The sequence below is a fragment of the Sinorhizobium mexicanum genome (assembly GCF_013488225.1).
GTDB lineage: Bacteria > Pseudomonadota > Alphaproteobacteria > Rhizobiales > Rhizobiaceae > Sinorhizobium > Sinorhizobium mexicanum.
Genome location: NZ_CP041241.1, coordinates 1 through 57,671, shown reverse-complemented (window position 1 = coordinate 57,671; position 57,671 = coordinate 1). Strand labels below are relative to the sequence as shown.

The 57,671-nt window shown below is 61.6% G+C and carries 45 protein-coding genes and 7 pseudogenes; 13 read left to right on the top strand and 39 right to left on the bottom strand.

From position 1 onward, the window contains the following. Positions 1-398 precede the first annotated feature (398 nt). The 8 genes and pseudogenes from FKV68_RS24450 to FKV68_RS24415 all read right to left on the bottom strand — a co-directional run bounded on the left by FKV68_RS24450 (position 399) and on the right by FKV68_RS24415 (position 9,167). A pseudogene (locus tag FKV68_RS24450) lies at positions 399-1,138 on the bottom strand (IS6 family transposase). 165 nt (positions 1,139-1,303) lie between these two features. Further along, a complete protein-coding gene (locus FKV68_RS24445) occupies positions 1,304-1,999 on the bottom strand; it encodes a gamma-glutamyl-gamma-aminobutyrate hydrolase family protein (RefSeq protein WP_180943119.1) in 696 nt (231 codons plus the stop codon). 181 nt (positions 2,000-2,180) lie between these two features. Next, a complete protein-coding gene (locus FKV68_RS24440) occupies positions 2,181-3,143 on the bottom strand; it encodes an ATP-binding cassette domain-containing protein (RefSeq protein WP_180943118.1) in 963 nt (320 codons plus the stop codon). Further along, the gene (locus FKV68_RS24435; protein WP_180943117.1) at positions 3,140-4,051 is read right to left on the bottom strand and encodes an ABC transporter ATP-binding protein; all 912 of its coding nucleotides are present in this window, start codon (positions 4,049-4,051) and stop codon (positions 3,140-3,142) included. Before FKV68_RS24435 ends, FKV68_RS24440 begins: the two co-directional genes overlap by 4 nt. Continuing rightward, positions 4,048-4,869 carry an ABC transporter permease gene (locus FKV68_RS24430; RefSeq protein WP_180943116.1) on the bottom strand — a complete coding sequence of 274 codons (822 nt, stop codon included), beginning with the start codon at positions 4,867-4,869 and terminating at the stop codon, positions 4,048-4,050. The genes FKV68_RS24435 and FKV68_RS24430 overlap by 4 nt, the downstream gene beginning before the upstream one ends. 5 nt (positions 4,870-4,874) lie before the next feature. Beyond that, positions 4,875-5,810 carry an ABC transporter permease gene (locus FKV68_RS24425; protein ID WP_180943115.1) on the bottom strand — a complete coding sequence of 312 codons (936 nt, stop codon included), beginning with the start codon at positions 5,808-5,810 and terminating at the stop codon, positions 4,875-4,877. An 81-nt stretch (positions 5,811-5,891) separates the two neighbouring features. Then, positions 5,892-7,484 carry an ABC transporter substrate-binding protein gene (locus tag FKV68_RS24420; protein ID WP_180943114.1) on the bottom strand — a complete coding sequence of 531 codons (1,593 nt, stop codon included), beginning with the start codon at positions 7,482-7,484 and terminating at the stop codon, positions 5,892-5,894. A gap of 57 nt (positions 7,485-7,541) precedes the next feature. Beyond that, on the bottom strand, positions 7,542-9,167 hold the full coding sequence (locus FKV68_RS24415; protein WP_180943113.1) for an amidohydrolase: 1,626 nt from the start codon (positions 9,165-9,167) through the stop codon (positions 7,542-7,544). A 186-nt stretch (positions 9,168-9,353) separates the two neighbouring features. Here FKV68_RS24415 and FKV68_RS24410 point away from each other — a divergent pair, with 186 nt between their 5' ends. Then, positions 9,354-10,295 carry a LysR family transcriptional regulator gene (locus tag FKV68_RS24410; RefSeq protein WP_180943112.1) on the top strand — a complete coding sequence of 314 codons (942 nt, stop codon included), beginning with the start codon at positions 9,354-9,356 and terminating at the stop codon, positions 10,293-10,295. On the opposite strand, the gene FKV68_RS24405 is transcribed toward FKV68_RS24410, so the two are convergent. From FKV68_RS24405 to FKV68_RS24390, 4 genes are all read right to left on the bottom strand, one after another. Next, positions 10,296-11,096 (bottom strand): M55 family metallopeptidase, encoded by an 801-nt coding sequence (locus FKV68_RS24405; RefSeq protein WP_180943111.1) that lies wholly within the window; start codon positions 11,094-11,096, stop codon positions 10,296-10,298. Continuing rightward, entirely contained in the window at positions 11,093-12,130 is a 1,038-nt protein-coding gene (locus FKV68_RS24400) for a DmpA family aminopeptidase (protein ID WP_180943110.1), read from the bottom strand. Before FKV68_RS24400 ends, FKV68_RS24405 begins: the two co-directional genes overlap by 4 nt. A gap of 28 nt (positions 12,131-12,158) precedes the next feature. Further along, positions 12,159-13,010, bottom strand: coding sequence for a D-amino-acid transaminase (locus tag FKV68_RS24395; RefSeq protein ID WP_180943109.1), 852 nt, complete (start codon positions 13,008-13,010; stop codon positions 12,159-12,161). A gap of 251 nt (positions 13,011-13,261) precedes the next feature. Then, complete coding sequence (locus FKV68_RS24390) at positions 13,262-13,612, bottom strand: DUF2200 domain-containing protein (protein WP_180943108.1); 351 nt, start codon at positions 13,610-13,612, stop codon at positions 13,262-13,264. An 86-nt stretch (positions 13,613-13,698) separates the two neighbouring features. Here FKV68_RS24390 and FKV68_RS24385 point away from each other — a divergent pair, with 86 nt between their 5' ends. After that, positions 13,699-13,968, top strand: a complete 270-nt coding sequence (locus FKV68_RS24385) for a nucleotidyl cyclase domain-containing protein (RefSeq protein ID WP_246452746.1) — start codon at positions 13,699-13,701, stop codon at positions 13,966-13,968. Further along, positions 13,904-14,947: a hypothetical protein gene (locus tag FKV68_RS24380; RefSeq protein WP_180944005.1), complete on the top strand. Its 1,044-nt coding sequence runs from the start codon at positions 13,904-13,906 to the stop codon at positions 14,945-14,947. The genes FKV68_RS24385 and FKV68_RS24380 overlap by 65 nt, the downstream gene beginning before the upstream one ends. On the opposite strand, the pseudogene FKV68_RS24375 reads toward FKV68_RS24380, so the two are convergent. The 7 genes and pseudogenes from FKV68_RS24375 to FKV68_RS24345 all read right to left on the bottom strand — a co-directional run. After that, a pseudogene (locus tag FKV68_RS24375) lies at positions 14,924-15,076 on the bottom strand (LysR family transcriptional regulator); the annotation flags it as partial. The gene FKV68_RS24380 and the pseudogene FKV68_RS24375 sit on opposite strands and share 24 nt — an antisense overlap. Positions 15,077-15,280: 204 nt before the next feature. After that, positions 15,281-16,975: a pre-toxin TG domain-containing protein gene (locus FKV68_RS24370; protein ID WP_180943106.1), complete on the bottom strand. Its 1,695-nt coding sequence runs from the start codon at positions 16,973-16,975 to the stop codon at positions 15,281-15,283. Between the two features lie 100 nt (positions 16,976-17,075). Next, on the bottom strand, positions 17,076-20,585 hold the full coding sequence (locus tag FKV68_RS24365) for a hypothetical protein (RefSeq protein WP_180943105.1): 3,510 nt from the start codon (positions 20,583-20,585) through the stop codon (positions 17,076-17,078). A 575-nt stretch (positions 20,586-21,160) separates the two neighbouring features. Then, positions 21,161-21,490 (bottom strand): type II toxin-antitoxin system RelE/ParE family toxin, encoded by a 330-nt coding sequence (locus FKV68_RS24360; protein WP_180943104.1) that lies wholly within the window; start codon positions 21,488-21,490, stop codon positions 21,161-21,163. After that, a complete protein-coding gene (locus FKV68_RS24355; protein WP_246452744.1) occupies positions 21,487-21,726 on the bottom strand; it encodes a type II toxin-antitoxin system ParD family antitoxin in 240 nt (79 codons plus the stop codon). The genes FKV68_RS24360 and FKV68_RS24355 overlap by 4 nt, the downstream gene beginning before the upstream one ends. 288 nt (positions 21,727-22,014) lie before the next feature. Continuing rightward, positions 22,015-23,208, bottom strand: coding sequence for an IS91 family transposase (locus tag FKV68_RS24350; protein ID WP_180943102.1), 1,194 nt, complete (start codon positions 23,206-23,208; stop codon positions 22,015-22,017). 2 nt (positions 23,209-23,210) lie between these two features. Then, a pseudogene (locus FKV68_RS24345) lies at positions 23,211-24,127 on the bottom strand (tyrosine-type recombinase/integrase). A 197-nt stretch (positions 24,128-24,324) separates the two neighbouring features. Here FKV68_RS24345 and FKV68_RS24340 point away from each other — a divergent pair. Then, a pseudogene (locus FKV68_RS24340) lies at positions 24,325-24,531 on the top strand (AhpC/TSA family protein); the annotation flags it as partial. Between the two features lie 335 nt (positions 24,532-24,866). On the opposite strand, the gene FKV68_RS24335 reads toward FKV68_RS24340, so the two are convergent. The 9 genes from FKV68_RS24335 to FKV68_RS24295 form a co-directional block, all read right to left on the bottom strand. Continuing rightward, on the bottom strand, positions 24,867-26,231 hold the full coding sequence (locus FKV68_RS24335) for an MATE family efflux transporter (RefSeq protein ID WP_246452742.1): 1,365 nt from the start codon (positions 26,229-26,231) through the stop codon (positions 24,867-24,869). Then, complete coding sequence (locus tag FKV68_RS24330; RefSeq protein ID WP_180943101.1) at positions 26,232-26,810, bottom strand: peroxidase-related enzyme; 579 nt, start codon at positions 26,808-26,810, stop codon at positions 26,232-26,234. Between the two features lies 1 nt (position 26,811). Next, complete coding sequence (locus tag FKV68_RS24325; RefSeq protein WP_180943100.1) at positions 26,812-27,309, bottom strand: CMD domain protein; 498 nt, start codon at positions 27,307-27,309, stop codon at positions 26,812-26,814. Between the two features lie 107 nt (positions 27,310-27,416). Continuing rightward, on the bottom strand, positions 27,417-28,880 hold the full coding sequence (locus FKV68_RS24320; RefSeq protein WP_180943099.1) for an NAD(P)-binding domain-containing protein: 1,464 nt from the start codon (positions 28,878-28,880) through the stop codon (positions 27,417-27,419). A 16-nt stretch (positions 28,881-28,896) separates the two neighbouring features. After that, positions 28,897-29,967, bottom strand: coding sequence for an ABC transporter ATP-binding protein (locus tag FKV68_RS24315; RefSeq protein WP_180943098.1), 1,071 nt, complete (start codon positions 29,965-29,967; stop codon positions 28,897-28,899). Between the two features lie 5 nt (positions 29,968-29,972). Continuing rightward, positions 29,973-30,764, bottom strand: a complete 792-nt coding sequence (locus FKV68_RS24310; RefSeq protein ID WP_180943097.1) for an ABC transporter permease — start codon at positions 30,762-30,764, stop codon at positions 29,973-29,975. Between the two features lie 9 nt (positions 30,765-30,773). Next, the gene (locus FKV68_RS24305) at positions 30,774-31,754 is read right to left on the bottom strand and encodes an ABC transporter permease (RefSeq protein WP_180943096.1); all 981 of its coding nucleotides are present in this window, start codon (positions 31,752-31,754) and stop codon (positions 30,774-30,776) included. A 79-nt stretch (positions 31,755-31,833) separates the two neighbouring features. Continuing rightward, positions 31,834-32,934, bottom strand: a complete 1,101-nt coding sequence (locus FKV68_RS24300) for an extracellular solute-binding protein (RefSeq protein WP_180943095.1) — start codon at positions 32,932-32,934, stop codon at positions 31,834-31,836. A 25-nt stretch (positions 32,935-32,959) separates the two neighbouring features. Continuing rightward, positions 32,960-33,985 carry a LysR family transcriptional regulator gene (locus tag FKV68_RS24295; RefSeq protein WP_180943889.1) on the bottom strand — a complete coding sequence of 342 codons (1,026 nt, stop codon included), beginning with the start codon at positions 33,983-33,985 and terminating at the stop codon, positions 32,960-32,962. A gap of 208 nt (positions 33,986-34,193) precedes the next feature. Here FKV68_RS24295 and FKV68_RS24290 point away from each other — a divergent pair, with 208 nt between their 5' ends. Then, positions 34,194-35,270 carry an NAD/NADP-dependent octopine/nopaline dehydrogenase family protein gene (locus FKV68_RS24290; RefSeq protein WP_180943094.1) on the top strand — a complete coding sequence of 359 codons (1,077 nt, stop codon included), beginning with the start codon at positions 34,194-34,196 and terminating at the stop codon, positions 35,268-35,270. A 522-nt stretch (positions 35,271-35,792) separates the two neighbouring features. On the opposite strand, the pseudogene FKV68_RS24285 reads toward FKV68_RS24290, so the two are convergent. From FKV68_RS24285 to FKV68_RS24260, 6 genes and pseudogenes are all read right to left on the bottom strand, one after another. Next, positions 35,793-35,942, bottom strand: a pseudogene (locus FKV68_RS24285) (aldehyde dehydrogenase family protein); the annotation flags it as partial. Between the two features lie 2 nt (positions 35,943-35,944). Further along, positions 35,945-36,346, bottom strand: coding sequence for a hypothetical protein (locus FKV68_RS24280; protein ID WP_180943093.1), 402 nt, complete (start codon positions 36,344-36,346; stop codon positions 35,945-35,947). Between the two features lie 130 nt (positions 36,347-36,476). After that, positions 36,477-38,702 (bottom strand): annotated as a pseudogene (locus FKV68_RS24275) (M10 family metallopeptidase C-terminal domain-containing protein); the annotation flags it as partial. Between the two features lies 1 nt (position 38,703). After that, positions 38,704-38,915: pseudogene (locus tag FKV68_RS24270) on the bottom strand (hydantoinase/oxoprolinase N-terminal domain-containing protein); the annotation flags it as partial. A gap of 46 nt (positions 38,916-38,961) precedes the next feature. After that, positions 38,962-39,909: an MBL fold metallo-hydrolase gene (locus tag FKV68_RS24265; protein ID WP_425347596.1), complete on the bottom strand. Its 948-nt coding sequence runs from the start codon at positions 39,907-39,909 to the stop codon at positions 38,962-38,964. Positions 39,910-40,027: 118 nt separating this feature from the next. Next, positions 40,028-40,861, bottom strand: coding sequence for an alpha/beta fold hydrolase (locus FKV68_RS24260; RefSeq protein WP_425347603.1), 834 nt, complete (start codon positions 40,859-40,861; stop codon positions 40,028-40,030). 290 nt (positions 40,862-41,151) lie between these two features. Between FKV68_RS24260 and FKV68_RS24255 the strand changes: the two genes are divergently transcribed. Next, positions 41,152-42,156, top strand: coding sequence for a GlxA family transcriptional regulator (locus FKV68_RS24255; protein WP_245181359.1), 1,005 nt, complete (start codon positions 41,152-41,154; stop codon positions 42,154-42,156). Between the two features lie 560 nt (positions 42,157-42,716). Further along, complete coding sequence (locus FKV68_RS24250) at positions 42,717-43,160, top strand: potassium channel family protein (protein ID WP_246452740.1); 444 nt, start codon at positions 42,717-42,719, stop codon at positions 43,158-43,160. Positions 43,161-43,189: 29 nt separating this feature from the next. On the opposite strand, the gene cax is transcribed toward FKV68_RS24250, so the two are convergent. The 4 genes from cax to FKV68_RS24230 all read right to left on the bottom strand — a co-directional run bounded on the left by cax (position 43,190) and on the right by FKV68_RS24230 (position 48,528). Next, a complete protein-coding gene (gene cax, locus FKV68_RS24245) occupies positions 43,190-44,341 on the bottom strand; it encodes a calcium/proton exchanger (protein WP_246452738.1) in 1,152 nt (383 codons plus the stop codon). A gap of 235 nt (positions 44,342-44,576) precedes the next feature. Beyond that, positions 44,577-45,836 (bottom strand): alpha/beta hydrolase, encoded by a 1,260-nt coding sequence (locus tag FKV68_RS24240; RefSeq protein ID WP_245181391.1) that lies wholly within the window; start codon positions 45,834-45,836, stop codon positions 44,577-44,579. 320 nt (positions 45,837-46,156) lie between these two features. Beyond that, complete coding sequence (locus FKV68_RS24235) at positions 46,157-47,125, bottom strand: DUF2950 domain-containing protein (protein WP_180943089.1); 969 nt, start codon at positions 47,123-47,125, stop codon at positions 46,157-46,159. Positions 47,126-47,142: 17 nt separating this feature from the next. Next, entirely contained in the window at positions 47,143-48,528 is a 1,386-nt protein-coding gene (locus FKV68_RS24230) for a DUF3300 domain-containing protein (protein ID WP_180943088.1), read from the bottom strand. A gap of 525 nt (positions 48,529-49,053) precedes the next feature. Here FKV68_RS24230 and FKV68_RS24225 point away from each other — a divergent pair. From FKV68_RS24225 to FKV68_RS24205, 5 genes are all read left to right on the top strand, one after another. Further along, a complete protein-coding gene (locus FKV68_RS24225) occupies positions 49,054-49,842 on the top strand; it encodes a pseudouridine synthase (protein ID WP_425347602.1) in 789 nt (262 codons plus the stop codon). A gap of 203 nt (positions 49,843-50,045) precedes the next feature. Continuing rightward, the gene (locus FKV68_RS24220; RefSeq protein WP_180943086.1) at positions 50,046-51,023 is read left to right on the top strand and encodes a tripartite tricarboxylate transporter substrate binding protein BugD; all 978 of its coding nucleotides are present in this window, start codon (positions 50,046-50,048) and stop codon (positions 51,021-51,023) included. 389 nt (positions 51,024-51,412) lie between these two features. After that, positions 51,413-51,874 (top strand): tripartite tricarboxylate transporter TctB family protein, encoded by a 462-nt coding sequence (locus tag FKV68_RS24215; protein WP_180943085.1) that lies wholly within the window; start codon positions 51,413-51,415, stop codon positions 51,872-51,874. Between the two features lie 9 nt (positions 51,875-51,883). Continuing rightward, positions 51,884-53,389, top strand: coding sequence for a tripartite tricarboxylate transporter permease (locus FKV68_RS24210; RefSeq protein WP_180943084.1), 1,506 nt, complete (start codon positions 51,884-51,886; stop codon positions 53,387-53,389). 145 nt (positions 53,390-53,534) lie between these two features. Beyond that, complete coding sequence (locus FKV68_RS24205; protein ID WP_180943083.1) at positions 53,535-54,035, top strand: hypothetical protein; 501 nt, start codon at positions 53,535-53,537, stop codon at positions 54,033-54,035. 113 nt (positions 54,036-54,148) lie between these two features. On the opposite strand, the gene FKV68_RS24200 is transcribed toward FKV68_RS24205, so the two are convergent. After that, positions 54,149-55,294 carry an RHE_PE00001 family protein gene (locus FKV68_RS24200; protein ID WP_180943082.1) on the bottom strand — a complete coding sequence of 382 codons (1,146 nt, stop codon included), beginning with the start codon at positions 55,292-55,294 and terminating at the stop codon, positions 54,149-54,151. 638 nt (positions 55,295-55,932) lie between these two features. On the opposite strand from FKV68_RS24200, the gene FKV68_RS24195 reads away from it, so the two are divergent. Continuing rightward, positions 55,933-56,769 (top strand): glycosyl transferase, encoded by an 837-nt coding sequence (locus FKV68_RS24195; RefSeq protein WP_180943081.1) that lies wholly within the window; start codon positions 55,933-55,935, stop codon positions 56,767-56,769. Positions 56,770-57,671: the final 902 nt, after the last annotated feature.

Below are 57,671 nucleotides of genomic sequence, written 5' to 3'. Positions count from 1 at the left end.
CCATTCCCGCCCCACCGGACTGGTAAGACGCCGCGTCCAGAATGCGGCTCGGCGCAAAAGTGCAGCGCGCATCGTAGAGAGGAACTTGGATTCCATCTGTCATGCGAACTGGCTCGGGCACGCCATCTGCATATGAGGTCTTCTCGGACGAGGCGGATCAAATGACGCCCGAAGCCTCAGGCGAAAGGGCGGGCCGTACGCTACGCTGGGTACTGGAAGCCGCTGGGGCCCACTTGGCTCCTGAGGCATTGCGCACCTGAGGGTCCGGAAAAATTGCCTCTCCTTGAAGGGAAGCGAACGGAAAGCCCTTTGATCGCAAGAGGAACGATGACGCCACAAGATCAGCGGGCGATGTCACGTTGTTTGATCACCGGCCGTACACTTGATTGTCGGTAAACTCAGGCAGCTGCACCGGTCACGGCTTTCCACTGGGCCATGGCGCGGATCCGATGAATATGGGCTAGGGCTGAGTGTCTCTTGTGTGGCGCGACGAAGAGATTTCGAACTGCTGAAAAGACCGACATGAAACGTTGCAAGCCTCCTACGGATCGAAAGCCCTGCATCATCTGCTCTCGTTTTCGAAGCGGCACGTGAGAATTCTCTGCGCGATTGTTAAGGCCCTTGTGCGATCGATGTTCGACGCCGGGCATCACATCCCGACCTGCAGCTCCGTATGAGCGTAGTTTGTCGCTTCGGCGACAGACCTTGCTTCTTCAGCAGCCTCACCAGCAATCGTTTGGCAGCCTTGGTATCGCGACGGGACTGGACGATCTCGTCGAGAACGTAGCCATCCTGGTCGACGGCACGCCACAGCCAATGTTTTCGGCCGCCTATGGAAATCACGACCTCGTCCAGATGCCAAATAGCTTTCCGCGACGGCTTCTTTCTACGCAACTGCTTGGCGTAGGCTGTCCCGAATTTGCGGCCCCGTCGCCGGATCGTTTCGTAAGAGACGACAATGCCGCGCACCAGCAGCATTTCCTCGACTAGCCGCAGGCTCAACGGGAACCGGAAATATACAGCCAGACCGCACGGGCGATGATCTGCGGCGGAAAGCGCTGATTCTTGTAGCTGATGGTCGATGAGGTCATCTCAACCGAATTATCCGCCACCCGTTAAGTTGCCGACAACGTGACATCGCCCTTCCGTTGCATGCGCGTCCCTCTGTCACGCATGCAGATGATCGGCGGGTGTGCAAATGGTCGTTTCGCGCACGGATCAAGGCCGACACTGTAGCGGCATTTTAGAGATGCGACACAACGCAGCTACCGCCGCCCGCCGAGGTCTTCATGGCGCATTCTGTTCAGTCGCCCGCAGCTTTCACAAATGCGTCGAATATTCGAGCGCCGGGGTGGCTTTCGGCATCGAGCAGTTCTGGATGCCACTGTAAGCCCATGGCAAAAGATCGCGAACTCAGCTCTATCGCTTCGACTACTCCGTCTGGCCCGCGGGCCGTAACAACCACGTCACTGGACATTTCGACGATTGCCTCCCGATGAAGGCTGTTCACCTTGAATGTCTCGGCACTGAAGATACCAGCCATTCTGGTGCCGCCTGCGACCTGCACATCATGGAGCATTTGGTTTCCATCATGGTTAAGCGCCCCCGGCCAAGACGAATATACATCCGAAACCATCCGGCAGCCGTTCAGACAGCCAAGCATTTGCATGCCATTGCAGATTCCGAGTACAGGCTTGTCACGAGCAAGAAAGCCTTCCATCAACGCCAATTCAACAGGAAGACGCTCTGATGGCGGAAACCTGGACTGGTCACCATCAACGTACCACTCCTTGGGAAAGTTTATCCGCCCGCCGACGCTCAAGAAACCATCAAACTCGTCCACTGCTGGACCGACAAGTTCAGGCACATACGGGATTCCAAAGGGGAACGCGCCGGCACGAGCGATCGCGGAAAAATATTTCTTCGAAATGTCGTACCGCTCTCCACCCGAACTGGTGTTTTCATCCATGATCACGGCAATTCTCGGCTTGCGTTCCATTGTGTTTCCCACCTGTTTACAAAAATTGATCGCCTCAGCTTGCAGTCGAGGAAGACCGGCCATCCATAGCCGAGAAAAATCGGACATTCAGCACTTATGCTCTCAGGGAGCAAAAGCGTTTCTTTGAAGCCAATTCACACCGGAGACGCGGTTGCGGCTTCGTCGGCCGCGCCACACCAGCCTAAGCGGAAGCAACCCGGACCTTGTGGTTCCTGCCGATCCCAATCAGTTCGGAGGTGCCCGGGGCGGAGAATACATCCGGGGCGGCGTCACCGTCCGAGACGAAACGACGGCCCACAAGCAGCGGCAGGTCAGAGAATCGATCCTGCTTTGCGGTCGGATTGAGCGCCGCATCCGGATCCGGGATGGCGGCGATCAGCCGACGCGTATAGGGATGGGCGGGTGCTTCAAAGATCTCGCGCCAACCGCCCTCTTCCACCACCTCGCCGAAATACATGACCAGCACCCGGTCACTCATGTGCTCTACCACGCTGAGGTCGTGACTGATCATGAGGTAGGAAAGGCCGAGCTTTTCCTGAAGGTCCAGCAGCAGGTTGATGATCTGCGCCCGGATCGAGACGTCAAGGGCGGAAACCGGCTCATCCAACACGACGATCTCCGGCTCGAGGATGAGCGCGCGGGCGATGCCTATGCGCTGGCGCTGGCCGCCGGAAAATTCGTGCGGATAACGGGCCGCCTGATCCGGGGTCAGGCCGACATTCTTCAGCATGGCTTCGACGCGGCCCTCGATCTCCGAAGCCGCAGTGATGCCGTGCAGGCGCAGGGGCGCGGCAAGCGAAGTACGGACAGACTGGCGGGGATTAAGCGAAGCGTAGGGATCTTGGAAAACCATCTGCACCGCTTTGGCGCGCTGCATGCGGCCGGGTGCCCCGGCGCCTGCGAGTGGTTGGCCGCGATAGCGGATCATGCCTTTCGTCATCTTCTGAAGGCCGAGGATGGACAGCGCCGTCGTCGTCTTGCCACAGCCGGACTCGCCGACGATCGACAGGCATTCCCCTTTGGCGAGATCAAAGCTGATACCGTTGACGGCATGGAGCGTGCGCCGCCCGATGCCAAGCAGGCCGCCGCCGGAAATGGGGAAATGGACATGAAGGTCGTCCACCTGCAACAAGGGGGCGGTCATGGCTGGCTCCCTTCCAGGCCGCGCGGCGCGATGAAGCGGGTCGCCGTCAACCTCGAGCGGTCGGGGATGACGCTGTCGATATCGACCAGCCGTTGGCGACCGTGGTCGCTGCGACTGCCGAGGCGCGGCAGAGCACCAAGCAGGCCACGAGTGTATTCGTGGCGGGGATTTTCGAAGAGCGCGCGCGTCTCGTTCTCCTCAACGAGGCAGCCCGAATACATGACGCCAACCCGCTGGCATATGCTGGCGATGACGCCGAGATCGTGGCTGATGAAAAGCACTGCTGTGCCGCGCGCGGCACAGAGTTCCTTAATGAGGCGCAGCACCTCGGCCTGCACCGTGACATCGAGCGCCGTGGTCGGCTCATCGGCGATCAGAAGATCCGGGTTGCAGGCGAGCGCCATGGCGATCATCACGCGCTGGCGCAGGCCCCCCGACATCTGGTGCGGATAGTTTTTTGCGCGACGGTCGGGATTGGGCACGCGGACATTCCCCAAAGCTTCGACGGCAAGCTTTTCCGCTTCGCTCCAACTCTTGCCCCGATGCAGCACGAACATTTCGGCAATCTGCCGGCCGACTGTAGAGAGCGGGTTCAGCGCCGTCATCGGCTCCTGAAAGATCATGGCGATACGGTTGCCGCGCAGGCGTCGCATCTCGCGCTTTGGCACGGCAAGTAGGTTCTGTCCCTTGAACAGGATTTCGCCACCGGAGACGACGAGGGGCTTCTTCAAAAGTCCCATGACCGCAAGCGACGTCATCGACTTGCCGGACCCGGACTCGCCGACGAGGCCATAGGCTTCGCCGGGCATGATCTGGAACGAGACGCCCTTGAGGATTGGGCGATGGGCGGGGCGGCCGGGTGCGATACCGAGCCGAAGATCCTTTATGTCGAGAAGCGGCCCGGTCATGGCTTGCGCGTCCTCATATGCGGGTCGAGGCTGTCACGCAGACCGTCGCCGAGAAGGTTGAATCCAAGCACCGACAGGAAGATGGCAAGGCCGGGGAAGATCGCCGCCCAGGGCGCGAGCTGGATGAGCTGGCGCGCATCCGTCAGCATTGAGCCCCAGCTCGGGAAGGGCGGCTGTATACCGAGGCCGAGAAAGGAGAGTGCTGCTTCGGAAAGAACTGCGGACCCCATGCCGAGCGTCGCCATGACGAGGATCGGCCCCATCATGTTAGGCAGGATCTGCGTGAACATGATGCGCACGTCCCCATAGCCGAGTGTCTGCGCTGCCTGCACGTAACCCTGCGACTTCAAGGAGAGCGTGGAGGACCTGGCGATGCGGCAAGTCCAGCTCCAGTTGGTGAGGCCAAGCGCGATGAGCAGCGATGGAAGGCCGGGGCCGAGCACGGCCATGACGGCGAGAGCGAAGATCAGCGAGGGAATAGCAAGCATAACGTTCGTCAGGCCGTTGACGAGATCGTCCCACCAGCCACCCCAATAGCCGGCTGTCATGCCGAATGTGATGCCGATCATCGAATTGATCACCTGCGAGACGATACCGACCGTCAACGAGATCTGCGCGCCATAGAGGATACGGGTATAGACGTCACGCCCCTGCCCGTCCGTGCCAAACCAGAAAATGGCGTCGGGCGGCAGTTCGGAATTCATTAGATCCGCGTCGAGCACCGGGTCGAAAGGCGCGATCCACGGGGCGAGAATACCGGCGAGGATCACCAGCCCCGTCAGCCCGCCGCCGAGCCAGAAGTTGAAACCGAGGCGCATTCCCGTCACTCCTGCTTGATGCGTGGATCGATCGCGGCATAGACCAGATCGACGGCCGTATTGATGACGAGGAACCACAGCACGATGACGAGGATCGTGCCCTGCACTACCGGAATGTCGCGGATGGCAACACTGTCGACCAACAGCGAGCCGATGCCCGGCCATGCAAAGAGCTTTTCGATGACGACGGCCTGGCCGATCAGCGAGCCGAATTGCAGGCCAACCGTGGTGACGATCAACACAAGGGCGTTGCGCGCCACATGCCAGCGCACGACCTTCGCCTCGCTCATGCCCTTGGAATGTGCGGTGCGGATGAAATCCGCGTTCAGTACGTCGAGCACGCCCGCCCGCGTGGTGCGCGCAAGGAGTGCGAGCGGCGTGACGCCCAACGTGACGGCCGGGAGGATGAGGTTTCGGAACGAACCATCGCCATATCCGAAACTCGGCAGCCAGTTCAGTTGCAGGGCGAAAAGATACATCATCAGCAGGCCCAGCCAGAACTGCGGCATGGAGAGGCCGGAGACGGCTCCGATCATCGTCACCGTATCGAGCACCGAGCCGGGCCGAAGGGCCGCAAGGAAGCCGAGCGGCACGCCCACGACCAGGGCGAAGACCATGGCAGCAACCGCGAGTTGCAGCGAGGCGCCCATACGGTCGTTGATGAGATCAGCAACCGGCTGGCGGGTCCGAAAGCTGGTGCCGAGCTCGAATTGCGCGAGGTCCGCGACATAGGTCACGAAGCGCTCCCCCAGCGGCTTGTTCAGCCCAAATTCCTCATTGAGGCGGGCGATCATCTGCGGGTCGGCGGCGCGCTTACCGTCGGCAAAGAGGCTCGCCGCGAATGTGCCAGGCACCACGGAGAAGATGACGAAGATCAGCAACGCCACCACGATCACTGTCGGGATGGCCTGCAGGGTGCGACGCAGGGTAAAACGAAGCATGAGCGGTTCCATTTTGGCCGCCCGGATCGGCGCGGCGATTGATGTAGGGGCGGTGAAAACCGCCCCCGAACCTCTCAGGGGTTATTTCCGTGCTTCCGGAGCCGTTTCGTCGATCCAGATCTCGTCATAGGGCTGGATCGCCAGTTCCGTCGCGTTCGGTACGAGGCCATGGACCCACGGCTGATAGGCCATGACCGCCTTGTTATAGTTGAAGAACCAGACCGGCGCGTCATCCTGAACAATATTGTTGGCCTGGCGCAGAAGGTCGGTCTGCTTGGCCGGGTCGCGTTCCTGCTGGGCGGCTTCATAAAGCTCGTCGAAAGCGGGGCTCGCATAGCTCGTATAGTTGCAGGCGGACTGAGGCGTCTTGGAATAATAGCAGCGCAGCGCATTCAGCGGATCGGGACCCGAAAGGTTCGACCAGATGAAGGCCTGAAAGTTGTTCGACGTCACGGCATCGCCGAGCGCCGAGCTCTCAACGGGCTTCGGCTTCACGGTGATGCCGACCTTCTTCAGCATCGGCAAAATGGCTTCCACGATCGGCACGCCCCAGCTTTCGTTCGGGCTCGCGGTTACCTCGAATTCAAAGCCGTCGGCATAGCCTGCGTCGGCAAGGAGTGCTTTTGCCTTTTCCGGGTCGAAGGAATAGGGCGCCTTCTCCTTGTCGAAGGCGGGCGAGGAGATCGGCAGCCAGCCGAAGGCGGGGTAAGCCTTGTTCTTGACGAGGCGCTCGATGATCAGCGGGGCATTGATGGCGTGGTTGATCGCCTGGCGTACCCGCTTGTCCTTGAAAGGTTCAAAGGCCGGGTTGAAGCCGATATTGCGGGTATAGACCTCGGCGACTTCAAGCAGGTGATCCTTCAGGTTGTCCTCGCCTTGATAGGCCTGGTATTGAGTGGGGCCGAGGATCGAAACGTCGATTTCCTTGTTGCGGAACGCGACATCCCGGGCGGCGTCTTCGGCCATCAGCACGATGTTGATGCGGTCGAGATAGGGTTTTCCTTCCTCATAATACTTGTCGAACTTCTCGACGACCACCTGCGAGCCCGGCACATGCTCCTTGAAGACGAAGGCGCCGAGGCCGATCGGGTTCTTGGCGAAGCTCGATTCATCTTCAACATTCGACGGGTAGATGACCGTTGTGCTCTGCATCAGCGGAAAGCCCGGATTGATCGGGCCGGTATAGGTGATCTCCAGCGTGTGGTCGTCGATCTTCTTGAGACCGGAAATCTCCTCAGCCTTGCCAGCGATGAAGTCTTCCGCACCCTTGATGACAGCGATGTAACTGGCACCCGGGAAGGCGTTCTTTGGATTTGCGATGCGCTTGTAGCTGTAGATGAGGTCGTCGGTCGTCAGAGGTTTACCGTTGTGGAAGACGGCGTTTTCGCGCAGGTGATAGGTGTGAACGGTGCCGTCTTCGGAGACATCTTCCGAGCTTGCCAGTTCCAGCACTGGCTTGTTCTGGTTGGAATCCCAGCTATAGAGCGCGCGATGGATGGCCTGGGTGATGAATTCTTCCTGCGTGTTCGGGCTCGCCTGCACGTCGAGCGTGGCGAAACTCGAGCCATAGGGCGCGGTGAAAACGAGCGTTCCACCGGAACGTTCGCCTGCAGCGAGCGCCCCGGAAGCCACCCCGAGGCTGAGCATTGTGGCCAGTGTCAGTCTTATCAGCATTTCGTCCTCCCTCTCGTGCCAATTTTCGGCTTTATCGGATTTCTGTCCGGCAGGCTGTCAGCGCGCGTCATGCACGACGCGGCCTGCAAGCAGGGTCAGCAGGCAGCGCGTGCCTGAGAGAATTGTGTCTGTCGGTGCCTCCAGCAGGTCGTTGTCGAAGACGGCGATGTCTGCCCATTGACCGGGCACCAGTTTGCCTTTCACCGCCTCGGCCTTCTGCGAGTACGCGCCGTATTCGGTATAGGCCTGCAGCGCCTCTTCGCGGCTCAGCCTTTCGGCCTCTCCCATTACCGTGCCTTTGCCGGTCTTGCGCGTGATCATGGCGTGCAGGTTCAAAAAGGGATCGGGAGAGCAGACCGGCGCATCCGAGCCGGTTGAAGGCTTTAACCCCATGCGCATCCAGGTACCGATCTCATACGACGTCTTGCCGCGTTCCTCCCCAAGCACGGAAATGTAGCTGTCGCCGAAATCGTGGATGAAGGCCATTTGCGGTGCGGGCAGGATGCCGGCCGCCTTCATACGCGCGTTCTGCTCTGCAGTGGAGAAGCCGCAATGCTCCACGCGGTGGCGGCGGTCCCGGTCGGGATTTGCCGCCAGCGCCTTTTCATAGGCCCTGATCAGCTGCTCGATCGCGCCATCGCCGATGGCGTGGCAGGCCATCTGATAGCCGCGGTCATGGCAGGATTTAACGATCGCCTCGACCTCCGCGTCGGGCAGCATCTGGACGCCGATATTGTCGGGCTCATCCCGGTAGGGCTTCGTCATCCAGGCGGTGCGCCCGCCCGCCGAACCATCGAGGAAGATCTTGACGCCACCAACGCGCAGCATGTCGTCGCCCGCTCCGGAGATGAGACCGGCTCGCCAGCAGTCTTCGACGATGGAAACACCGGGATCGCCGAGCAACGTCAGCCATACGCGCACCGGCAGGCGGCCGGAGAGCTTGGCCATTTCATAAGCCTGGATTTCTGCAAAGCCCGCGAGCTGGCCGACGGCCGCATCCATGCAGCTCGTGATGCCAAGCGAGAGCAAATAGCGCCCTCCCCGCTCGATGGCCTCGATCAGCTCCTCGGTCGTCATTGCGGGGATGGCGGCTTTGATGAGGTTCTGCGCGTTTTCGGCGAGAAAACCGTTAAGCCGGCCATCGGTGAACCCGAGCACGCCGCCATCTGGCACCGGCGTCGCCTCGGTGACGCCAGCAAGCTTCAGCGCCAGCGAGTTGGCGATCGCAACATGGCCGCAGGCGCGCGTCAAAAGCACCGGATGATCGGGCACGGCGCGGTCGAGGTCTTCCCGCGTCGGATGCCGGCCGGTATCGAGCTTGACCTGGTCATAACCGCGGGCGCGAACCCAGCCGCCTTTCGGCGTCTGGGCGGCGCGCTCGGCAAGCGTCGCCATCAGGGCGGCGAGTGTAGGGGCAGCTGCGGGCGTCGCATCGACCCACCCCATGGTGACGCCGGTCGAGATGAGGTGCAGGTGGTTGTCGATGAGACCGGGACTGGCGAAGCGTCCTTCGAGATCGATCACCTCCGTGCGCGGCCCCTTGAGGCTCAAGATGTCGCCATTTCCGCCGGTGGCCAGAATCTTGCCCCGCCAGACGGCAATGGCCTCGCTGATACCTTCCTCCCGGCCGCGCCAGATGCGGCCATTGTGCAGGATGAGATCGGCTTCAATTGCAGCAGACATTCAACACTCCCCTGTCGGGACACTCGATCCGGCGCCCCGTTCCTCCTGACGCAACGTGAAAGGTTGTGGCTGGCTTGGCCAATTCGCTTTTGGCAAAACCCCATGCTAAATCGGCATACCCGTTTCGATTGAATAACTTATGATCGATTGCACGGGCGGGCGGACAGTATCGGGAGGAAGTCGGGCGTGGAGATCAAATGGCTGGAGGATTTCGTGACGCTCGCCGACACGTCGAGTTTTTCGCGCGCGGCAGATATGCGCAACGTGACGCAACCCGCCTTCAGCCGCCGCATCAAGCAGTTGGAGAGCTGGCTCGGCGCGACACTAATCAGCCGCGCCACCATGCCGGCCGAACTCACCGCAGCCGGCCGGAATTTTCTTCCCGTGGCGCAGGAGGCGATCCGCACCTTTTATGCGGCGCGCGAGGCGCTAAGACCATCACACGAAGCGGGTCTTATCCGCTTTGCCGCGCTCCACACCTTGACTGTGACGTTCTTCCCGCGCTGGCTGAAGGCCTTGGAAGAGGCAGGCGGCGCCTTCAGCACCTCGCTGATGCCCGACCGCGGCGGCATAGAGGCCAATCTCGACGCTCTCGTCGGCGGTGAGGCAGATTTTTTTCTTACCTATGCCCACCCGGAGGTGCCGTTCCACCTCGATCGGGGGCAGATTTCATCGCTCACAGTCGCACATGATCGGCTGGTCCCCCTCGTCGCGGCCAGCATCTCCATGTCCGGCATCACGCAGCCGGGACTGCACATTCTCGACCGTGCGGTCGCGCAGCCGCGGCTCGCCATTCCCTATCTCAGCTACGGATTCAATTCCTTCTTCGGCGTCGCCCTGTCGCGTCTGCTCTTGCGCCGACCGCCCTTCAGACGGCGCACAACGCATGAGAACACAATCAGCGCCGGGCTGATGAACATGGCGGTGACGGGCGCGGGCCTCTGCTGGCTGCCGGAGAGCCTTGCGCGCGACGAGGTCGAGACCGGACGCCTCGTGCCCGCTTCGGCGGATCCCGGCTGGAACCTCGACCTCGAAATCCGCCTCTACCGTCACGCCGCCACCCGCAACCGCAAGGTGGAGGACTTCTGGCGCATGACGAAACAATGGCTGGAACGGCAGCCTGCCTGATCAGACCTTGAGGAAGACTAGCGCGCGCAGGATTTCGGCAAAATCTGCGTGCTTGACGGCGACGGCGCGCGGGCCATGCGAATAGGCACCCGGATACCACCCGGCACGGTAAGCATCCGTCGGATTGTTGAACTCGATCACCAACTCGTAGCGCTCGGCCTGGGCCGGCAGCACCTGCGCGAAATCGCCTGAGAGCGCCTCTGCCACACCCTCGCGGATGAGGCGGCGCGACCATGCGGGGGAAATCGAGATCGCGGCGCGGCCCGTTCCCTCGAGCGTCTCGACTGCCTTCAGCCCCGGCACCATGGCCCGCGCCTCCGAACAAATGCCGGCATCACCGGCAAGGAAGATCGAGGGTACGCCGTAACCGGCAGCACAGAGCGCATTAATGGTGAATTCGGAAGCAACCTCGCCATTGAGGAGCAAACGGGAGATGCGCATATTCGACGTATGCGCGAGCGGATTGCCTTCGCTACCCGCCTTGGAGTGGTAGCCGGTGTAGATCGCCGCGGCAAAGCCCGGGTCTAGGCCGAACATCATGGCATCTGGATGGCCAGACCAGCCGCGCACGATGCGGACATAGTCCGGGAGGCGATCGAGGATAAGATTGCGCCCGCTGTCATGGGCGTCCTTTAGCACGACCTCCGTCGCGCCGGCGGCGCGCGCGCCCTCGCAGGCGGCAACCACTTCCGCGGTCATCAGGGCGCGGAACTCGGTCCAGTCGGCATGGGTGCGTTCGGCCTCGTCCCAATGGACGATGCCTGCAGTGCCTTCGATATCGGCGGAGATGAAGACTTTCATCGGCGTGGGTTCTCCTTCAGCCAATCGACAAGAGCGGGATAGGTACGGCCGCCCCGCGCCGGCGTCGCGGGGGCCATGCAGAGCGCATTCAGTACGGCCTCCTGCGTGGTTTCCGCAGCAGCACGGAAGGAAAGATCGATATGATCGTCGGAGAGGCGCTGCTGGGTCGTGATGGACGACGGCGGTTCGTGCTCGACGGGATCAGCCGTCGTGAAGCAGAGCGCGACATCGCCGCTGCCGTGGCCCCAGAAAGCGCCGAGCCGGGCAAGCCCCGCCCCACCGCGTCGCGCGACGCGCTGCAATTGCCGGTCGCCGAGCGGCAGGTCCGTCGCCATGATGACGATGACGGAGCCACGTTCGGAATCGGCCGACGCGCGCGGATCGGGTCGGCGGCCGTCGGGCAACACGAGATCGCCTGCCGCGCCGAAATTGACGAGGACCAACGTGCCGAGCGTATAGTCGCATTTGGCTATGCGCAGGCGGCGCGAGGCCGTGCCGATGCCTGCCTTGAAGCCGAAGGCCGTCATGCCCGAGCCGGCGCCGACTGCTCCCTGCTCGACCGGACCGGGCCTGGCCGCATCCAGGGCGGCCATGGCATCGTCAGGTGTCACCGCCAGCGCCTGGATATCGTTGATGCTACCGTCGTTGCATTCGCAGACCAGTGGATTGACGGTCGAGGTTTTTCGCCCAATCGTGGGATTGGCGGCAATCGCCCGACGGATAAGCGCCTCCGTGCAGGCCGCCACACCAAAGGTATTGGTGAGCAGGATCGGCGTCTCGATCGTACCGAGTTCGGCCACCTGCATCAGGCCCGCCGACTTGCCGAAGCCGTTGATTATCTCCACGGCCGCGCGCGGCTTCACGCGAAAGAGGTCGCTCGGATGTGGGATGATGGCGGTCACGCCCGTAAAAATGCCCTCTCCACGCAGCGAGCGGTGTCCGACCGCAACGCCCGGCACGTCGGTGATGGCATTGTCCGGACCTGCCGCCAGTCGGCCTTCGGGTATCAGGCCGAGGTCACGCGCCGTCTTCATTCCATTCCTCCTAACGTCTCTACCTTCCTTAGGACGGAACGCCGGCGGCTTCCAGATAGAGGGTTTGCAGCCGCCGCGTCATCGGGCCTGGCTTGCCGTCGCCGATTACTCGGCCGCCGATACGTACGACCGGCATGACAAGGCTGGAGGCCGACGTCTGGAAGGCTTCCGCTGCCTCTTGCGCCTCCTCGGGCGCAAAGGCCCGCTCCTCAATATGCAGCCCCTCGGTTTCACAGAGGCGGGCAAGCGCACGCTGCGTACAGCCCGGCAGCGTCGCCCGCGAAGCGGCACGGGTGAGAATCCGCCCGTCGGCGGTGATGACATGAGCCGTCGAGGATGCACCCTCCGTCACCAGGCCCTCCTCGACGAGCCAGACATCGTCGAAACCGCGCGCCCGGGCTGCCTGCTTCGCCATGACCTGCCCGAGCAGCATGGACGTCTTGATGTCGCGGCGGCGCCAGCGTGGATCATCCGCAAGGTCGACCGCAATGCCCTCGCGCTGCGCTCTGGTGCCGATCAGCGTCTTCGCCTGCGTGAAGCCGACGAGTTTTGGCACCATGGTTTCGGGATAAAGGAAATCGCGGTCCGCCTCGCCGCGCGAAACCTGCAGATAGACGGTGCCATCCTTGAGGCCATTGCGCGTGATGAGTTCCGACTGGAGCGCCTCGATTTCCATGCGGGAAAGGGGAAGCGCAATACCGAGTTCGCGAAGCGAGCGTTCGAGACGGGCAAGATGCAGATCGTTGTCGATCATTCGTCCGGCAATCACGGCCGTCACCTCATAGACGGCATCGCCGAAAAGGAAGCCACGATCGAAAAGCCCGATGCGGGCATCTTCCTCCGGGACGAAATTCCCGTGGACGTAGACGGTCCGGCCCATCTGTTCCTCTTGCGCATATGTTGTCGTTGACCGGGACATTGGTGCGACTTGCCGCCTCTGACCAATTCAATTTGGGCAGCATCTTATGCAAGAATTGCCTGAGACGTTATCTTTCAACGAGTTATTCTCGTGTCATTTAGTCAATGTCACGCAGGGGTCAGCAACCGCCCATGGGTATGTGCCACCGTCCTGACGAAGCCTTGATGTTCGAGAACGGCTGGCCTCGAGCGATTTCCAGCGCCGGTGCCAGACTACTGTCGCAAGATCTTCTCCATCGCCTTCCCCTTTGCGAGCTCGTCAATCAATTTGTCGAGGTAACGGATTTCCCGCATAGTGGCTTCTTGGATTTCTTCCACGCGGACACCGCAGACCGTTCCTTTAATCAACGATCGGGAGGGATTCATCCGGGGCGCTTGCGCGAAGAAATCCTCGAAACTGACGTTCTTCGCCAACTGATCCTCCAGCGTCTCCTGGCTGTGGCCCGTCAGCCAGCAGATGATTTCATCGACCTCCGCCTTCGTGCGCCCCCTCTTCTCCGCCTTGGCGATATAATGGGGATAGACGCTTGCGACGCTGACCGAATAGATCCGATGCTTTGACATGGGATCTCTCATATGCCCGGACTTGAGATCGCCCATGAACTGCTCACATCGATCGGGCGATCCACGTTGGATGCATCGGCATCGATGTGGGCGACGTCATCGTCGATGAGGGCGACATCTACGGCGATGGTGTGAACGTGGCGGCACGGCTCGAAGGACTCGCCGAACCGGGTGGTATTTATGTCTCCGCTCGGGTGCAGGAGGACGTGCGAGGCAAAGTCGATATCATCTTAGAGGGACCTCGGGGAGCAGCAGCTCAAAAATATTGCCTGGCCCGTCAGGGTTTACCGAGTGCAGCTCAACGGCGACGCGACAGCGCTCAAAGCGGCTTTAGCTGCTCCCGAAAGTGGTCATAGCTTGGCAGGATTCAACACACCCGCTCATACCCCGCTTTTTGCTGGTAGTGCAGCGGGTGAGCTGCTCGCTGATTTCGAGAAATTCGGGCCCCCAGTCATCGCTGTGCTTCCATTCGAAGATATTAGTGGTCACAAAAACTGGGAGCGTCTGGCAGATGGCTTGACGGCAGACATTATTGCCGATCTCGCACGCTATCCCGACCTCGCCGTCATATCCCGTCAGACAATGCTCTCATACAAGGGAAAACGTGAAGACGCGCGATCCATCGGGCGGGCGTTGGATGCCGATTACCTTCTTAAGGGCAGCTTGCAATCGCGCGAAGGGCAAATTCGAATTTCGGTGCAACTCGTCGATGCACGGAGCGGAGCCGACCTTTGGGGCGCGCGCTACGATCAGTCGGCCGACGAGTTGTTTGTCATTCAGGACATGGTCACCGAGAACGTCGTCAACAGTCTCGCAAGCTGCTGTGGGAAGCTTCTTAAGTTCAAACGAGACGTTGTCCGGCGAAGGCATCCTGCCAGCCTACCTGCGTATGAGTGCTATTTGCTCGGGCAGGAGCAACTCAACTTGTTCACGCGTGAATCCAATGCCGAAGCGATCCGTTTACTGTCGCGAGCGGTTGAGCTCGATCCTGGGCTCGCACGCGCTTGGACCGATCTTGGACTCGCATACTCCGTACAGGCCTGCAACGCCTTTGCCAGCGATCCACGAATATCCATGCAACACTGGAAAGCGTGCATCGAACAAGGGTTGGCCCTTGATCCCGCCGACACGGCGGCCCGCATTTGCATGGCTGGCTTCCGAGCCATGGATGGGGATTTCGAGGCCGCGAGCGACGAGCACAACCGTGTCTTGGCAGCCGCCCCCAACAATTCCGATTCGCTCGCCTTGCTGGCGGGAAGTGTGGCCCTTCCGGCCTCCTCTATCCAGGGTTTTCCTGTCTGTCTGCTTCCCTTACCTGCCCGACCTCGCCAATGACTTCGCGATGTCGATGATGTCGTCGCGGCTCGCGGTCGGGTCCTCCTTGTTCCAGGCGACGCCGAGGCCGATGCGGAAGTCGACGCCGCTCACCTTGCGCAGTTCGAAATTGCGGTTCGGCATGCCTTCGCCGCCGGGAACAACCGGACTTGAGGCCCTGAAGAGTGGCCGCAGGAGTTCAAAGCCCAGACGGTCGAAGTAGTTCGGAATAGCCGCCCTGTGTCGTGGAGCAAACACACTGTTCCAGACGATACATTATGCGATTTTCGGATCAACTCGAAGCTTCAGACTGGGCAAGACTCGCGGTGACCGTGGAGCCAAAGATGCAATGGTTCAAGGGACGACTTCGATCTCGATCGCGTCGATTATCTTTTCCAGTCCTTCCGATTTGACCCATTTCTTGCCGACCTTTGTGAAGATGTTGCCGTATAGATTGGCAACGATATGCTCATAAATGTGAGCAGTCCGGCTGTCGCTGCACCGGATGATGATCTGGCCCAAAGCCTTTGGATTCTCGAGGATCAGTTGGGCCTGGCGCAAGAATTGGTCGATTTTGTCAGCGAAGCCCTGCCAGTGCCCGGACTTCTCAAGTTCCCTGAAGAAAACATCGTCATACTGGTTTTTCGATTTCTTCAGGATATCGGCGATCTCGGTGACCTCTTTTGAGTGCTTGTAGTCGACCATGTCGAGCGTTTCGGGCGCCGCTTTGTTTATTTCCAGATCATCGATCCTGACCTCGCGACCATCCTTGAGCTTGGCGGCCTGCTCGTAGTTCTTCTTTGTTTTCCCGACCTGGTAGCGCCCCCAGGGTTTGTATTGGTCACCTTGCGGCATATCCCTCCTGGCGAAGCCGACGTCCTTATAGGCCTTTGTCTTCTCTGCCGCAGACAGGGCCTTTGGCCCGGTCGTCCCTTTCGGTTTCTTCCTCGGTCGCCGCCCTGCACCTCCGCCGCCGCCGGATCCCGCCCCGGGCACGGCCCCCGGCATGCCGGGGACCTGGGGTTTCGACGGGGCGGGGGCTGTCGCAGCCTTTGCCGCTGCCGGGGCCTCGGCCGCCGTCGCCTTTGCCGCCTTCTCAGATATCGCCTTTTCGATGTCTGCAATCTGGTCTGGCGAAAGGACACGGCTCAGTTCCCGAACCGCTGCATCCTGCGCCTTGCTCGCGGAAAGAACGCCTCCGCCCACTTTCTCTGCCTCTTTTACAGCGGTCCTGAGCGCGGTCTCGTTGAGGCCGGCGACAGTCTTGATGATCTGCATCGATTCCGCGGGCGTCGCCTTGGCGACGGCCACGACCATGGCGATCGGGAGAACTGCTTTCACGGCAGCCTTGCTGCCGCGTTGGGCGGCTCTCAGGCCTGCGCGGATTGCCTTCCACGCGGCGCCCGCTCCAGGCAATACGGCCAGTGCCACGTTGAGGCAGCGCGCCCAGTCAGGGATTTTGTCGCCGGTTATGAGGTCCCGGCCCGTATAGGCCTCTATGAGACCCTTGATGTTGCCGATCACGGGCATGAAGTCGAGCGCGAGGCTCAGCGCCGTGCCGAAGCACTCGAGGAACTTCTGTGGTTTCAAGCATTCCTGGGCAGCCGACAGGAAGAAGTCGTACGCGATCTGCGTGCGGGGCATCAGACCGATATTGTAGCCGCGAGGGTCGACCGTGCCCTGGAATCGGGGCGGGGGCGGGTGGAGCGCCCGGATGCGGTCCTCGAGGACCTCTTCGGACAGCGTGACGCCGCTGTAGAATTGCTCTCGCGCGTAAGCGACGACGATCTCGAATTCCTTTTCAGTGAGGCCGGCATCAGCCAGGAGTTTCTTGAAGTCCGCTTCCTGGTTGCGCCGTTCGGCCGCGATCACCTGCGGCGAAGGAATCATCGCGCGAAGCTGCTCGTTCCTGTGGACCTTGCTTGCCTCTGTAATCGCTTGCCTGAACCTCTCCAGTTCCGAGGGTGGCGGGCTCACACCCGGGGCATAGCACATGCGGTCCTCGGTGAGCGGGGCGGAGCACATCCTGTCGCTGAACCCGTCGCCCATCGCGCGGTTCCTCCTCTGATGTTTCCTGCGGAAACATGCAGCAATTCAAGGTGCTACGGCGCCCTTCGCGCGTCCGACGAGACCGCGGAGCGCAGCGGTCCTAGGTATCGTCGGCGGGAATGACAACACTCGATCCTTCGACAACGACCTTCTTTTCGATCTCCGGATCCTCAAGCTCATCGCCGAGTACGCGAGCCGCGTAGCGGACATTCTCCAGCTCGATTTTTCGCACTTCCGCCTGGGCCCGCTTGACGTCGACCGCACGGTGGCGAGCCTTGAACTCCTCGATGAGCGAATGGGTCGCCGGAAGAGCTTCGATGAACAGCGATCCCGACGGGACCGTGACCATGTCGTCGGCCCGCCGGCTGGCGGTCAGAAGCCTCTTGAACTGAGCCTGGAGCTGGTCCTTGATCCGGTCGAATTCAGCGTCGTCCAGCTGATCCCGCAAGCAACAAACGTAATCGGAAAAATCCTCGAGGGACCAGTTGCCGAGGTCGTCGGGGTCGACCAGGGCATTGAAGGCGTGGTCGATGTACGGGGCCATCATGAAGTCCGTCAGGGCGTTGGACTCCTTCAACGGGAATACGGCGTAGTTGCCCTTGAACCCGAGAAGCGTTTCCAGATCAGCGACCTGCGACAGCGGCACGTAATGGAGCTGGGGATCAAAATCGGGGTGCAGCTCATACTTCGTCTCGACTTCGTATGTGCGCACCGGGGAGGGGCTGAAACTCGGTAGCGTCCTGTGGGCCATCGCCGCCATCATGTCGGGACGGGGGGCGCTGAAGTCGACCCGTATCCACTTGCGCTTTTTCCGCAGGACCGGCGTCTTCGTGTTGTGCAGGCGGAAGAACCGCTGGTCCGGGGGCTCATGGTTCCATATGGCCTGCATGTAGAAGAGGATGTTCTGTTTGACATGCATGCGCAGCCGGGCGATCTGCGTCAGATGATTGACGTGTTCCCTGAATGCCTCGGAATAGGCATTCACCAGTGCGTTCAGCGCTTCGGTTTCCTTCCCGATCTGGCCGCCGAGGTCGTTCAGATCGTCCGCGACGGCCTGAATGGCATCCTCGACCGCCGTCTTGTCCTTTGCGAATTCCTTGTACAACGGGTTCGTGAATTCATCCAGGAATGACGGAGTCTTCAGCAGGCGAAGGTATTCCTTCAGGGCCATCATTCTGATCTGCAGACGCTCCTGGATGGCTCGAAGCGATTGCGTCTTCTCGCTCTGGGCCTTGAGGCTCAGCCTCATCTGCGCCAGTGCCACGTCGTCGCCGGCGACGTTCTCGGTCAGATAGTCGAGGGCCGGGAGGAACGAATCGTCGAGCAGCACGCGCCGCAGGATCCAGTCGTAGGTCATCAGCCAATCGTTATCGATCTCGTCGGGTCGCGGCACTTCCTGGGCGACAAGGATCACCGGCGTTATCTTGTGCAGCGATTCCGTTACGCGGAAGCGGCGTTGCAGCTCGTAGAAGAGAAACGTGACGGCAATCTCGTCATTCGGGTTGGTGATCTCCGTCGTTTCCACTGTTTCGAGATCCTCAGTGTCCTCGGTGACGACCTCGGTGGAGCGCTCGTTCTTGTAGTCCTGTGCCGATTTGGTGACGGCCTCGTGGAAGGATTTCTTGATGTCGTCGGACGACTTGCTGGCGTCCCGCGTGAAGCTGCTCGTGACGGTATTGTCGGTGCTTCCGAGCCCCGGGACCTTGACGTCGAACTTGTGCTGGGTCGTCAGGTTGAAGTTGGTCTTGACCGAAGCACGCCGCACGATCTCCTCTTCGGCCCGCGCCGTCAGCGTGGATTCCTCGCGCCAGCTCCGGACGTGGTTCTCCACCTCTTTCTGGTAGCGCTTTTTGTGGATCTTCCTGGTCACGCTTATCTTCTGGACCTGCTTCGGAGCAAGCGTGATGGTTCTGACCAATTCGCCCGCCTGGTAGGCCTGCGGCTTCCATTCCTGATTGTAGGTCAGCAGGATCCCGAAATTGATGCTGCGCTCCTTCTGGTTCGCCGCGTAGATGGTGAAATTGAAGGGCTCCTTTATCCGCTGCTCCAGATCCTTCAGGACCTGGGGCAGGTCGTCGGCGATCCCGAGCCACCCGGCGCGATGGTCGCGGGCATCGCCCCATGAAGAGTCGGTGACCCTCGTGCCACCCGGCCAGGTCGAACTGTCTCCACTGTCGGCGCCATCCCGATGATCCCGGACGGTCCTCGCGACCCGCCTGCCGAGCTTCACGAAGCCGTGCCCGACATTGGTTGTGAAATCGAAAGCGTTTGGGTCACCCCCCAGGGCGACGATCGTGTCGAACGCATTTTCGGCGAGATCAATCAGGCCCTGATCGATCACCTCCTGCCAGACATGCTCGAAAGCGATCTGAAGGTTGTGAAAATCGAAATAGGCGGGCGTGTCCGCCGGGCTTTTCTCCAATGACAGCTGCCGTATCTGCTTCTGGACCTCGATCTTGTCCGAGCGGGGCGTGAGGCCGTTGACGACTTCTTCCTCCGGCGAGGTCAACGTGCTCATCAGGTGGGACAAGCGCCGTCTTATATCGCTTTTGGTGATTGGATCATCATCCGGGACAATTGCGCCGGCGCCAGCCTCGACATCGTCGGTGTCTTCACCCGGGGTACCCGCCGGAACGTCCAGGAGCTCGGCTGCTCGCCTTTGCCTTCTGGAAAGGTCGCGGCAGACCTGGACCAAGGGGTCCTCTCGAATGAGGGCGGCGTTGCCGTTTTGCGCCTCGACCGACGGTGAGGGGCCCAGGACCTTCGCAACGTCCGATTCATCGATAAAGCCGTGGGCGTCGCGAAGCGGTTCGAGTTGCCCCTTCTGATCATCGGAAAGGCTGACATAGCCCCGGCGCGGCGACCGCGCGACCGGATCGTTGATGACCTTCGTGATGACGTCCGTCATGACGGCGACGCTCTTGTCGAGAACGCTTTGGCCCGGCAGCACCAGACGTTCGGGATTCACCAGGTTTTCGTTCACGGCCGAAAGCTCTTTGATCAACCGCGGTTTGATGTCGTTGTGGAAGGTCTCGAGCCGTGCCTTCTCTATCTCCAATTGCTTGCGTGTCAGATCCGCGAGCCCCACGCGCATCGCCTCGCGCCGTTCATCGAAGGCGGCCACCCTGGTGAGGATGCTTTTCGACGGCTCATTGTCGGCGAGGTTGAGGGTCGGCAAGGGGATGCCGGCTTTCGTCAACTGCTCGGAGGAAAGCCGGATCAGGAACGTCTCGAGCCGACCGGCATTCTGGCGTACGGCGAGCGAGAAATGGAGAATGCGGGAGTTCGGGTCCTGGCCCGTTTCTTCCGGCGCTGCCACCATCAGCAGGAGGTCCGGGCGTTTTTCCTGCTCGCTTCGAATCTTGAATTCGGAATCCTCGAACTTGTACCCGAATTCGCCATTCCTGTCGGTCGCGACGGAGCAAATTCGATCGCCGAGCGCCGACAGGCCCGCCGGGCCGGTGGTCACCGCGGTGCCCGAAAGCAAGGTACCGTCAAGCGCCAATTCTTCAGGGCGCGTGTCGGGATCGAGGTCATAAACGATCACGAGTAGATCCGGAACCCCGAGGCCGCTTTCCTTATGTGTAATCTTGCCGATGATCTCATTCATTGCAGCACCCCCGAAGCTCGTTTCCTTTGCGCAAATCGACGAGCGCGCTACTGAAAGAAGAGGCCAGCTATTGAACCGCGTGAGGCATTTGCAGATCCGGTCTGTAGATCAGGATACCACCGACCCGGGCACCGGCAATCGTCGAAATCTAGGGCAAATGGACGTGTTTCTCATCTCGGGACGGCGGCTTGCTTTCGAAACCTTCGCCACGAAGATCTTCGAAAGCCTGGGCTGAATAGCCAAGGAGGTACGCCGCAAGCACGCCGCTCGTATGGCAGACGCTGCTTTCAGCCGGTTGCGGGCGTCCATCACCAGCCGAGCTGAAGATTGAGCCGGATTTCCGGCCGAAGTCTGTTTATGGCCCGAGTTCAGTCGGTAGGGTAAGAGCTGGCAAGGTCTCCGAAACGGCGCGAACCAGAGCAGCGGCCCGAGGGACATCCGAACTTCCGATGTCCACCCACCCGAGACGACAGGTACTCGCCGACGCAGCCGCAGCTTTCGCGAATTCGACGTGCATCCCCTCGCCTTGAACGGAATCGAACCTACGAACAGCCCCGGCGGGAATGTCCTGGCAGTCAGTGACTATCCGGTTCCTGCATCCAGTGCGGGATGTCGCGTTTGGCATGAAGCACACGCCATACGTCAATATAACCTGACTGGACACGATAGAAAATGAGATAGGGATATCGCTTCAGGGAGATACTCCGCACGTCAGGTAATCCCAATTCGTATGCATACCGCAGCGATCCGGACTCCGGGTGATTTGCGATCAAATCGTAAGCCGATTGAAGAGCGTCGACAAAGCCGAGGGCGACTTCGGTTCCAGCTTCGCGCGCATAATAGTCGACGGCGGCTTCGACATCACTACGGGCCAGTTCCCTGGGAACAATCGCTTTGTTATTCACTTGCTCTGTCGACCACGAACTTGATCGCGCAGACCGGTGAAATATTCCGCGTCGACCGGATCGGTCGGTGCGGACGAAGCTCCGTCAAGCAACAACCGACGTAACGCGAGACGGTCCTGATCTCGACGTATCAGTTCCCGGATATATTCACTACTCGTGCTATAGCCCCGTCCGGCGACTTGCTCATCGACGAAGCTCTTCAGATGGTCCGGTAGGGAAATGTTCATTGTGCTCATGCGAAAGACCATAGCGGCTTTGGCAAAAATTGGCAAGAAGTCGCTTTTTGTCGTTCAACCTCGAGTCCTATCCGGCAAATGCCGGACGCGAAGCGGTAGCGCGACTGCAGCCAGACGGTGGAGCGATGGATGCGGACAGGGCACTTCGTTGCCCGTCCGCGCGGGTTAGCCCGCCCGGCACCTGGCCCGTCATAACCCTGTCGGCGGCGATAATCAGCATGAACGCGCGTGGGTTGGTTGCCGGAGGCGGGGCGCCTGCGGCTGAAGTCTTGCCTATTCCATGCCGGGTCATGAAGCCGTCTCCCGGTTTGTCGCCGTCGCATCCGGCGGTCCGCGCGGCTGCTTCCAGCGTTCGAACATCTCGATGACGATCATTCGTCCTCCGCAGCAGGGGCATGGCGGGCGGAAGTCATCCTGTTCACCCGGTGCGCCGTCATCGACCGGTGCGGCGACGTGCAGGAGTTCGCGCGCGAGCGCGAGGCTGGTCTTGCGGGCTGAACTGGCGAGCAGGCCGTAGTGCCGGATACGATGGAAGCCACGCGGCAAGACATGGAGCAGGAAACGGCGGATGAACTCATCGACCGCGACCGTCATGATCTGCTGCCGGTCGCAGCCGTCGCGGCGGTAGTCTTTATAGCAGAAGGTGACGCCAGTTTCGTTGAAGGTGATCAGGCGGCGGTTCGAGATTGCGACCCGGTGGGTATAGCGCGACAGATAGGCAAGAACCGCCTCAGGACCCGCGAACGGCGCCTTCGCATAGACCAGCCAGCGTTTCTTTCGGACCGGCGATAGATGCCGCAAGAATGCCTGCCGCTCGGCGAGATGAGCAAGTGCGCCAAAAAAGCTGAGCCGCCCGGCGTCGTGCAGAGCGACCAGCCGGATGAGGAATAGTCGTCGAAACAGATTGCTGAGTACGCGTACCGGAAGCAGGAAGGCCGGGCGCGATGATATCCATCGACTTCCGTCTGGCGTGATGCCGCCGCCCGGAACGATCATGTGCACATGCGGATGGTGCGTCATCGCCGATCCGCAGATGTGGAGCACGGCGGTGATGCCGATGCGCGCGCCGAGGTGCTTGCGATCGGCCGCGATGGTCAGCATCGTCTCCGACGCCGCCTTGAACAGCAGGTCATAGACGAGCGCCTTGTTCTGGAACGCTATGTCGGCGGTCTCGGCCGGCAGAGTGAACACGACGTGGAAGCAGCCGACTGGAAACAGATCAGCCTCGCGTTCGGCAAGCCATGTCCGTGCCGCTGCGCCCTGGCACCTTGGGCAATGCCGATTGCGGCAGGAGCTGTAGGCGATCCGCCGGTGGCCGCAGTCCTCGCAGGCCTCGACGTGACCGCCGAGGGCAGCAGTGCGGCATTTCTCGACCGCCGACATCACCTTCAGTTGCGGCAGGCTCAGATGTCCTGCATGCGCGAGCCGGTATGCCGCGCCGGCAGCACGGAAGATGTCGGCGACCTCGATCGAGGCACGCAAGTTCAACCGTCGGGGGAGGCTTTTTCCGGCTTGAACAGGCCGAGCTTGTCGAGAGGGCTCGTAACCGTGCGGACCGTCCTGGTCGCCACCTTGGCGTAGAGGGCGGTGTTGTTGAGTTTTGCGTGCCCCCGAGCAGGACCTGGATGATCCTGATGTCCGTGCCGTCCTCCAGCAGGTGGGTAGCGAAGCTGTGGCGCAGCGTATGCGGCCCGACCCGCTTGGCAATGTCGGCGGCCTGGGCCGCCTCAACGACGATCCGATCGAGCTGCCGCGTGCTGATCGGTTTCATTGCGTGTTGGCCCGGGAACAACCAGCCGTCGCGATGCATCACACGCTGCTGCTGCCGCCCCACCTTCCACCACTGGCGCAGCAGGGTGAGCAGGCCCTCCGAAAGCATGGCATTGCGATACCGCCCACCCTTGCCATGTTCGACGCGCAGCAGCATCCGCTCGCTGTCGACGTCCGCGACCTTCAGCATGGCGACCTCCGCAACACGGAGGCCGGCGCCATAGGCGACCGACAATGCTGCCTGGTGCTTGAGGCAGGTGGTGGCATTGAGTAACCGGGCAACCTCGTCGCGGCTCAGCACCACAGGCAGGTTCCGAGGATGCGCCAGCCGGACGAGCCTGCGCGCCAGGTCCGGGCGATCGAGGGTCTGGGTGAAGAAGAAGCGTAGCGCCGACACGATGCTGTTCATCGTCGGAACGGGAACGCCATCCTGCTGCTGCTCGATCTGGAACCGGCGCAGGTCGTCGGCGGTCGCCGTGTCTGGTGAACGCCCGAGGAAGGTTGCCAGGCGCCCGATATCGCAGAGATAGTTGCGCTGCGTTTCGCGTGAGAAACGTCGCATGTTCATGTCGTCGATCAACCGCTGGCGCAGCGGGCTGATAGGTGTGTCGAGTTGGTGGGGGTACTGCATGGTCAGGCTCCTTGTTGAAGAAGCTGGTCATGCTCCGCCCTTGCCGGACGACGTTCAATTCAGGCGCAATCTCCAGCCTGCGTCCTCTACCTCAGCCGCAGACACCCTCCCGCGCAGCGGGTTCGTTCTTCGGCCCCAGAACGCGACGTTAGGGGTTTCGATTGGCAACAACCGCTCTGGCGCACTTTGCTCGTTCCATGGGCGAGTCGAACGGATATGAGATTATGGAGGCCGATCAGCAGATGATGGCTTCCGGCCAAGGGCAGCTTGTCGGTCAGTTCCTAATTGACCGGGGCGGCATCGTACGCTGGAGCTTCACAGAAGTTCTGGAGAGTGGCCTCACGACGTTCAAGGCACCGGATCCCGAGGAATTGGTGTCGGCAGCTTCCCAAGTCGCACATTAACGGCTGCTGAAATCTCGCTCGACGACCACCCATGGTAATTCTGTGGTGGTTGTATCGAGCACGCATCAGCGGGTGAACGCAATGGCCGGATGCGGTGGCGTTGCAGCAGCGGACGTTGTAGTGGCGCAGGTTGCCCAGGGAACATCGTGCAACTGCCAGGGCCACGTTAGTCACGATCGCACTCATCACCTTCCGGCCGACGCATGTCCCGCGCTCCACCATTGCAATCGCCGAACCTTTGCGCACACAAAATCTGCACCGAGGGAAAGGCGCAATGTCGGCCGGGCGCCTATCAGAAGTTCGCGATTGCGGCGCGGCGCTTTACCAACCGACCATCAACGGGCTGAGCTTGTTCCGGTAGGGAACGTCCGGTCGGCCAGTCGCGGCAGCATGAGGCGAAAGGCGACACTGCGGGCGCTTTGGAAGAGGATAAGAGTGATCCATAGCCCGTCATTGCCGAGCAGAGGCTGCAGCACCGCCCAGACGGCGAAATAGATTGCCAGTGACCCCACCATCAGGTTGCGCATTTGCCTCGACCAGGTTGCGCCGATGTAGACCCCGTCCATTTGGAAGGCGACGATGCCGAAGATCGGGAGCGCGACGACATAAGGCAGGTAGCGCTCGGCCAGGGCCGCGACCGTTCCCGTCGGAGCGGTGATGTCTATTACCCAGCCGCCGCCGGAGAGGAAGGCGACTGAGACGAGGCCCGCGAAGAGGAAGCCCCATAGCGTGGTTAACCGTATGGTACGGTCGAAGGCCGGGCGGTAGCGCGCGCCGACCGCGCGGCCGGCCAGCTGCTCGGCCGCGGTGGCCACTCCGTCGAGGAAGGCGACTCCGAAGAAATAGAAACGCAGCAGGATGGTGTTTGCCGCAAGGATTTCGATACCCAGCGTGCCACTTTGGCGGGTGAAGAAGGACAGGCCGATGAGCAGCGCGAAGGAGCGGATCATCATGTCGCCATTTACTGAGAAGGCACGGCGGAAGACGGAAAAGTCCGGCAAGCTCCAAGCGTTTTGGTCGCTTTTTGCCCAGATAAGATAGAGACCCGCAAGTGCGGTCACGACCTCCGCGACCAGCGAGGCAACGGCAACACCCGCGACACCCCAGCCGACCCCCATCACCCAGTAGATGCTGAGCACTGCGTTGAGCACGTTCAGCAGCGTTTGCAGGATCATACCCCAGAACACATCGCCGCGCCCGATCACCCAGCCGAAGACCACGAAGTTGAATAACACAAAGGGCGCTGACCAGATGCGCCACGCGAAATAGGTGGACGCCGCATCGCGGACCGCCCCCTCGGCACCCATTGCGTCGAGGCCGAGTTCGCCGATCGGCTTTTGCAGGACCAGGAGCGCCAAGCCCGCAACGAGAGCGATGATCAGTCCGCTCGCGAGCATGCGCTGCTCTGCGCGCCGGTCACCCGCGCCGAGCGCTTGGGCGGTAAAGCCGGTGGTCGCGCCGCGCAGGAAATTGAAGGTGACGAAGGTGACGTCGAAGATGACGGCCGAAAGTGCCACCCCGCCGATCAGCGCCTCCTCGCGCAACTGCCCGATGACGCCGGTCGCGACGAGCCCGACCAGCGGGCTCGACAGATAGGCGATCATCATCGGACATGCGATCCGCAGCACGTCGCGGTGCGTTATGCCGAAGGGGCGGACCGCGGCCGCGCTGCATGCGTTTTGAGCGGGGACCTGTTCCACTCAGTCCTGCCGGTGCGGCTCGCCAAGCGTGTGCATCAGCCGGTTGGCCCAGCCAAAGATCGCAACCGAGTGGATGAGATCAAGGATCTGGAGGTCGTCCATGCCGATCTCGCGCAAGTGGTAGAACTGGTAGGCGCCGACATTGTCGGGATGCGCCGTCAGGTCGACACCGAAATTGAACAGCGCCTGCTCGACTTCCGGCAGGTCGGCATCGAGGCCGCTCTCGTAGATCTCCTCCACCACCTCCGGCCGCTTCTCGAGCTGGATGTAGCGCGCCGCATGCACGGAGGCGCAATAGATGCAGCGGTTGACGAACGAAGCCGCCAGCGCACCGATTTCACGTCCCCCGCGCGACAGCCCGCCCTCGCTATACATGATGTCGTTGAAGAGCGGCGTGCGTTCCTTCAGCGTTTCCGGCTCGTTGGCGAGCACCAGGACATAGTCCGAGATTTTCCTGTTGGACGGCGTGACCTTCAGCGCCTCGAGCTGTTCGGGGGTTGCAGCATCGATGTCGATTGGTTTCACATAGGGCTTCCAGTCGAGCGCCTCGACGGTGAATTCGTGTACGGCTTGCGACATGTCAGTTGTCTCTCAGCATCTTGAGGCCGGTCGCGACCAGCACCTGATAGTTGACGAAAGCGATGAGGCCGGCGAGCGTCACGATGTCCCGGTCGTCGAGGCCTGCGGCGGCGAGCTTTTCGATATTGCCGCGGGTCGCTTCCTTCGGCGAGAGCGTCACCAGGTCGACATGGGCGAGAATTGCGGCAAGACGCGCGTTGCCAGTTGCGCCCGATGCCGGGTCGGCCAGTGCGCGCGTTTCCGCATCCTCTCCATCAAGCAGCGCCCGATAATGGGCCGCGAGTTCCTCCGACTTCCAAAGGGCCGCGATCCGTGCTGCCAGTGCCGCGCGAAGCCCATAGGAGAAATTGCGCGGCTCGGCCGGACGAAGGGCGGCTTCGTAGCTTGTCTGCGTCAGATGCTTCAGCTTCGCCCTTTGCTGGCGCAGCGCCTTGAGGTCGGGGAAGCGCTCGAGGCCGAGCACGGTGTCGATCACGTCGACGGTCGATGGAGCGGTCATTTGGTCTCCTCAGTCTAATCTAAGCGCTTCGTCGAGAAGCAAAGAGCACTTGCTTGTGGATCCAGGTCGGCGCAGCGAAGACCCGGTCGCCTGGCGGTCGTACCGCCTCAGGCCGTCCTCTGCGCCGGCTCCGGCGCGTCCGCATCCGTCCATTCTGTTCCGTCGAGTTCCGGCTTCTCGTAGGCGAGCAGCGCTTCCCAATGGTAGTCGATGTCGCGGATGAAGAGTGAAGCGGCAATGCCCCGCGCCAGCCACAGCGCTCCTTCGCTGATCGCTGGAATATCGCCGCTGACTTTGCCGAGGCTGACGGATGCGCCGTAATTGAAGCAATGGATGTCCTTCAGCCATGGCGCCGTGCCCGGCCCCTTCTCAGTGAAGGAAAAGTCGTCGCTCAGCCAGGGGAACCGGCCGAGGCCGGGGTTCTCCTCGCCAGGCGGCGGCGTGTAGCGGTCCTCCCAGCAGGCGATCTTGTCCTGATACGGGGCAAGTTCGCTACGGCTCAAGGGATCGATCAAGAAGCCGGTGCCGAGGATGACGAAATCCGTGCGGAAGACGCGGCCATTAGTCGTCGTGATAATGACCTCGCCGCCCTCCTCCTTCATTGAGCGGATACCGCAATCGAAATGGAAATAGGCGTTCGGATGACGGCTGACGCGCAACGTCGAATTGTGCGGGGCCGGCGTCTGCTGCTTGGCGGCATAATCCATCAGCCGCCAGCGCCATTCCGGCGAAATTTGCGCGAAGCCGGCGACGACCCCGTAGGAGCCGATGCCCATCAGCTTGTTGATCGTCGGCATCTGCTTGCGACGGGCGAGAAGACGCACTTCGCCCGCCCCTCGCTCCAATGCTTCTGCGGCATTGTCAACAGCCGAGGCTCCTACGCCGATGACGACAACGCGTTTGCCCCTCAGCCGCTCGAAGTCGATGTCGTCGGCTGAATGCGCCCAAGATCTGTGTCGTTCCATACCCTTGACGAAGTCAGGGATGGTCGGCTCGCCGAGCCCGTCCCGGCCAGTCGCCATCACCAGCTTGCGGGTAAAAATGGGCGGCTTCGCGCCGCCGGCGATTTCGAGCTCCAGCAGATCATCGCCACACGGCACGACGCGGGTGACGTGCGTGTCGTTCTCGACGGGGATTGCCATGATTTCGCGATACCACTTCAGATAATCCATCCACATCGGTCGCGGGATGCGAAACAGTTCCTCCCATTCGGCCTCGCCATGGAGCGTCGTGAACCAGGCCCGGAAGCTGAGCGAGGCCACGCCGAGGGCCGGACCCAGCAGGTTCTTCGGCGAGCGCAGCGTTTCCATGCGCGCATAGGTGAGCCATGGTCCCTCGAGACCCTTCGGCGCCCGGTCGACGATGCGCAGATTGGCAATACCGGCGCGCGTCAGCGCATGCCAGGCCACGAGGCCGCACATGCCGCCGCCAATGATGACCACGTCGCTGAGGGGCCGACCATCTTTCGTCGTGATCGTCTTCGACCAATTGGCCGGCGGGTAGTTCAGATAGCTGAGATCCTGCGCCACCCGCGCATTCAGCTCGGCAAGCCGCTGCTGCTTGTTGGTCATGACGTCGCTCTCCTGTTCAATCCGCCAGCAGGACGGCATCCCGTTCGCGCCAGCCCACCCACACCTCGTCGCTTTCGATATGCGAGAGAGCGACCGGATCGAGCTGGACGACGAGGCTCGTGCCATTTTCGAGGGTTACGGTGAGAGACGTGTGGGCACCTTTGAAGACGCGCTGGTCGATGCGTCCCTTGAGCGCCAGCCGGCCTTCGGGTTTCGCCGGCAGGCAGTAGAGCGCCTCGGGCCGGAGCGCCACGGTCGCGCGTGCCCCCGGCGCGTGCGCCGTACCGTTTACGTCGGCCTGCACGATGTTGCCCTGCCAGTCGAAGCTCGCGACCGTGCCTTCGACGGACACGACCTTACCTTCGAGGAAATTGCTCTGTCCGATGAAATTGGCGACGAAGCGGCTGCGTGGGCGAGCATAGAGCTCGTCCGGGCCGCCCATCTGCTCGATCCTGCCCTTGTCCATCACCACGATGACGTCGGACATCGTCAGTGCCTCCTCCTGGTCGTGGGTGACGAAGATGAAGGTCTTCCCGGTCTTCTGTTGAATGGACTTGAGCTCGATCTGCATCTGCTGGCGCAGCTTCGCATCAAGCGCCGAGAGTGGCTCGTCGAGCAACAGCACGTTCGGATCGGGCGCCAGCGCCCTCATCAGCGCCACTCGCTGCCGCTGGCCGCCGGAAAGCTGGGCCGGCATGCGCTCGGCGTAGTCCTGAAGCCCGACGAGGGCGAGAAGCTCGGTAACGCGCTTGTGGATCGCGCTCGACTCCATGCCCTTCAGCTCCAGTCCGAAAGCGATGTTGCGGCGAACCGGCAGGTGGGGGAAAAGCGCATAATCCTGAAAGACGATGTTGACGTTGCGCTTGTTGGGGGGCAGGTGCGAGATCGGCTTGCCGTCGAGATAGATTTCACCGGAGGTTGGCTCCTCGAAGCCGCCGAGCATGCGCAGCGTCGTCGACTTGCCGCAGCCGGAAGGGCCAAGCAGCGTAACGAACTGCCCGGTCTCGATGGCGAGATCGAGGTTTTCGACGGCCGGGAGCGCACCGTAGAACTTATTGACATTCTTGAAATGGACGACCGGCTGCATGCGCGTCAGCTCCTCGAACGGCGGGTAAAAAGCTCGGCATAGAGGCCGACGGCAGTGGTGACGACGAGCACGATCGTCGCCATGGCGTTGATCTCCGGCGACATGCCGCCCTGCACCTTGGCAAAGATCAGCATCGGCAGCGTAGGCTGGTAACCGCCGAGGAAGAAGGTGCGCACGAAATCGTCGATGCTTGTCAGCACGCAGAAAATCATGCCGCCGAAGAGCGCCGGGATGAGATAGGGGATCGTGACGCGCAGGAAGGCGACGAACGGATCGGCGCCGAGGTCGCGCGCCGCATCGACCAGATTGGCGGGCATGGAGCGCAGTCGCGTCAACACCATGATAACCACGAAGGGCACCGCGTGGACCGTGTGCGCCAGGATGATCGCAAAGGTGCCGGTGGGAATATCCACCGCGCGGATGAAGATACGCATCGAGATGGCATTGATCAGGCCCGGTACGACGGCGGGCAAACAGGCGAGCGCGAAGATGGCCGCCCTGCCCCAGATGTTTTCCGCCGACACCAGCATCGCGATCCAGACGCCAACAATCGTCGCGCAGACGGTCGTCGCGAGGGCAATGCCAATCGAATAGAGCGACGCCTCGATAAACTGCTTGTCCTGCAGCACCTTGCCGTACCAGTCGAGCGTCCAGTTGCCGATCGGAAAAGCGATGAAATTGGCGTCCTTGAAACTCATCGACATCATTAGTGCCAGCGGCAGTACGAGGTAGACAGTAAAGAGCCAATAGGAGGCACCGAGCGCAGTCTTTGGCAGATCGTTGAAATAAGTTCGCATCAGCTGTCCTTACATCAGCCTTACAGAGCGACCGCCGACGACGCGCATGAACAGACCGACGGTAGTAAGCGACACCGCAAGCATGATCATCGAGAAGGCGGCACCCTCGGGCCACTTGTCATTCGAGCCGTGGAACAGCATCGCGATGACTTCAGGAAAGATGACCGCATTCGGGCCGCCGAGCAGCAGGGGCGCCGCAAAAACGCCAATGGCGGTGAGGTAGACGAGGCTGCACCCCGAAACGATGCCGTCCTTGGAAAGCGGCAGAATGACCCGGCGGAAGCGCTGGAAGGGGCCCGCGCCGAGATCGGCCGCGGCATGGATGAGCGGCGTCGGAATCTTCTCGATCGCCGAATAGAGCGGCAACAGCATATAGAGCGCCAGAAGATAGATCACGCCGAAACTCAGCGAAAAGAAGGTGTAGAGCATCGGGATCGGCCGATCGATCAAGCCCAGCTCCCGAAGCAGAACATTCGCAGCCCCGCGATTGGCGAGCAACATAATGACCGAGAAGGTGCGGATCAGTTCCCCCGCCCAGAACGGAATAAGCAGCAGAAGCAGGGCGCGCATCCGGTTCTTCGGCTGCACCACCTTCGCAATGTAGTAGGCGACCGGATAGACGATCACCAGCGTCGAGATCGTGACCACCGCTGCAAAGATCAGGCTGCGAATGAAGGGCACGAAATAGAGCCGGTCGGAGAAGAACAAGGCGTAATTGGCGAGTGTGTAGTCGCTGCTCTTGTGCGGTTGCGGCGGATAATTGGCCATGAGGCTGATATTGGCCATCTGCAGGATAGGCCCGATATGCAGCATGGCGATCCAGACGAGCGGCACGCCCGCGAGCACGGCGAGCCTGATGCGGCGGCTGTCCGCCAGCTGCCCTATTGTGTTGCGATAGAGGCTTGAACCCACTGCCGTGCCGATCCACCCCGCATAGCGGGGTGCCGCCGGCAAGGCGACGGATCGAGGTTGTGTCGTCGTGTCCACCATTCTGGTCGTTCCCGGCTCTGGATGAGTCGTTATTCGAGTGCGCGACCGGCCAGTGAGCCGGTCGCATGGTTTAAGATCGTCAGGCGGCCTTGATTTCGGCGGCGGCCTTGTCGATCATCTCGTTCTTCATGTCTCGGTTCACCGAGCTGAAGAACTGGATCCGCTCGACCTGCTCCGGCGGCAGCGTCATAGCGGCGCGCTCCTTGTCGTCCAGCACCTTGTCGACGCCGTCGAAGGCTGACGCGAAGCCCGACTGGCGCGTCATCGCCGCGCCGATTTCCGGCGAGGACAGGAGTGCGTCGAGGAAGGCATAGGCCGCGTCCGCGTTCGGAGCGTTGTTGACGACGTTGAACGAGTAGAGGAAGCCGTAGGTGCCTTCCTTCGGGACGGAGATCTCGATCGGGTGACCATCCATAATCAGCTTGGCTGCCGGACCCGACCAGGTCTGTGCCAGGTAGATGTCCTCGTTGACGAACATCTGCTGGACCTCGGAGGCGGCGTCGTAATACTTGCGCACCTTATCCTTGTGCTTGATCAGGAAGTCGCGGGCCTGATTGGTCGCGGCCTGTGCCACGTCCGGCTTGTCCCCGTAGGTGACGTAGTCGCCGTCATTGCCCTGATGGCGCATGACGATGGAGAGGAAGTCGGTGATGATGTAGGAGGTCAGACCCTTGTACTCGTCATCGAACATGATACTCCAGCTGTCGGAGGCCTTGGTATATTCCGTGTTGCGGGCAAGTCCCTCGAAGCCGGCAAGCAGCGGCACGCCATAGGTCTTGCCATCGACGGTGAGCTGCGGGGCACCCTTGTAGGCGGAAGCGAGCTTATCCCAATTCTTCAGGCGAGCCGTGTCGAGGGGCGCGAGCAGGTCCGATCCCATGAACTGCGACAGGCGATGGCCGGTGACCGTCACGATGTCGGTGGAGGGCGCGGTGCCCTCGGCCGTCAGAAGGTTGTACTGCTTGCCCTGATCGTCGGTCAGCCTAATGCGGATCTCGATACCGGTGTCCTTCTGGAACTGATCGATGAAGGTTTGCGGCACGAACTTGTCGTAGGTCGTGATGTTGACGACCTTACTCTGGCCGAAAGCGGGCCGGATGATCGACGGTGCGGCCAGCATGCCTGTGCCGGCTGCGAGCAGCTTCAATGTCGAACGGCGGGTTGCGATCAAGTCTTTCATGGTTCCTCCTATTTCTCTGGCAGGCTCAATTTTCGTTCTCGGGTACTTCAGTTATTCGACCCTCGTTTTCTGGGGCCGTATCGGGGTGGTTCGGGCGGGCAAAGGCCGCGTCCGCGATGCGCGCTATCCGGCGCGCGTCATGCACGGTCAGTCTCGGCATCCTCTCGGTCGCGATCTGCATGATGCGCTGGATCAGCTCATGCGCGCCGGTCGAAAGCGGGCGGGCGCCCGCCGAAAAAATCGCCCAGAGGAAAGGGATGTCGACGTCGAGCGGGCGGATCGCGACGGAAGGCGCTTGCATGCCATAGGCGGTTGCGGGCTCGATGATCGCGACGCCGAGACCGGTCGAGGCGATCTGCACGGCGTTCATCGCCGCATTGGTAGCGATGACCCGGTCGGGTCTGACCTTCGCGGCCTCAAGCGCCTGGTCGACGCGGTGGCGCAGACGGAAGGGATTTGCCATGGTCACCAGGGTGCGGCCGGCGAGGTCGGCAAGTGAGACCACATCGCGGGCGGCAAGAGGATCGTGCGGCGCCAAGGCGGCCACGCATGGCCCCTCGAAGAAGCCTTGTACCTCGAGCCCCGGCTGATCGGCCGGCAGCGACGTGACGCAGAAATCCGCCGTTCGGGCAAGGACCGACTGGACCGCCGCCTCCGCCGGCATGCTGCGAAGATTTATTGTGCGCGGCAAACAGTCTTCCGGCAACTGCGCGAGCGCGAGCGGGATAATGCCGCTTGCGAAAGCCGGCGTGGCAGCGATCTCTATCGGTTCGGGTTCCCTGCCCGCGATCGCTTTCGCTCGATCCCGCAAGTGGCCGATTCCGCTCACGAACCGCTCGGCATCGTCATGGAACGCAATTCCCTTCTCGGTAGGGGCGATCTTGGGGCCGTTACGCTCGAACAGCGCGAAACCAAGCGTGGTTTCCAGATCCTGGATCAGCCGCGTGACCTGTGATTGCGAGCGATCAAGAAGGCGCGCAGCACCGGTAATGCTGCCGGTCGACATGACCGCGAGAAACGCTTCGAGGTCGCGGATTTCCATGGATACTATGCGCTCCTTGCATAATCGATGTTGTATAGTGCATAAAACGCATTCTTGGCGCTAGTGACAAAAGACAAGTTTTCTTTGTTGGGTAGTTTTGTAGAAAATAACCGGACCACAGAGCCCGCCAGGGGAAAACCGTGATGACGCCTGCCCGGCGACAGTCCGCCCGCGGATTGTCACGCGCCAGGCAGGACGAGGAGAGGAGCAGGGATCAATGCGTATTGGTATTCTTGGGGCGGGGGCGATTGCCTGCGGCATGGCGGCTTTCCTCGCGAAGGCCGGTCACCAGCCGATCCTCTGGTCACCGTCTGGCGCGCTTCGCAAGCTCGCCGAAGGCGCTTGCCTGACCGCGACGGGAGCAGTCGAGTTTTCCGGATCGGTTGCCGCAGCCAGCGATTGCGCTGAGGCGGTCGTGGGGGCCGATGCGATTATTGTCGCCCTACCCGCAAACGGCCATCGTCTGGTGTTCGATGCCGCCGTGCCCCACCTCAAATCCGGCCAGCCAGTGATCATCAGTTCGCACAGTTCATTCGGCGCTCTTTACCTTTCAAAGCGACTGGCGGATCGAGGCATACGTCTGCCCATCATCGTTTGGGGCACGACGCTTCTGACTGGCCGCCAGCAATCGGACGGGGTGAGCGTTTCGGTCAATACCATCCGTCAAAAGATTGATGTCGCGACCCTGCCGAAATCCGCGGCGGTCGACGGAAAGGCGCTTTGCACTGAACTCTTCGGCGAGCGTTTCGTTGAGCGCGACGGGCTGCTCGCCATCGCGCTGTCGAACCTCAACCCACAGAACCACCTCGGAATCGCCCTGCTCAACCTGACCCGCATGGAAAAGGGCGAGAGATGGGGACAGGGCGAGTACGTCACGCCCGCCGTCGGGCAATTGATTGAAGCGCTTGACCTCGAACGGCTTAGGATCGCCGAGAGCTTCGGCCTTTCGGTCCGGACTGTGCGGGAACATTTCTCGCTCTCCTTCCACGTGCCGATGAGCAGCGTATCGGAAATGAACCAGCAGATGCACCGCGAGGGGCGCGGTGGCTTCGGCCCAGCGACCGCCGACAGCCGCTATATCTACGAGGACGTACCCTTCGGCCTTGTGCCAACCAGCCTACTTGGCCGCATTGCCGGCAGCCCCGCGTTGCTGCACGAAGCCGGCACCAGCCTGTTTTCGGCGGCAATGGGCCGCAACCTTGTCGCCGACAACGATCTGCTGCCGGATCTGGCACTCGATGAGCTTTCTCCGACAGCCCTCACGGCCTTGTGCGAGGAGTGGCCCACCGCATAGATGTCATCGCAACCGATGCGGGGGTCCACCGCGGCTACGCCGCGAGATCTTTGAGAGCGCCGGCGTTTTTTTATCGAGGCGACATGCCGGCAGCGGCGGTCCCGGAGGACGTTTGAAGGTAGCACCTAGCTCACTCGGCCCGACAGAGCGTTTGGCTAAGCGGACGTCGACAGAGCGAGAGGAAACCCCTCGTATTTTTCGCCGGGAACAATGCCAGAAGCGGGCCTGATCAAGCACCTTGGTGTTTCGTGCGCAATCGAGGTCACATTCGGCGGTCAGGCTGACGCCGCAGCTCGATTGAACGGGTTCACCGTCGTGACTGACGATATTCCAGGAATAGGCCTATCCAGGACATCATTCGCGATCCGGAGAGGAGCGGTCACGGAAGTGAAGCCCAACAGAGAGAAGCCGTCCGCAAGGAAGATGCTGAAATGCCGCCGCCAGATCGAGAGCATTTGCGAGACCTCCAGATTCAGTAGAACAGGCAATTTTGGAAGCCAAAGCCCAAGCAGCAGCGTCCGTTCACTTGATGTACCAGCCCCATCGTTCTTCGCTGACGAGGCGGGTTATCTGCTTGGTCTCGAGATAGTTCTCGAGACCCCAGCGGCCGAGTTCACGTCCGATGCCGGACTGTTTGTGTCCACCCCACCGCGCTTCCGTGAATGTCGGCTGCTTTAATACATAACCGTGTTGAGTGTGACGCTGACGGGTGGACCAGCCTCGAACTGCATGCTGCCGCGCGCCACCAGCCAGCCATCCGCACGCTCCAAGCGTGCAACGATCCGCAGCGTTGGCGAAGCTGTCGAGCTTGCGAGCGGGGACAAGGAAAAGGCTACCGTCTTTGAGCCGCCGTCGCTTCTGATGCGCGTTTGCGCTGCGCGACGTCGCGCACCATTTCGAATGGCAGGGTCCTCGAGATAAATCTCGAGATGACCCTCCGGTATAAGCGCGCCGCCCTCAAACGTGACCACGCCGCGAATATCTATCGATTGCGCAGCGACTGGCCTGGCGACCGCCGCGACAGCCGCAGCTCCGGCGGTCTTTAATACTGTGCGGCGATCGGTCGGCCGCTTCATCGCGCTCTTCATGATTGCCCCGCAAGACCCGTGTGGCGGCGGCACTGCCGCTCAGCTAACGGTTCGAAAGAGAAACCAACCGCAAACCTAGTATTAGGTGGGGCGTCTGAAAGCGCCGCACCTGGTCGAGTTAGATGATAATGAAGTCGGCAGCCGAAAGCCTCAGATTTGTGCTCAGCTGCGCAAACTGGATGGCTGCAACGGCTCCGCCGCCATCGGCGTCATAGGACAAGGCCCCGCTATCGGTATCGTAGATGATGCGGTCGTCTCCGTCATGAGCGACGCCCGTCGCACTTCCGTAAAACGCGCTCAAGGCGAGAGCGCCGTCGCCACCCACGTTCTCAAAGATGAGGTTGTCCAGCAGGATGGTGTCGTCGATGACCTTGAAGTCCTCGATCCAGTCGACATTGCCGTTCCCAAGCTCCGTCGAGAAGCGGAATGTGTCTTCTCCCTCGCCGCCGGTCAGCGTGTCGGCCGCCAGACCGCCATCCAGCAGATCGTTGCCGCCGCCGCCGGTGAGCGTATCGGATCCCGCAACGCCCGGCTGGGCCGGCGCAGGGGGAAACTCGACCGACACGTTCAACTCATAGGTCGAGCCTGCCGGCACAACTTCCGCCCAGCCATCGCCCGGCGCCGTCGGTAACCAACTGCCTTCCAGTATGTAATAGGTTCCAGTCTCTTTAGCGACGAATACCAGACTTGAATCCCTGTTGCTGGCGGAGCCGGGATCGCCGTCGCCATCATCGTTCTGAGCGACGATGTTGCCGGCGCTGTCGAGCAGCCTGACCCAACTGTCATGGACATTCGGATCGACAATTCCGTCAATGTCTATCGTGATGACCGTACCGGCCGCTAGACTGATTTTATAGTATCCGCCCTGGCCGTTTCCGGTGGCGTCGACGGTCGTATGAAGGATCGTCGTCGAGTCGAAGATATCGGGGTCGCTGGCCAGGGAAAAGTTGTTGGAGATGTCGAAAGCGGCTGCGATCGAGTTGTTCGTCGCGTCCGGTCCGAGGGTGGTGTAGCCGGTTCCCATGCCCGGGCGTGGCGGCGCGTCGCCCTGATAGGCGAAATCGCCGAGCAGGGTGTCATCGCCGCGCCCGCCGTTGAGCGCGTCGTTCCCGCCCTGACCAGTCAATATATTGGCTGCGCCGTTGCCGGTCAGTCGGTCATCAAATCCCGAACCTGCAAGATTTTCGATGGAGGTATATGTATCTCCGCCTGACTTGCCTTCCGCGAGACTAAGTCTGACGCCGCGCGTTGCGTCAGCGTAGTCTGCCGTGTCGCTGCCGGCGCCGCCATTCAATCTGTCGGCCCCGCCGCCGCCGGTCAGCGTATCGTCGCCAGTGCCGCCGGAGAGTTCATTGGACAAGGCATTGCCGATGAGATGGCCATCAAAAGACGAACCGACGGCATTTTCAAAGCCAACGAGCATATCGTGCCGGATCGCCGCGCCTCGGCCGACGATTTGCACCGGACCATCACCGTCGCCACCATTGGCCGTGCCGTTGGCAAGGTCGATCGTCACGCCGTCGGAGCTACCCGCGTAGACGACCGTGTCAACACCGGAACCCCCATCCAGATAGTCTTGGCCGGCGCCACCGATGATCGTGTCGTTGCCGTCGCCGCCGTAGAGTGTGTCGTTACCGTCATCGCTTTCGGTCTGGTCTTCCAGGTCCTCGACATCGATCGTGTTGTTGATATCGCGGCTGGCGAGCGAGTCGCGGCCGCCGATGATCAGGTCGTCGCCTCCCTGGCCGAAGATCGTGTCGTCGCCGGCACCGCCATCAAGCGTATCATTTCCGTCGCTACCGAAAATGATGGTGGTCATCGTGTTGTCGCCGACGCTGGGCGGGGTCTCGCCGCCGCCGCCAGGCTGGCTCGTCGGCGTAGATGATGTTTTCGACGTTGGCGATTTTCCTGATTTTCAGGTTTCTGGAAAGGAGGATGACCGTGTCGTTCCCGCCGTTAGCCTCCTCACGCACGATGTCCTCCAACGAATCGACGAAATAAGTATCGTCACCGCCGTTGCCAGCCATGCGGTCTCCCCCGCCGCGGCCGTCCAGGGTGTTGGCGCCGTCGTTGCCGATCAGGATGTCGTCATACCTGCTGCCAATGCCGTTCTCGACGTAATAGTCGGTCCCATCCGCGTTATGTCCGTCGAAGATCGACACATTGTTGCTATGACCGTTGACGCTGGAGAACTGCCGGCACGCAAGTCAAGGATCGTACCGGCCGTCGAGCCGGAGAAGTCGATCGTGTCGGTCCCGCCGGTGTCATGGATCACAAAGCCGATGTCATGCTGCATGCCCGAGGAGGTCAACTGATAGCCATACTGCGTGCTTCCGAAGCCGTGTCCGCACCTCGCCGATCAGGCCTGCCGGGGCGGCTCGCCCACTGGGAGCTTGAGAAGCTGCCGGATGCCGTGCACCGCCGCATCACTGTAGGCCTCGGAATTTTCGGGGAGAACCTTCAGCACATGAAACGCGCCCTCAGGGTCAGGGCCGATGACGTCGGTGAAGGTGCCGCCGCGATCCACCCAGAAGTCCCAGGTCCCGGTTCCGCTCATCGTCGTCGGCAACACGCGACGCAACGGGGAGCGCGCTGCGCACCCGTCATTCGGCGGCGACGAAACGGTAAGCGCCGTTCTTGCGTTCGGCATAGCCGAGGCCGGGATAGGCCCAGTGATAGCCGAGAAGCCTGGCCTTGTCGGTCGCGGCGCGATCGATCAGTGCCTTGCGGTTCGCGAGCGCGATTTCGGGTTCGGTGTCGAAGCCGAAGTGCCATTCGGGATGCTCGAAGAAGACGATGTTGCTGGTTGCCGCGTCGCCGGTGATGATCAGCGGATCGGAACCGGCAAGCTCCAGCGAGATGTGACCGGGCGTGTGTCCCCTAGTGTCGACCACACGCATGCCGGTGACGATCTCGTCGCCGGGCTTCACCAGCTTGACGCGCTCCCTGACGGCCGACAGGTCACGCTGGGCTCCGCGCGCGAAATCATGCAGCGCCGAGGGCATGTTGGCTTCGTAGTTCGGGTCCATCCAGAAGCTCCACTCGGCGGAGCTGACGAAATAATCGGCGTTCGGGTAAAGGAGCCGCCCCTCGGGCGTGACGGTGGCGCCGGAATGGTCCGGATGCGCATGGGTGAACACCACCTTGGTGATCGACGCCGGATCGACGCCCGCGGCCTTGAGATTGCCGGCGAGCCTGCCGGCGCTCGCCTGGAAATTATCGCCGGAACCGGTGTCGACGAGAATGAGGTCGTTTCCGGTACGGATCAGCGGGATGTTGGCTTGAAAGGGCGCGCTCTTCGCATCGCCGCCGAGCCGCTTCATAATGTCGGCACGTTGATCCTCGGCGGCGTCCGGCAGAATGATTTCGACCGGCAGCGTGATGAAGCCGTCGCTCAGCACCGAGATATCGAAGGCACCGTGATTGAAGCGGTGTGTCGCGGCGAAGACCGGCTTCGGCAGAAAGGGAACCGCGGCCATCGCGGCGCCGCCCGCGAGAAAGGCACGCCGGGTGGAGGGGAATGAAAGCGGCGTAGAAACATTGCTCGTCATTGTCGTCATCCTTCGCGCTGAAGATCGAAAGGTAGTCCGGCGCGATTGGTAAGCAATTCCAGGAAAAGTGCGTAACGGTTTTCCCGGAATTGCATCAAGATTGCGCCGGACGCTTATGTCAGGACCTCGCGAATTCGAGCAGGTCCTGGTTGAGCTGGTCCTTGTGGGTGTCGGTGATGCCGTGCGGGGCGCCGGCATAAACCTTCAGCACCGCATGCGGGATGAGCTTCTTCGAGGCCCGCGCCGCCGCGTCGATCGGCACGATCTGGTCGTCGTCGCCATGGATGATCAGGGTCGGCACGTCGAACTTCTTCAGGTCCTCGGTGAAATCGGTCTGCGAGAAGGCGACGATCGAGTCATAGGTGTTCTTGTGGCCGCCCGTCATGCCCTGCAGCCAGAAGCTGTCGATCATGCCTTGGGAAACCTTGGCGCCCGGCCGGTTGAAGCCGAAGAACGGCCCGGCGGCGATGTCCTTGTAGAGTTGCGAGCGGTCGACAACGCTTGCCGCCTGGAGATTGTCGAACACCGCCTTCGGCAGCCCGCCGGGGTTGGCGTCGGTCTTGACCATCAGCGGCGGCACCGCCGAGATCAGCCCGGCCTTGGCGACGCGCTTGGTGCCGTGGCGGCCGATATAGCGGGAGATCTCGCCGCCACCGGTCGAAAAACCGGCGAGGAAGATGCCGGTGAGATCCAGCTGTTCGATCAGCTCGGCGAGATCGTCGGCATAGTGGTCCATGTCGTTGCCGTCCCAGGGCTGGCTGGAGCGGCCGTGACCGCGGCGATCATGGGTGACGACGCGGAAGCCGTTGTTGGCGAGGTGGAAGGCCTGGGCCTCCCAGCTGTCGGAAGACAGCGGCCAGCCGTGGCTGAGCACGACCACCGGCCCGTCCTTCGGACCCCAGTCCTTGTAATAGATTTCGACGCCGTCGCGGGTGACGATCCTGCTGCCCATGGTCCTTGCTCCTTCGCTGGTTGTGTTGGTTGCATTCGAGACATTTGCGGCCGAGGCCGGGCGGATGACGGCCGGAACGGCTGCGGCGGTCGCTGCAGCCCCGAGGGCGGCGGCGATGACATTGCGGCGGGATACCGTTGCTGCGGCGGTGACTGCTTTCGACTGTGCCATGATCCTCTCCTTTTCCGTGTAATTTGCAACTGCTGCCTCCGTTCCGGAGCGCTGGTTGAATTGATACGCTCGGCCGCCTAACCTCACGACCGGCAAAGCTGACAACGATGGGGGCAGAATTGACAAAGGCAGCATTAACCGGCCCGGCCGAGATCGGCATCGTTGTCTATCCCGGTGCGCTGATGTCGGCGATCTACGGCCTGACGGACATGTTTCAGGTTGCCGGCATGCAGAGCCTCGAACAGGGCGGAGCCGCTGCACCCCAGATCCGTGTCAGCCATTGGCAACTGATGGAGGATGGTACGGTCCGGAAAACGGTCGATACCCACCCGGGACCGTCGAGCGGACTGGGGGCGCTCATACTGCCGCCGACGCTCGCGGACTTGCCGGTCGGCAAGCGCATGGGCGACCTGCCGGCCTGGATCCGCGAGCAGCACGCCGGCGGCACGACGATCTGCTCGGTCTGCGGCGGCGCCTATCTGCTCGCCGAATCCGGTCTCGCCTCCGGCCGCACGGTTACCACGCACTGGTCACATCAGGAGCTGATCGCCAACCGCTACCGCGACGTGCGTATCGATACGGACAAGCTGGTCATCGACGAGGGCGACATCATTACCGCCGGCGGCATGATGGCCTGGATCAATCTCGGCCTGAAGCTGGTCGATCGGCTGCTCGGCACCGCCGTGATGCTTGCAACCGCGCGCTTCATGCTGGTCGACCCGGGCGCGCGCGAACAGAGCTATTACAGTGTCTTTGCTCCCAGGCTCGACCACGGCGATCCGGTCATCCTGAAGATCCAGCACTGGCTGCACGGCACCAGCACCAAAGGCGTGACGCTGCAGATGATGGCCGAGCGCGCCGGCCTTGGAGAACGTACATTTCTCCGGCGCTTCCAGAAGGCAACGGGCCTCAATCCGACGGAATATTGCCAAAGGCTCAGGATCGCGAAGTCGCGCGAGCTCTTGGAGCGCTCCTATCTCTCGATCGAGCAGGTCGCTTGGCAGAGCGGGTACGACGATACCAACGCCTACCGAAAGATCTTCCGCAAGATCCTCGGCGTCTCGCCCAAGGAATATCGCCTGCGCTTTTCCGTGGTCGGCGGGACCCGCCACGCGACGGCGTGATGTCTGTCGAGGCGATCCTTGCGCCCTGCCGTCATAAAGACCGTGATTTGTCCTCGCCAGTCACAGCAAGGTCGTGGCGCCATTCTCCATCGCAAGGAATGGATAAGTTACAATTTTATTTAACTAATCACCTAATCATTCCGCATGTTAATAATAAAAACTGAAGAGGCCCCGACAATAGTTCGGAGCCTCTTCAGTTCAACGGAGATCATGGAGGCGACGCAATAAAGCACCGGCACCGCAATATTTCTTCATGGCATTTTCAGGCAGGGGAACTACAAAGGAAATGCTTGAAGATGTGCCCGCGCAATTAGGAGATTACACAATTGCTCGGACAAGGCAATCAAAAATAAGCGATGACTAATAAGTCATACTAAAGTCGAATTCGAAGCGCCCTTGGCTCTCGTTCACCACCGCACGCGCAGGGACGCACTATTTGCGGGCGACCATGTTCACCGGCAGGGCGGCCTTTGCTAGATTGCGCCCCTAAATCGGGCGGCTGTGGTAACGCAGCCCATGAATGCGCGCCGCCGTCCGTCGATCCTACCCAAGGAGGCATAGTGATACTTCGGCTTTCTATCGCCTGCGGCCTGATCGCGATCACGGTCGCCATCCAGGCTCTATTCATGTCCGCCGGACTGAGTGCTTTGCGCCGGCTGGAGGAGAACCGAAAATATTTCGCGCAGCGCCACCCGACCGTGGTGACGGTCACTTGGGTAATATACTTGATATTTCCGATTATAATTGATGTCTGCCTGTGGGCGGCTTTCTATTATCTCGCGAAAGCCTTGCCGACTTTCGAAGAATCTTTCTACTTCTCAACCGTGACCTTCACCACGGTTGGATACGGCGACATCGTCCTTAGCAAGGACTGGCGCCACGTTGCCACGTTTGAGGCGGTCAACGGCTGGATCATCTTTGGCTGGGCGACTGCGCTGATGATGGCAGTGATCCAGCGCCTCTATTTCCGCGCCGAGCCGGGACTGGACCGGCACCGAGACTAGATCCGCGCGGACCTCCGGCTCTGCCATCATCACAATGGCGTTGCCGGCGGCAGGAGAAACAGCGTCATCCCGAATATGGCATAGGTCGCCAGCGCCATGACGCCCATGTACCAAGCCGCGCGTCCGCCGTTGGAAAGCAGCGTGGCGGCCATCGTCGCGACCAGCATCATCGCGACCGCGCCCGGCCAGAACTGCAGGGACATCGGTTCGGGACCGACAAAATAGCTGACGAGCACCAGAACCGGGGCGACAAAAAGCGCGATCTGCGCGGCGCTGCCGAGCGCAATGCCAACGCTGAGATCGAGGCGATTGGCACGCGCCGCCGAGAATGCTGTCGTCATCTCGGCGGCGCCACCAACCAAGGCGACGATGATGAAGCCGACGAACGCGGGCGTCATCCCGAGATGCTCGGCGGCAATCTGCACCGAACCGACGAAAATCTCGCTCACGAGAGCGACCAGCAGCGTAACGACAATCAGAACGACGATGCTTACCGAAAGAGGCCATGGTTTCTCATCCTCGTCGGCGTGGCCGACGGCGGCGAAGAGCTCCCGGTGTGTCCTCAGCGAAAACAGCATGCCGAGGCCGTAAACGGCGATCAGAAGTATCGCCAGTCCCAGGCTCAGCTTCTGGGAGAAGGCGGCTGCTGGAGCCCGATCCACTTCGCTGATGACAGAGGGAACCAGAATGGCGATCGTCGCCAGGAACAACAGGCAAGCCTGGAAACGTGCACTCACCCGGTTGAATTCCTGCAGGTGATGCTTGAAGCCGCCGAGCAGGAACGCGCCGCCCAGCATGAAGAGCGTGTTGGTGACGATCGCGCCCGCAAGCGAAGCCTTGACCAACAGGTATTGGCCCGCCTGCAGTGCCGCGAACGAAATGACGAGCTCGGTCAGGTTGCCAAGGGTGGCGTTAAGCAGACCTCCGATCGTATCGCCGGTCCTCGCCGCCACGGCTTCGGTCGCGCGGCTCAACAGCGCGGCGAGCGGTACGATCGCTGCCACCGACAGGAGAAACAGCCACGTGTGCGCCTCCGGCACCGTCTGCTCCAGGAGGATGACGACAGGCACAAATACAATGAGCGCCAGGAGAGGCGTCCGCCGAAATTCCGCCAGGACCGCCGTGCCGACTGCAGGGCGTGGCAGAGCCCCGGAGCTTCTGTCCTTCAAATTGCTCGTCACATCGTCCTCCCTCGCGGAGCGTCCGCCGCCGTCGCTCCTCCCCACCGGGTGCCAGAATTCAGCGCTCCTAATCACGGAATGGCGTCTAGGACGCGCCTCACCGTTTCGTTGAATAGTGAAGCGCTTTTACTCTTTGAAACGCAATTCCGAACGCAAAACCGTCGCGTCCCATGCAGCGATTCAAAGCGCTACAGCGTCCTTTTGCGCTTCTGATAGGCGTCGCTGTAGAACAGCGCTAGTTGGTAGCTCCTGCATGCGCACCGCTTTCGAGCGTTTCGTCCAGATGCGCTCGCTTTTTGCGCGGCAGCGTCGGCTGCTCGAGCACCTTCACCGGCGCGCTGATGGTCGCGGCCGCGACCGTGCCGACATTCTTGGCGGTACCGGCAACAACGGCGGTGATGCTGTCGCCCAAGGTGACCTCGGAATCCGTCAGGGTCTGGCCGTTGACGATGCGCTGGCCGATCAGTTGCACGATTTGCGGGCTTTCGGCGAACTTGCCATGGTGCAGGCTATCCTCGGATTGGACCTTGGTGAGGTCGATCGCGGTGATGCCCGCCCTTTCAAGCTGCGTGCGATAGGGTTCGGCCGTGGGATCGATCGCGCCGAGCCGCGAGACGTCGCCCGATATGAAGCTCGATACGGCAAGCGCCCGGTCATCCTGCGACACGAAGATCGTGAATTTCGGCCGCTTGTCGCCCAATTCCACGAATTGCTTCGCGAAGACATCGAGGTCGATGTCCGGCGATGCGAGGATCACGTTCTTGATCTTGGGCGCGATGCCGCCGTCGCGAATGCCCATCTGCCGCAGCGACTCCATCGTCAGCCATGTGCCCATCGAATGGGCGAGAATCGTCACCTCATTGACATCGGGCGCGTTCGCCAGTGAGCGCAGTGCATCTTCGAGCGCAGTTCTCGAATAGTTGGTGCTCTCCTTGTCATAGTTGTAGTCGAACACACGGGCGCGAGACGGCCAGGTGAAGAGCATCGGCGTCGCGTCGGCGCCGGAATCATGGACGATCTGCGCCAGCCGGAAGACGGAATCCTCGTAAGTGTTGTTGAAACCGTGCACGAACAGGAGGATGTTTCCATCGACGCTATGCTTTCGGAACCAGGCACGCGCCTCGTCGCGCGATGCAAGTTCGTGCACGCGCGTCACGGCAAAATCGGTTTCCGGATTTGGCGGCAAGCGGCGGGGCCACTGCACGGTACCAGGCTTGCGTTGCGAATCCGGCGGGATCGACACCGCGACGTCCGTCAAGGAAAGCGCCGCGTTTCGTTCGCCGGAAAAGAGGGTCGCAGGATTCCCGGAAGGCTGGCGCGTCGTCGCGACGAGCATATCGACCTGCGATGTCTGGGTCGGCGCCGTCAGCGCCACCGGCGTCATCACGCCTTTTGGATGACCTCCGCATCCGACCAACACGGCAAGCGCCACCAACGCTCCCGCGGCCCTTCGTCCAGCTTTCCCAAGGCTGTCGCCGCGCGCGCGGAGATCCATCACTTCAGGCATCGGTATTCCCCTCTGACACCACTACCAGTCCCCACGCCACTTGACTGCGGCCACGCAAAAAATTGATGACACCTAACCGTATATCCGCACTTCAGCTTCTTTAGAAAGCGGAAACCGACCTTTCGGAGACTTCAAGAGTTCTCCCCGACCCTCGCTGGACGCGAGAGCGTCGCCCTGCGCGCGATTGTATTGGCGCTGGGGGCCAGTTCGGTCGACCTGGTTTGGGCTGTTGGGGGGCCTGGCGCAAGTGCCTGCCGTTGCGGCGGCAGGCAGTCTGTGCAGGTTCGACATGCGCGGTCGGCGGGAAGTCAATCCGCCACCACGGTCCATTTGTCATCCGGGTCGAAGCGGTCGATGAACGGCACGATGGCCTCGGTGCTCGGGCCGAGGTCGCGTTCGTAGACGATGCCCTGCTGGTTGACGAGGAAGGTCTTGACGCCGGTCTCGGCATAGGTGACCGGCCAGGCGATCAGCCCGAAGCCGGCGATCATGTTGTCGTTGATGACATAGTCGTATTTGCCGCCGGCGATATTGTCCCCTTGCGAGGTCAGGATGCGGAAGCGGTAGCCGAAATAGCCCTCGCCGGCCTTCGCCTTTTCGAGCGCCGCCTGGCTGATGGCGTCGCCGACCGGGCTGTCGCCGTCGCCTTGATCGGCCGGCCAGTAGAGCCCGTCGGTCTGGCCCGGGCTGCTGATCAGCTTCTGGGCATATTCGAGCACGCCGTCCGCATCGCGGTCCTGTGCGGCATAGTCCTTCTGCGCATCGACATAGGCGCGCGCCGTATCGATTGCCTCGAGCTCGTTCTCGCCGACGCGGCGGTTGACGATCTCCTCAAGCCCGACATAGGTGTCGAACGCCCATTTGCCGTCCTCGCCCTTGGTGATCGGGAATGGCAGCGGCCAGAGGCGATCGCCGATCTGGAGGATCTTTCGCTCATCGAGGTCGCGCACGACGACGTTGCGGGCCGCCCCCTCACGAATGAGCGCGAAGGTGTCCATGACCCCTTCGCCCGTCCTGAGCTTTGCCGCATCGAGGCCCAAAAGCTTCGCCAGGCCATCGAAATCATTGGCGGCGAGCGCCGATTTGAACGCTTCCACCGCCTTCAGCGGATCGTCGAACACCGGCGGGTCTTCGTCTGCGGCGTAGTCGTCGAGACCCGGCGCTTGCTGCTGCGCCTGGTCTGGCTGATTGGCCTGCGCGCAAGCGGCGTCGATGCTAAGGATGCTCGCCAGCGAGACCGCCGAGCCAAGGAAAAGTGTGTGCAAAAGCTTGGTCATGGCCGTTCTCCCTCCGCTTAGCGCCTGCCACGTCCACCACCGCCGCGGCCCCCGCCGCCACGGTGCATCGGTGGTCTGCCGCCGCCGCGGCTCATCTGCGGCCGCCCGCCGCCGCGCTGACCGCCGCCCATGCTGTGGCCGCCACGCCGCGACGAGGCCACCTCGCGCCGGCCCGAATTGACATTGCCGAGGCCCGACGGCCTGTTCGGCCGGTTCTGCGCCTTGGAAGCCATCTTCTTCTTCCCGGCCGGCCGGTTGACGGAGGGCTTGCTGCCGCCCTTCGGTCGGTTGACGCTGGGTTTCGCGCCGTCGGCTCTGGCTTTCGCCACCGCCTGCCCGCCGCCGGGCCGAGCCGCGGTCTCCCGTCTCGGCTGGGCCTTGAGCCCTTCGAGCGTGCTCTTGCGCACGTCCTTGAGCTGGCCGCCACCGCCACCCGGGCGCGCCTGCGGCCGGTCGCGATTGATCTCGGCGGCACGGTTGCGCAGGTTGTTGTTGCCGTTGGCCTTGATGTTGTTCTTGATGCTCGTCCGGTCGAACTTCTGAAGCTGGTCGCGGTCGAAATTGATCTTGCTGCGGTCGACGTTCTTCCAGTCGATGTCGTTCCAGTTGACCTTGCCGTCGAAGTCGATGTTGTTGAAGCACTTGTTGCAGTCGACATCGATGTCGCCGTCCCAGTCGCCGCCCCAGACGCCCCAATCGTCCCAGTCGATGATGGCGGCGAAGGCCGCACCGGTGACGGCTCCGGCGAAGAAGGCCGCACCGGGATACCAATAGGCAGGATAGGGATCTTCATAATAGCTGATCGGCGCCGGTGCGTAATCCGGTACGTAAAGCATCTCCGGCGGATACTGCGGTACGTAGATCGTTTCCGGGTTTGCCGACTGGATGACGATATTGTCGCCCTCCTCGACCACCTTCACCTTGTCGTCGGTCTTGATGATGTCCTTGGCGACCGCCTCATCGCGCAGTTGCTGGATGGCGATCAGGACATCCTTCTGCTGGTTTGCGATCGCCTCGCCGAATGACTGCGTCCATTCGAGGTCTTCGCTCATCATCTTGACGACTTGCGGATAGTTCAGCAGCGAGACAACGCTGCCGTCCCAGCCTTCCTTCGGTTTCAGGTCGGGTTTTTTCGCGCGCGCCTCGAGAAAGCGCTCGGCCTCGACAATCTGCAGCGGATAGAGCGCTGCCGCGGAAATCAGCGCCACCAGTTCATCCGGATAGAGCGCTATACGGGCAACCAGAACCTCGAGCTCGTCATCCGTCAGCGGTTCAGGCGCGACTTGTTGGGGCGCGGGCGGGGCCGTCGCCGTCTCCTGCGCCAGCGTGACGCCGCATGGCGCAAACAGAGTTAGCGCGGTCGCCGCCACGCGGCAGAGCACAAAGATCCGCTCCCAAGCCATATTCTTCCTCCAAAGGGCTGCAAGGGCATCTGCTTCATCCAAACCGCCTCGTGATCGAGCTACTGCGCAGGGCTCGACGCGGCGATTGTCTCTGGTCAACTTTCCCGGATCCGGCGTTAGTACAGCGCCGCCGGCTTTGATGAGGTATTTGCTGATGGGCTCGCGCTGCCCATTGGTTCACGGTGGCTTATATCGATGCCCGGAACAGTCGCCCGGTTAGTTGTCTGCCGAAGAGATGGAAGCAAGTGCGACCGCCCCAGAACAAATGGCCGCGAGTAAAATTTTCCCTCCGCGACTCATCGTACTCTCTTCCGCTTTTCTCTTGGCGGATGTTACGCCAATCACTTCTTTACGTCGTTGATTGCAATCAAAAGCGGGACGAACCCCTGTCTACAAGTCGCAAGCGAGACTAGCACTCTTGATGTTCGTGTCAAAGCTACAACAATCAATGGGTTTCAACCCTGGCGGAGCAGCGCCGACTGTGCCAGATGGATCATGGTCCAACACTCTCGGAGACTGGAAGTGGTGAAGCAGGGACGCCCCTCACCGAAGAGACAAGGCGGCGAAACGAAAGCCGAGGCCGGCAAGCGCGTAACGCTCGCGCGCGCGCTTTCCAAACTCGGCTACTGCTCCCGCACGCAGGCCGAGAAGCTGATCACCGATGGCCGCGTCAGCGTCGGCGGTCAAACGACGACCGATCTTTCACGCTGGGTCGACATCGAGGCCGACAGGATCGCCGTTGACGGTGTGACCGTCGCAGCGGAAGCAAAGATCTATCTGATGCTGAATAAGCCGCGCGGGCTTGTCACCACGCGCGAAGACCCCGAGGGCCGGCCGACAGTCTATTCCTGCCTCGGAGATGCCGAGGCGCGGTTCCTCTCGCCGGTCGGCAGGCTCGACAAGGCGAGCGAGGGCCTGCTGCTTTTCACCAACGACACGATACTGGCGCAGCGCCTGCTCGACCCGGAGACGCATCTCGGCAAGGTCTACCATGTCCAGGTGAACGGCATCCTCAACGACGACGCGATCGCGAGAATGATGGATGGAGTCGTCGAAGACGGTGAACGGCTGGTGGCCACGAGCGTGCAGCGGCTCCGAAGCGGCGACCGCAACAGCTGGATCGAGGTCGAATTGCAGGAGGGACGAAACCGGCAGATCCGCCGCATGCTGGACGTGCTCGGCTTCGAGTGCCTGCGGCTCGTGCGCGTCTCGATCGGCGAGATAAAGCTCGGCGACCTGGCAAAAGGCGCAGTCCGCGCGCTCACCGAAGCCGAAATCCGATATCTCCGCCAGCGCACAGGTCTCGAATCGTGAGCAATACGATGGGTGGATTTCCACCCATCGCCCGGCGACTTTGTTTCCAAATCCACCCATGTCGCGCGCATCGGGCACGAAAATCGGCAATGTGACCACTGGCGGCGGTTGTCTGTGCTAAAATCCCGTCTGCAAATAGGCGATCCAGTACCGGTACGGGAGGAACCATGCCGGCTGGTCCATAATTTCATCGGGAGGAAAAGATGAAAATTCTGCAAGCGCTTCTGGGCGCTGTCGCCGCCGTTTCCCTGTTTGCCGCCTCGGCCAGCGCCCAAAATTATCCCGAGCGCTCGATCACGATGGTTGTGCCCTTCTCGGCCGGCGGCCCGACCGACACGGTCGCCCGCCTGATCGCCGAATCCATGTCGAAGGATCTCGGTCAGCAGATCATCGTCGAGAATGTCGGCGGCGCCGGCGGCACGCTCGGTGCTGGCCGTGTCGCCCAGGCCGATCCGGATGGCTATACGGTGCTGCTCCACCATATCGGCATGGCGACCAGCGCCACGCTCTATCGCAAGCTCGCCTACGACACGCTGAACGCCTTCGAATATGTCGGCCTCGTCACCGAGGTACCGATGACGATCGTCGCCCGCAAGGACTTCGAACCGACCGATCTCAAGGGGCTGATCGACTACGTCAAGGCCAACAAGGATACGGTGACGGTCGCCAATGCCGGCATCGGCGCCGCTTCGCATCTTTGCGGCATGATGTTCATGAGCGCGATCGACACGCAGCTCACGACCGTGCCGTACAAGGGCACCGGCCCGGCTATGACCGACCTGCTCGGCGGCCAGGTCGATATCATGTGCGACCAGACGACGAACACGACGAAGCAGATCCAGGGCGGCACGATCAAGGCCTATGCCGTCACCTCGCCCGCCCGTCTCAAGATCTTCCCCGATCTGCCGACGGCGGAAGAAGCCGGTCTTCCCGGATTCCAGGTCGGCATCTGGCACGGGATCTACGCGCCGAAGGGCACGCCTGCCGAGGTGACCGAGCGCCTGTCGAAGTCGCTGCAGCTGGCGCTCAAGGACGAGAACGTCGTCGCACGCTTCGCCGAACTCGGCACCGAACCGTCGAGCCAGGAGGACGCGACACCAGCGGCACTGAAGGCCAAGCTCGAAAGCGAGATCGCCCGCTGGAAACCGGTGATCGAGGCCGCCGGCCAGTTCGCCGATTGATGGCGTGACAGAACTCGCCGCCGCCAACGCCTGTCGCAAGACAGGGGGCGGCGGCGACCCGTCTCCGTTCGGTACGGGGAGCCTTCGGACGGAAGGCGCGACCGGTTCGAGAATGTGGGGCGAGGTGCCGTTCATTCCCTCCTCATTCCGCGTCAGCGCCGCGACGGGACGTTGACAGCTGTCAACTCGACGAAGGTCCGGCACCCCTTGCCCGCATGACAAGACGCGAGCACATTCGTTTACAGCAACGCGCGTCTTTCGCGACGCGCAAAAGGACGCTGCAGCACTTTGAATTGCTGCCTGTTTTTATCCTTAAATAAGCTAGGATTTAAGGAAGCATGCAATGAAGGGAGCGCGGCTCAGCGGCTCCCGAACAAAATGGGGACACGATGAAATCCATCTCCTTCGACACGACCAATGCCCTTTGTGGCGGTATCCTGACGGCTGTCGGGCTGTTCTTCGCCTGGCAGTCGCTCGGCCTCGACCTCGGCACCGCCTTCCGCATGGGCCCCGGCTACTTCCCGCTGCTGCTCTCCTGTGTGTTGACGTTGCTCGGCGTCGTCATCCTGGTGCAGTCGGCTCGCGTGCAAGGCGAACCGATGGGTGCAATCGCTGTGCGCGGCATGCTCTTCATCCTGCCGGCGCCGATCTTTTTCGGGCTGACGGTACGAGGGCTGGGTTTCGCGCCGGCGATCTTCTTGACGGCGCTCATCGCCTGTTTTGCCTCCCACCGCATGAAGTCGCATTGGGCGCTCGCCATCTCCCTGGTGCTCACGGTCTTTTCCGTTGCGGTGTTCAGCTACGGCCTCAACCTGCCCTTTGAACGCTTCGGCCCCTGGGTCCGGTTCTAGGAGGCGGCCATGGAACTTTTCAGCAATCTCGCCCTCGGCTTTACCACCGCCGCCTCGCCGGCCAATCTTCTCTTCTGCCTGATCGGCGTTATGCTCGGCACGCTGATCGGCGTTCTGCCGGGGATCGGCGCGACGGCTACGATCGCCATGCTGCTGCCGATCACGTTCCAGCTGGAGCCGGTCTCTTCGCTCATCATGCTCGCCGGTATCTATTACGGCGCGCAATACGGCGGTTCGACCACGGCGATCCTGATCAACATGCCGGGCGAATCCTCCTCCGCGGTCACCGCCATCGATGGCTACCAGATGGCGCGCAACGGCCGCGCCGGCGCGGCGCTCGCGATCGCCGCACTCGGCTCGTTCTTTGCCGGAACCGTCTCGACCTTTCTCGTCGCAATCTTCGCGCCGCCGCTCACCGAAATCGCCCTGGAGTTCGGCGCGGCCGAATACTTCTCGCTGATGATCGTCGGTCTCGTCTCCTCCGTCGCGCTGGCGCACGGCTCGATCGTCAAGGCGCTGGCGATGGTAGCGCTTGGTCTTCTGCTCGGCCTCGTCGGCACCGACATCTATACCGGTACGCCGCGCTTCACCCTCGGCATCCGCGAATATGCCGACGGCCTCAATTTCGTGGCGCTCGCCGTCGGCGTCTTCGGCATCGCCGAAATCCTGCGCAATCTCGAAAACGAGAAGACCCGCGAAGTGCTGATGGCGAAGGTCACCGACCTGATGCCGACGCGCGATGATTTCAAGCGGATGTTCGCGCCGGTGGTGCGCGGTACCGTGATCGGCTCGGCCCTCGGCATCCTGCCGGGCGGCGGCGCGATCCTTGCCGCCTTTGCCTCCTACACGGTGGAAAAGCGCATCTCGGACCGGCCGGAGGAGTTCGGCCGCGGCGCCATCGCCGGTGTCGCGGGGCCGGAAAGCGCCAACAATGCCGGGGCGCAGACGTCCTTCATTCCGCTGCTGACGCTCGGCATTCCGGCCAACCCGGTGATGGCGTTGATGATCGGCGCTATGATCATCCAGGGCATCGTGCCCGGCCCGAATGTGGCGGTGGAACAGCCGGCGCTCTTCTGGGGCATCATCGCCTCGATGTGGATCGGCAATCTGATGCTGGTGGTCTTGAACCTGCCGCTGATCGGGCTCTGGGTGAAGCTCCTGAAGATCCCCTATTTCATCCTCTTTCCAATCATCATGGCCTTCTGCTCGATCGGGGTCTACAGCGTCAATTCCAACGTCTACGACCTTTACGCCGTCGCCTTCTTCGGTCTCGTCGGTTACCTGCTTCTGAAGCTGCGCTGCGAACCGGCACCGCTCCTCCTCGGCTTCGTGCTCGGGCCGCTGCTCGAGGAGAACCTGAGGCGCGCGATGATCCTGTCGCGCGGCGACCCGACGACGTTCGTCACCCGGCCGATCAGCGCGGTGCTCTTGCTGATCGCCGCGATCGTGCTCGTCGTCGTCTTCCTGCCGGCCGTCAAGGCCAAGCGCGAGGAGGTCTTCGTCGAGGAGGATTGAGCGGCGCCAATTGGCGCCGCCAGCCGCTTCTCGGTTGACAGCGGCGTGAGAAAGGAACCTCATGCGGGCTGGGGCGTTCAACGAGCAATCGGCGAGCACCCCGGCTTCGCCGATTCCGATCCTCGGAGAGGGAGGTTCCACGAAGATGATGCAGCGTCTGCTTGCCGCGGGCAGCCTGTTTTTTGCGGTTGGGGCAGCACAGGCCGACGAAACGGCATTCCTCGGATCACTCGAGGGAAACTGGACCGGCAGCGGCATGGTGAAGGTCCGGATCAACCGGTCGCCGATGAACGTGTCCTGCGTCTTCAATTCTGAAGCCAGCGGTCAGGCCCTGTCGATGAAGGGAACCTGCCGCGGTCTCATTGTCGTGTCGCGCGCCGTCGGCGCCGACTTGAAGTTTAATGGGGCAAGCTACAGCGGCACCTATGTCGGGCCGAGCGGAAGGCGGGCTGGCTTGACCGGAAGCCGGCGGGGCAATGCGATCAACCTCACGATCCGCTGGCCGAGGCTGGTAAACGGCGACCGCAGCGCAAACCTGACCGTGCAAAAGGTCGGACAGAACGGCATGAGACTGGTGACGACCGATGTCGACCCGAGCTCCGGGGATAAGGTCGTTACCAGCGACATCAAGCTGCAGCGGCAATAGCGTCGTTGCGCTGGATCATTTCATTGTTTCATTGAAACAGTGAAAGGCTCTAACTCTTTGAAACTACGCAATTTCCCGGCGGAAAACCGTTACACACTTTTCCTGGAGTTGCTCTAAAGCACGCCCCAGCCGCGATAGCGTCCCCTGCCCGTCATCTCGCGCACGCCGAGTTCGCGGACCAGGTTGAGCGCGCTGCGCGGCGTGACGCCGACTTGGCGGGCGATCAGCGCCGTCGAGACGATCGGTCGCGACAGAACGAGATCGATCAACCCCGGCAGATTGCTGCTCGAACGCCGATCTTTGATCCGCATTTCCATCTGCGTCTTTGCCAGGGAAAGCCGGTCGAGCTCCTTCATGCCGAGATCGGCCGTTACCGTCATCGCCTCGAGGAAGGCAACGAGCCGCGTCAGCCTGTCCTTCGACCGGCGGCGTTCGTGGCGGATCGTCTTCAGGCCGGTGTTGAACGCCAGCACGTGCGAGGACACCTTTCCGCGAAAACGCAGGTAAACCCCGACGAGCAGCGAGCCTAACCAGTGCTGCCGCCTGAGCGGCTCGATGCGTTCCCAGGCGTCGTAGAGGATTGCCGCTCCAAGAGAAGCCGGCAGCTGATCGGCCGTCGCCAGAACGGCGCGCCAGGCATCGAGCCGCTGCTCTTCGTCCCAGTCCTCCTCGAACAGCAGTCCGAGTTGGCCCATGGGTTCCGAACTCGTTTTTGCGGCTGGCGATAGCGATTCCATCTCGGCGATGCCGCTCGCGTGAACGTCCAGCAAGCGTTCGGAGCGAGCTATCGCCGCATCGAGTTCGGCAAATTCAGCGGCGAGCGGATTTTCGTCCGTTTCCTCGTCATTCTCCGCAAAGGCGGTATTTCGACGAGTCGATAGCTCCTGGCGATGGTTGTGCTCGGCGATCGCCTCGCCCTCGCCTCTCAGCACGTTCAGTCCGGCGCTCGTCAGCGCCCAGTCCGGTTCGACAAGATCCACCCGGCGGCGGGCACGCAACACCGCATGGGCGATGGTCAGCTCATGGGAGGGTGCGCGCGCGTCCATGTGCGCATCATGCAGGACCAGATCCTCGACATGCACCAATTCGCCGGCGACCCAGAGAGCGGCGGCGGCATCGAAGAACTGCCCGCGCTCGCGAAACCCTTCCGAAACCGGGTGCCGGCCGGCCCGCTCGTCGAGACGCGCAAGGCTGTCTTCCGCCGCTATCAGGGCCGGCAGCAGCGTTGGATGGAGCGGATCCGGGGTCTCGTATCTCATTTTAAAGACGAAGCGTTGTCGACGAAACGGAAGGTAACACGCGATTTCTTTCCGTCACAGCCTCGCCGGCCTTTCTCCCCTGCTAATATGCGGATCGGCGCAGTCTCAGGAGAATACGGCCGCCTAGCTTTCGGCGGCGCACATCGCACCACAGCCCCGATCTCAACGCACTCGAACCGCAGTTGACAGCTGTCAACAGGTGCACCAAGCGCAAGCGTCATTCCTTCGGCCGGTCGTTGGGATCAGCAAACGCTCACCCAACGCCATACCATAAGGGGCGAGGCGCTCATGTCACCGCGGCGCCGTTGACAGCTGTCAACTGACATCGATATGAAGTCGGCCACGATCGAAAGTGCCGGCTGCGTTCCCCGGAAAGAACACGGGCCGGAGAGTGAGGAATGATGGATAGCCTGCGACGGTGCTGCAGTTCTTGTTCGAGGCGGTGCCGATGTCACACAGGCGAGCGTCAATCGGCATTTTCGTGACCGTGCCTTACTGAATGCGTGAGAACGCACCAGCAGGATGGAAAGTCGAAAGCAAATCCCCGACTGCCGAAGTTCTGCGCCACCGCCTCAAGACCGATGGACAATCGGCTGCTGTGGAAAGACCTCTCGGCAGCTGGCAAGAGTGGAGAGCCCATGGCAAGCGTTCTGGCGGCAAGTGGCGGCGTCAAGCAGGTGATATGCATCAACTGGGGCACGAAGTACGGTCCGCCCTTCATCAACCGGCTTTACGCCATGGTGGCGCGCAACATCACGCCGCCATTCACCTTCACCTGTTTCACCGATAACCGCAGCGGCCTGCGGCCAGAAATCCTCTGCGAAGATCTGCCGCCGCTCGATGTGGCGATGCCCACCAACACCAAAGGCATCTGGCCGAAAGCACGGCTCTGGGGTCCAAAGCTCGGCAATCTCACGGGACCGGTATTGTTCCTCGATCTCGATCTGGTGATCGTCGGATCGCTCGATTCGTTCTTCGAATTTGGCGGGCCGGATGACGTGGTGCTCGCCCGAAATCAGACGACGCCGTTTGAACGGCTCGGACAGACGTCGCTGTTCCGTTTTCCGGTCGGCAAGCTCGTACCCTTGCAGGAGAAGTTCCGCGCCGATCCCCAAGGCGTCGCGGATGAATACAGTTTCGAGCAACGCTTCGTCACCCGCAATGCGCCGGGCGGCGTCAAACTCTTTCCGCGGCGCTGGGTCCTGCATTTCCGGCAGGATTGCCGCTGGCCCTTTCCGCTCAACTATTTCCTGGCGCCACGGCTGCCTGCCGATGGCCGCGTGGTGCTCTTCCCCCGCAGCCTGCTGCCGCAGCATGCGATCGACGGGCAGTTCGGCTACAAGAGCCGGCCGACGACACCGCTCGGGCATATCCGCGGCCTGTTTGCGCCAGACCGACGGGAGAAAAGCGCGTTCCGCTATCTGCGTCACTACATCCGCCCAACGCCATGGGTGGCGGAACATTGGCACGAGTGAGCGGCTTCACCGGAGACTTTGGAACGTTTTTCGTTGAACAGTGAAGCGCTCCAATTCTCTGAAGCAATGCCAGGCGCTAGCGCATCGGCCCGAAAATCGGAATCGATTTTCGGAAAGCACGATGCGTAGATTCAAAGACTTACAACGTCCTTTGTGCGTCCTGAAGGACGCACGGCGCTGTAAGCCGTTACACACCTCCTCGAATTGCTCCGCTGCCTGTCTCCTCAAATCGGAGACCACTCAAGAATAAGAACCACACAGCATTCGAAATGTCGTCGCGTCCTTTGCCCGTCCGATAAGACGCGCGACGCTGTAGAAGCACAGCTGCCGAAACGAGGAAATCCGATAGGCGCAAGGGGACCCCTGATCTGGCGCCTGTCCGTCAATTTTTCCGGTTAAGCGGATTGAACGGCGGTGTCGCCACGGCCGTTGACAGCTGTCAACTTAGACGATTTCCCGGTTTCGTGAGAGGTTGCTGACGTCGGCCCCGTTCGGTGGTCGATAATGCGGAACGTGGCTGTTTCCGGTCGTCCGAGGTGTCGGAAATTACGGGCAAGATAGCTTCCGCAAGGCGCAATTAAAGTCTTTTTTGCCAATGCGTTACGATAGCCGCAGAATTGTTAAGAAAGCTCCACCAGACACCGTAAAATACAGATCCAGGCGAATCCGCTTCGACACAGAGTTTCGGATATTTTGCTCCTCAACGCAATGGTTCGACTCGATGCAGCCGCGGGGCAGTGCGACTTGCCCCCTGCCCTGGTGCGGCCGACGAGAAGGTCGCTCCGTCCCGACGGCCTGGTCCTAGAGCGTTGCGTTCAAACGGCCCCATGCGGCGCGCGCGCGGTCTTTATTCTCATGCCTGTAGTCGTCCTAAAACCGCTGCACACTTTTGGGGCTATGCA

Bases quoted from the DNA above. Each gene is read 5' to 3' on its own strand.
- FKV68_RS24205 (WP_180943083.1), top strand. From the start codon at position 53,535: ATGATGCAGCGTCTGCTTGCCGCGGGCAGCCTGTTTTTTGCGGTTGGG.
- FKV68_RS24230 (WP_180943088.1), bottom strand. From the start codon at position 48,528: ATGGCTTGGGAGCGGATCTTTGTGCTCTGCCGCGTGGCGGCGACCGCG.
- FKV68_RS24440 (WP_180943118.1), bottom strand. From the start codon at position 3,143: ATGACCGCCCCCTTGTTGCAGGTGGACGACCTTCATGTCCATTTCCCC.
- FKV68_RS24240 (WP_245181391.1), bottom strand. From the start codon at position 45,836: ATGGATCTCCGCGCGCGCGGCGACAGCCTTGGGAAAGCTGGACGAAGG.
- FKV68_RS24395 (WP_180943109.1), bottom strand. From the start codon at position 13,010: ATGGGCCGGACCGTCTACGTCCACGGGAATTTCGTCCCGGAGGAAGAT.
- FKV68_RS24320 (WP_180943099.1), bottom strand. From the start codon at position 28,880: ATGACCAACAAGCAGCAGCGGCTTGCCGAGCTGAATGCGCGGGTGGCG.
- FKV68_RS24445 (WP_180943119.1), bottom strand. From the start codon at position 1,999: ATGGAACGCAAGCCGAGAATTGCCGTGATCATGGATGAAAACACCAGT.
- FKV68_RS24195 (WP_180943081.1), top strand. From the start codon at position 55,933: ATGGCAAGCGTTCTGGCGGCAAGTGGCGGCGTCAAGCAGGTGATATGC.
- FKV68_RS24330 (WP_180943101.1), bottom strand. From the start codon at position 26,810: ATGTCGCAAGCCGTACACGAATTCACCGTCGAGGCGCTCGACTGGAAG.
- FKV68_RS24365 (WP_180943105.1), bottom strand. From the start codon at position 20,585: ATGAATGAGATCATCGGCAAGATTACACATAAGGAAAGCGGCCTCGGG.
- FKV68_RS24300 (WP_180943095.1), bottom strand. From the start codon at position 32,934: ATGAAAGACTTGATCGCAACCCGCCGTTCGACATTGAAGCTGCTCGCA.
- FKV68_RS24260 (WP_425347603.1), bottom strand. From the start codon at position 40,861: ATGGGCAGCAGGATCGTCACCCGCGACGGCGTCGAAATCTATTACAAG.
- FKV68_RS24265 (WP_425347596.1), bottom strand. From the start codon at position 39,909: ATGACGAGCAATGTTTCTACGCCGCTTTCATTCCCCTCCACCCGGCGT.
- FKV68_RS24355 (WP_246452744.1), bottom strand. From the start codon at position 21,726: ATGAGCACAATGAACATTTCCCTACCGGACCATCTGAAGAGCTTCGTC.
- FKV68_RS24370 (WP_180943106.1), bottom strand. From the start codon at position 16,975: ATGGGCGACGGGTTCAGCGACAGGATGTGCTCCGCCCCGCTCACCGAG.
- FKV68_RS24415 (WP_180943113.1), bottom strand. From the start codon at position 9,167: ATGTCTGCTGCAATTGAAGCCGATCTCATCCTGCACAATGGCCGCATC.
- FKV68_RS24215 (WP_180943085.1), top strand. From the start codon at position 51,413: ATGAAATCCATCTCCTTCGACACGACCAATGCCCTTTGTGGCGGTATC.
- FKV68_RS24425 (WP_180943115.1), bottom strand. From the start codon at position 5,810: ATGCTTCGTTTTACCCTGCGTCGCACCCTGCAGGCCATCCCGACAGTG.
- FKV68_RS24310 (WP_180943097.1), bottom strand. From the start codon at position 30,764: ATGCGAACTTATTTCAACGATCTGCCAAAGACTGCGCTCGGTGCCTCC.
- FKV68_RS24280 (WP_180943093.1), bottom strand. From the start codon at position 36,346: ATGAAGCGGCCGACCGATCGCCGCACAGTATTAAAGACCGCCGGAGCT.
- FKV68_RS24305 (WP_180943096.1), bottom strand. From the start codon at position 31,754: ATGGTGGACACGACGACACAACCTCGATCCGTCGCCTTGCCGGCGGCA.
- FKV68_RS24315 (WP_180943098.1), bottom strand. From the start codon at position 29,967: ATGCAGCCGGTCGTCCATTTCAAGAATGTCAATAAGTTCTACGGTGCG.
- FKV68_RS24400 (WP_180943110.1), bottom strand. From the start codon at position 12,130: ATGAAGACGGCGCGTGACCTCGGCCTGATACCCGAAGGCCGACTGGCG.
- FKV68_RS24430 (WP_180943116.1), bottom strand. From the start codon at position 4,869: ATGCGCCTCGGTTTCAACTTCTGGCTCGGCGGCGGGCTGACGGGGCTG.
- FKV68_RS24210 (WP_180943084.1), top strand. From the start codon at position 51,884: ATGGAACTTTTCAGCAATCTCGCCCTCGGCTTTACCACCGCCGCCTCG.
- FKV68_RS24200 (WP_180943082.1), bottom strand. From the start codon at position 55,294: ATGAGATACGAGACCCCGGATCCGCTCCATCCAACGCTGCTGCCGGCC.
- FKV68_RS24420 (WP_180943114.1), bottom strand. From the start codon at position 7,484: ATGCTGATAAGACTGACACTGGCCACAATGCTCAGCCTCGGGGTGGCT.
- FKV68_RS24435 (WP_180943117.1), bottom strand. From the start codon at position 4,051: ATGACCGGGCCGCTTCTCGACATAAAGGATCTTCGGCTCGGTATCGCA.
- FKV68_RS24220 (WP_180943086.1), top strand. From the start codon at position 50,046: ATGAAAATTCTGCAAGCGCTTCTGGGCGCTGTCGCCGCCGTTTCCCTG.
- FKV68_RS24405 (WP_180943111.1), bottom strand. From the start codon at position 11,096: ATGAAAGTCTTCATCTCCGCCGATATCGAAGGCACTGCAGGCATCGTC.
- FKV68_RS24290 (WP_180943094.1), top strand. From the start codon at position 34,194: ATGCGTATTGGTATTCTTGGGGCGGGGGCGATTGCCTGCGGCATGGCG.
- FKV68_RS24235 (WP_180943089.1), bottom strand. From the start codon at position 47,125: ATGACCAAGCTTTTGCACACACTTTTCCTTGGCTCGGCGGTCTCGCTG.
- FKV68_RS24325 (WP_180943100.1), bottom strand. From the start codon at position 27,309: ATGACCGCTCCATCGACCGTCGACGTGATCGACACCGTGCTCGGCCTC.
- FKV68_RS24390 (WP_180943108.1), bottom strand. From the start codon at position 13,612: ATGTCAAAGCATCGGATCTATTCGGTCAGCGTCGCAAGCGTCTATCCC.